Origin of the sequence: Flavobacterium branchiophilum NBRC 15030 = ATCC 35035 (genome assembly GCF_002217205.1) — a bacterium.
Taxonomy (GTDB): domain Bacteria; phylum Bacteroidota; class Bacteroidia; order Flavobacteriales; family Flavobacteriaceae; genus Flavobacterium; species Flavobacterium branchiophilum.
Genome location: NZ_MUGT01000059.1, coordinates 1 through 49,287 on the forward strand (window position 1 = coordinate 1; position 49,287 = coordinate 49,287).

Annotated in this window: 36 protein-coding genes, 2 tRNA genes and 1 pseudogene; 22 read left to right on the forward strand and 17 right to left on the reverse strand. The window is 33.6% G+C overall.

Annotation, left to right across the window (positions count from 1 at the left end; translation table 11 throughout):
* Nucleotides 1–188, forward strand: a pseudogene (locus B0A58_RS08245) (Rpn family recombination-promoting nuclease/putative transposase); the annotation flags it as partial.
* Between the two features lie 225 nt (nt 189–413).
* On the opposite strand, the gene B0A58_RS08250 reads toward B0A58_RS08245, so the two are convergent.
* The 4 genes from B0A58_RS08250 to B0A58_RS08265 all read right to left on the reverse strand — a co-directional run bounded on the left by B0A58_RS08250 (nt 414) and on the right by B0A58_RS08265 (nt 3,981).
* Nucleotides 414–1,448, reverse strand: a complete 1,035-nt coding sequence (locus B0A58_RS08250; protein WP_089080668.1) for a glycosyltransferase family 9 protein — start codon at nt 1,446–1,448, stop codon at nt 414–416.
* Between the two features lie 21 nt (nt 1,449–1,469).
* On the reverse strand, nt 1,470–1,823 hold the full coding sequence (locus B0A58_RS08255; RefSeq protein WP_089080669.1) for a hypothetical protein: 354 nt from the start codon (nt 1,821–1,823) through the stop codon (nt 1,470–1,472).
* Nucleotides 1,823–2,797, reverse strand: a complete 975-nt coding sequence (locus B0A58_RS08260) for a polyprenyl synthetase family protein (protein ID WP_089080670.1) — start codon at nt 2,795–2,797, stop codon at nt 1,823–1,825. Before B0A58_RS08260 ends, B0A58_RS08255 begins: the two co-directional genes overlap by 1 nt.
* A gap of 80 nt (nt 2,798–2,877) precedes the next feature.
* A complete protein-coding gene (locus tag B0A58_RS08265) occupies nt 2,878–3,981 on the reverse strand; it encodes an endonuclease/exonuclease/phosphatase family protein (RefSeq protein ID WP_089080671.1) in 1,104 nt (367 codons plus the stop codon).
* Between the two features lie 136 nt (nt 3,982–4,117).
* Here B0A58_RS08265 and B0A58_RS08270 point away from each other — a divergent pair, with 136 nt between their 5' ends.
* The 3 genes from B0A58_RS08270 (at nt 4,118) to B0A58_RS08280 (ending at nt 8,383) form a co-directional block, all read left to right on the forward strand.
* Nucleotides 4,118–5,752 carry a TonB-dependent receptor gene (locus B0A58_RS08270; RefSeq protein WP_089080672.1) on the forward strand — a complete coding sequence of 545 codons (1,635 nt, stop codon included), beginning with the start codon at nt 4,118–4,120 and terminating at the stop codon, nt 5,750–5,752.
* A gap of 170 nt (nt 5,753–5,922) precedes the next feature.
* Nucleotides 5,923–6,999: a TonB-dependent receptor gene (locus B0A58_RS08275; protein WP_185740242.1), complete on the forward strand. Its 1,077-nt coding sequence runs from the start codon at nt 5,923–5,925 to the stop codon at nt 6,997–6,999.
* 10 nt (nt 7,000–7,009) lie between these two features.
* Nucleotides 7,010–8,383, forward strand: coding sequence for a DUF5689 domain-containing protein (locus B0A58_RS08280; protein ID WP_089080673.1), 1,374 nt, complete (start codon nt 7,010–7,012; stop codon nt 8,381–8,383).
* Between the two features lie 346 nt (nt 8,384–8,729).
* On the opposite strand, the gene B0A58_RS08285 is transcribed toward B0A58_RS08280, so the two are convergent.
* From B0A58_RS08285 to B0A58_RS08300, 3 genes are all read right to left on the reverse strand, one after another.
* Complete coding sequence (locus tag B0A58_RS08285) at nt 8,730–9,389, reverse strand: hypothetical protein (protein ID WP_089080674.1); 660 nt, start codon at nt 9,387–9,389, stop codon at nt 8,730–8,732.
* A gap of 85 nt (nt 9,390–9,474) precedes the next feature.
* The gene (locus tag B0A58_RS08290) at nt 9,475–9,873 is read right to left on the reverse strand and encodes a hypothetical protein (RefSeq protein WP_014082937.1); all 399 of its coding nucleotides are present in this window, start codon (nt 9,871–9,873) and stop codon (nt 9,475–9,477) included.
* A gap of 385 nt (nt 9,874–10,258) precedes the next feature.
* Nucleotides 10,259–11,860 (reverse strand): fumarate hydratase, encoded by a 1,602-nt coding sequence (locus B0A58_RS08300; protein WP_089080676.1) that lies wholly within the window; start codon nt 11,858–11,860, stop codon nt 10,259–10,261.
* A 270-nt stretch (nt 11,861–12,130) separates the two neighbouring features.
* Here B0A58_RS08300 and mce point away from each other — a divergent pair, with 270 nt between their 5' ends.
* Together mce and B0A58_RS08310 are read left to right on the forward strand one after the other, a co-directional pair.
* Nucleotides 12,131–12,532, forward strand: coding sequence for a methylmalonyl-CoA epimerase (gene mce / locus B0A58_RS08305; RefSeq protein WP_014082939.1), 402 nt, complete (start codon nt 12,131–12,133; stop codon nt 12,530–12,532).
* 206 nt (nt 12,533–12,738) lie between these two features.
* Nucleotides 12,739–12,812: transfer RNA gene (locus B0A58_RS08310), tRNA-Ile, on the forward strand.
* A gap of 49 nt (nt 12,813–12,861) precedes the next feature.
* On the opposite strand, the gene B0A58_RS08315 is transcribed toward B0A58_RS08310, so the two are convergent.
* Nucleotides 12,862–13,686: a universal stress protein gene (locus B0A58_RS08315; RefSeq protein WP_089080677.1), complete on the reverse strand. Its 825-nt coding sequence runs from the start codon at nt 13,684–13,686 to the stop codon at nt 12,862–12,864.
* 249 nt (nt 13,687–13,935) lie between these two features.
* On the opposite strand from B0A58_RS08315, the gene rimP reads away from it, so the two are divergent.
* Genes rimP through infB form a run of 3 tightly spaced genes read left to right on the forward strand, consistent with a single transcriptional unit; the run spans nt 13,936 to nt 18,676 of the window.
* Complete coding sequence (rimP, locus tag B0A58_RS08320) at nt 13,936–14,403, forward strand: ribosome assembly cofactor RimP (RefSeq protein WP_014082941.1); 468 nt, start codon at nt 13,936–13,938, stop codon at nt 14,401–14,403.
* A 9-nt stretch (nt 14,404–14,412) separates the two neighbouring features.
* Complete coding sequence (nusA, locus tag B0A58_RS08325; protein WP_089080678.1) at nt 14,413–15,666, forward strand: transcription termination factor NusA; 1,254 nt, start codon at nt 14,413–14,415, stop codon at nt 15,664–15,666.
* A gap of 46 nt (nt 15,667–15,712) precedes the next feature.
* Nucleotides 15,713–18,676, forward strand: coding sequence for a translation initiation factor IF-2 (gene infB, locus B0A58_RS08330; RefSeq protein ID WP_089080679.1), 2,964 nt, complete (start codon nt 15,713–15,715; stop codon nt 18,674–18,676).
* A gap of 61 nt (nt 18,677–18,737) precedes the next feature.
* On the opposite strand, the gene B0A58_RS08335 is transcribed toward infB, so the two are convergent.
* Complete coding sequence (locus B0A58_RS08335) at nt 18,738–19,127, reverse strand: SPOR domain-containing protein (protein ID WP_089080680.1); 390 nt, start codon at nt 19,125–19,127, stop codon at nt 18,738–18,740.
* A 212-nt stretch (nt 19,128–19,339) separates the two neighbouring features.
* Between B0A58_RS08335 and B0A58_RS08340 the strand changes: the two genes are divergently transcribed.
* From B0A58_RS08340 to B0A58_RS08395, 12 genes are all read left to right on the forward strand, one after another.
* Nucleotides 19,340–20,668, forward strand: coding sequence for a c-type cytochrome (locus tag B0A58_RS08340; protein WP_089080681.1), 1,329 nt, complete (start codon nt 19,340–19,342; stop codon nt 20,666–20,668).
* Between the two features lie 73 nt (nt 20,669–20,741).
* Nucleotides 20,742–23,810, forward strand: a complete 3,069-nt coding sequence (locus B0A58_RS08345) for a TAT-variant-translocated molybdopterin oxidoreductase (RefSeq protein WP_089080682.1) — start codon at nt 20,742–20,744, stop codon at nt 23,808–23,810.
* Nucleotides 23,811–23,843: 33 nt separating this feature from the next.
* Nucleotides 23,844–25,247 (forward strand): NrfD/PsrC family molybdoenzyme membrane anchor subunit, encoded by a 1,404-nt coding sequence (gene nrfD, locus B0A58_RS08350; RefSeq protein ID WP_014082947.1) that lies wholly within the window; start codon nt 23,844–23,846, stop codon nt 25,245–25,247.
* Nucleotides 25,240–25,764, forward strand: a complete 525-nt coding sequence (locus tag B0A58_RS08355) for a DUF3341 domain-containing protein (protein ID WP_014082948.1) — start codon at nt 25,240–25,242, stop codon at nt 25,762–25,764. Before nrfD ends, B0A58_RS08355 begins: the two co-directional genes overlap by 8 nt.
* A gap of 7 nt (nt 25,765–25,771) precedes the next feature.
* Nucleotides 25,772–26,332 (forward strand): c-type cytochrome, encoded by a 561-nt coding sequence (locus B0A58_RS08360; RefSeq protein ID WP_014082949.1) that lies wholly within the window; start codon nt 25,772–25,774, stop codon nt 26,330–26,332.
* Nucleotides 26,333–26,358: 26 nt separating this feature from the next.
* A complete protein-coding gene (locus tag B0A58_RS08365; RefSeq protein ID WP_014082950.1) occupies nt 26,359–27,681 on the forward strand; it encodes a cation-translocating P-type ATPase in 1,323 nt (440 codons plus the stop codon).
* A gap of 19 nt (nt 27,682–27,700) precedes the next feature.
* Complete coding sequence (locus B0A58_RS08370; RefSeq protein ID WP_089080683.1) at nt 27,701–28,840, forward strand: cytochrome c oxidase subunit II; 1,140 nt, start codon at nt 27,701–27,703, stop codon at nt 28,838–28,840.
* A gap of 33 nt (nt 28,841–28,873) precedes the next feature.
* Nucleotides 28,874–30,670: a cytochrome c oxidase subunit I gene (locus tag B0A58_RS08375; protein ID WP_089080684.1), complete on the forward strand. Its 1,797-nt coding sequence runs from the start codon at nt 28,874–28,876 to the stop codon at nt 30,668–30,670.
* Between the two features lie 81 nt (nt 30,671–30,751).
* Complete coding sequence (gene ruvB, locus B0A58_RS08380; RefSeq protein WP_089080685.1) at nt 30,752–31,774, forward strand: Holliday junction branch migration DNA helicase RuvB; 1,023 nt, start codon at nt 30,752–30,754, stop codon at nt 31,772–31,774.
* Nucleotides 31,775–31,794: 20 nt separating this feature from the next.
* A complete protein-coding gene (gene queG / locus B0A58_RS08385) occupies nt 31,795–32,703 on the forward strand; it encodes a tRNA epoxyqueuosine(34) reductase QueG (RefSeq protein WP_089080686.1) in 909 nt (302 codons plus the stop codon).
* Nucleotides 32,704–32,916: 213 nt separating this feature from the next.
* Entirely contained in the window at nt 32,917–34,257 is a 1,341-nt protein-coding gene (locus B0A58_RS08390) for a hypothetical protein (RefSeq protein WP_089080687.1), read from the forward strand.
* Between the two features lie 138 nt (nt 34,258–34,395).
* Entirely contained in the window at nt 34,396–36,135 is a 1,740-nt protein-coding gene (locus B0A58_RS08395) for a hypothetical protein (RefSeq protein WP_133063098.1), read from the forward strand.
* A 214-nt stretch (nt 36,136–36,349) separates the two neighbouring features.
* On the opposite strand, the gene B0A58_RS08400 is transcribed toward B0A58_RS08395, so the two are convergent.
* A tRNA-Gln gene (locus B0A58_RS08400) sits at nt 36,350–36,420 on the reverse strand.
* A gap of 235 nt (nt 36,421–36,655) precedes the next feature.
* Here B0A58_RS08400 and B0A58_RS08405 point away from each other — a divergent pair.
* A complete protein-coding gene (locus tag B0A58_RS08405) occupies nt 36,656–39,943 on the forward strand; it encodes a glycosyltransferase family 117 protein (protein ID WP_089080689.1) in 3,288 nt (1,095 codons plus the stop codon).
* A gap of 693 nt (nt 39,944–40,636) precedes the next feature.
* Here the strand turns inward: B0A58_RS08405 and B0A58_RS08410 are convergent.
* From B0A58_RS08410 to B0A58_RS08440, 7 genes are all read right to left on the reverse strand, one after another.
* A complete protein-coding gene (locus B0A58_RS08410; RefSeq protein ID WP_014082958.1) occupies nt 40,637–41,788 on the reverse strand; it encodes a hypothetical protein in 1,152 nt (383 codons plus the stop codon).
* A 73-nt stretch (nt 41,789–41,861) separates the two neighbouring features.
* On the reverse strand, nt 41,862–42,722 hold the full coding sequence (locus B0A58_RS08415; protein ID WP_089080690.1) for a helix-turn-helix domain-containing protein: 861 nt from the start codon (nt 42,720–42,722) through the stop codon (nt 41,862–41,864).
* 331 nt (nt 42,723–43,053) lie between these two features.
* Nucleotides 43,054–43,299 (reverse strand): hexameric tyrosine-coordinated heme protein, encoded by a 246-nt coding sequence (locus B0A58_RS08420; protein WP_089080691.1) that lies wholly within the window; start codon nt 43,297–43,299, stop codon nt 43,054–43,056.
* A gap of 892 nt (nt 43,300–44,191) precedes the next feature.
* Nucleotides 44,192–44,959: a DUF3050 domain-containing protein gene (locus B0A58_RS08425; protein ID WP_089080692.1), complete on the reverse strand. Its 768-nt coding sequence runs from the start codon at nt 44,957–44,959 to the stop codon at nt 44,192–44,194.
* Nucleotides 44,960–45,040: 81 nt separating this feature from the next.
* On the reverse strand, nt 45,041–46,219 hold the full coding sequence (locus tag B0A58_RS08430; RefSeq protein ID WP_014082962.1) for an acyl-CoA dehydrogenase family protein: 1,179 nt from the start codon (nt 46,217–46,219) through the stop codon (nt 45,041–45,043).
* Nucleotides 46,220–46,439: 220 nt separating this feature from the next.
* A complete protein-coding gene (locus tag B0A58_RS08435) occupies nt 46,440–47,351 on the reverse strand; it encodes a hypothetical protein (RefSeq protein ID WP_089080693.1) in 912 nt (303 codons plus the stop codon).
* A gap of 237 nt (nt 47,352–47,588) precedes the next feature.
* On the reverse strand, nt 47,589–48,830 hold the full coding sequence (locus B0A58_RS08440; protein WP_089080694.1) for a metallophosphoesterase: 1,242 nt from the start codon (nt 48,828–48,830) through the stop codon (nt 47,589–47,591).
* Nucleotides 48,831–49,287 lie beyond the last annotated feature (457 nt).

The window sequence follows — 49,287 nt, forward strand, 5'->3', positions numbered from 1 at the left end:
TGGGGAAAGTAGAAGGAAAGATAGAAGGAAAGATAGAAGGGAAAGTAGAAGGGAAAATAGAAAGAGATATTGAAATCATCCTTAATGGTTACAACAATCGGTTTTCTATTACTCAATTGGCTCAATTAACCAATCTGTCTGAACAAGAGGTGCTTATGATTTTGAGAGATAACGGAATTGAGGTTTAAAAGCAATTTACCCCGTCAATATCCTATGCCATAGGTTTTTTGTTAAATCCTAGCTCATCGTAACACCTCCAAAAGTGGCAATCTAGCCCCGACTGGAGTGGAAATCCTTTTTGTTTTTTCGTTAAAAACAAAAAGATTGTAGCGAAAGGCGGGAACTGCCCCTGCGTGGAAATGCCAAAAGTGGCAGTTCCTCATCTTGAAATGTCTTTGGGGTTTAATTTGAATTTATCGTAATATTTGTTGTATTTTATTAATTATTTCATCGACTTTGATGGTTTGCATGACGTTTTCGTATCCTGCTACTTTTTTGTTTCCATAAATAGAGGTGGGCAAGAGTGGGTACTGATTTCTGTTGGGCACAAGGGCATAGTCTATGGGCTGGTTGAAGGGCAAAAAACCTGCATAAGGGTGGGTTGCTCCCCATAGGGTGAGTACTTTTTTGCCTAGCATGGCGGCTATATGGGCGTTGCCGCTATCCATAGAAAGCATGAGGTCTAACTGGCTGATTAAGGCCATTTCTGTTGCTAGGTCGAAGCATCCTGCCATGTTGTAAACATTTGGATGAGTTGCTGCGAGGGTTGTCAAGAGTTGTTTTTCTTTTTGTCCTCCGCCAAACAAAAATACTTCATAATCAGGATTTTTTGCTAGTTTTTGTATTAGTTTTTGCATCAAATCAAAGGGGTAAACTTTGGATTGATATTGTGCAAAAGGGGCAATTCCTAGGTGCTTTTTGTTGGGTTTTATCAGGTTTTGTATGGCTTTGTTGGGCTGAAAATTTGGAAATATTGGGCTGGCATTTTTGATTTGAAAGCCTAATTGTTCTAAAACTTCAATTTGTCTGTCGAAAACGGTTGTTAGCGGTTTGAAAATTTTGTTTTTGGTTCTGGTAAGGGCTTTTTTGTCATTTCGGGCTTTGTTGATTTGGGCGGTTTGAATGCCAGAAAAGGCCATCAATTGGCATACAATTTTTGATCGAAGGACGTTGTGCCAATCGGCAAAAGCATCGGGTTTTAACTTTTTTAGATCGATAAACAAACGGAGGTTTCCTATAAACCCTTTGTGCCTTTTTTTGTCGTCGAAAGCAAAGAATGTTAGGTTTGGAATGTCGTCGAAAAAGGGTTTGAAAAAGGGCCTTGAGACCATGGTTATTTTTAAATTGGGATACAAATGGGCAAGTTTTCTGATGTTTGGCACGGTCATAGCAACATCGCCCATGGCAGATAGCCTGAATATCATAAGGTGCTTTATGGGTTTGCTCATGTTTTTTTTTGGAATTTAATATTAATAATGGGCTTTGTACCATACTTTCATCCACTCTCGTTTGAGTATTAAAAAGCATACTTGATTGGCCAGGACAACTAAATCTGATCCGTCTAATGCTTTGATTTGATTTTCTGGAACGTCGATGATGTAGAGTAAATTGAGGTATGAGCCAAATTTGTGGGCTATGAGTTGGTATATTTTTTCGTGCAAAACTTGTTGTAAGTCTTCGGGGGCTATATCTGGTTTGCAATCTAATGCTTCGTTGGCCAAATTAAAATCTTTGGTAATTTGTACTACAAGTTTTGAATACAAGTTCTGATTTGTAGCTGTTTCCCATAAGGCTTTAGGGTGTTGTGGCGTTTCAAAAGTCATTATACGGTGCGTTTCATTAAATTTTGTCCAAATACATGTAGTATCTGTTTTTTTTCTGGCTCTATATCCAATGGATGTAATACATCAAAAGCTTTTTGAGTGTATAATGCTAAGGCCTTTTGAGTGTTTTCAGCGGCTTTTGTGTCTGTAAAAATTTGTTTTACAAGTGCAATTTTTTGGGTATTGTCCTCTAAATTTTGTTGGTATAAATCTAGCAGTTGCTGTTTTTGTGTTTGGTCGGCATTTTGGAGTGCCGTCAAATATAAATATGTTTTTTTGTTTTCAATAATATCGCCACCTACTTGTTTGCCAAAAGTTTTAGGATCGCCAAAAGCGTCTAAAAAATCGTCTTGAAGCTGAAATGCAATACCTAAATTTAGTCCAAAATCATAAATTAGTTGTGCATTTTCTAATGAAGTTTGAGCAATGATGGCACCCATTTTTAGGGCTGCGGCTACTAAAACGGCTGTTTTATATTCAATCATTTTGAGGTATTCGTTTATGGTAACACCAACTTTGGTTTCAAAATCTACGTCCCATTGTTGTCCTTCGCAAACTTCGAGTGCGGTTTTTGAAAATAATTTTGCCAAATCTCTAAAAACGGGTGGTTCGTATTGCTCAAAATATTGGTAAGCCAATATCAACATGGCATCGCCCGAGAGGATACCTGTGTTGATGTTCCATTTTTCATGTACGGTTTGATGCCCTCTTCTAAGTGGGGCATCGTCCATAATATCGTCGTGAATTAATGAAAAATTATGAAAAGTTTCTACTGCCATTGCAGCAGGAAGGGCTTGTTTGTAATTGGCATTAAAGATTTCTGCCGACATTAAGGTTAATACAGGTCGCATTCTTTTGCCACCAAGCGATAAGATATAGTCAATAGGGTTGTATAAATTTTGTGGTTCTTTGAGGTACGATTGTTTTTGTAAGTACGCTACAAATAGACTTTGATATTCTGAAATGGTGTGCATGTTTTGTTTTTTGGCAAATTTATAATTTTATTTAATGATTATTTTAAACAAATAACCAAAAATAACCTTTTTTTTAATCATTATTTGACTTCTTTTACTAAGTATATAAATGCAGGAAAATGATCGCTAAAACCTACTTCGTTCAAAGAGTGTCTTAATGGATAACCTTTGTAGGCACCCGTAGTTTGTACCATAAAGGATTTGTTGTATATGCCAGACTTCCAATACATAAAAGTCGAAAAATCCTTTTGTAATAAAGTTTCAGAAACCATGATTTGATCAAATATATCTCCAGCATCTCTATAAAATAGGGTGGCATTACCGTCTTTTGCCATTTGTTCAAAGGGGTTGTAAACACCAAATTTGGCAACATCATTTCGAGACAATTTGGCTCCAATTCCTTTCTTGACAGAGTTGTTGTAAGGGCCGTCATTTAAGTCACCCATTGAAATAATTTTGGCATTTGGATTTATTTTATAAATAGAGTCCATAATTTTTCGGTTCAATCGGCCCGCTTCTTCTCTAAAAGGGCTGCTCTTTTTTTCGCCACCCGACCTTGAAGGCCAGTGGTTTACTAATACATGTACCTCTTCGCCATCTAAAAAACCGGTAACCAACAAAATATCACGAGTATAAATCCTGTGATTATTCACATAATCGGTTTTGTCATTTTCCATTTTGTCTTCATCTGTTTCTTTTTCTTTGGAATCTTTAGCTTGATGTTTATAAATGAGCAAAGGAATATTTGAAGTACTAGTGGGTTGAAAATATTTTTTTTGATACAACAATGCCACATCAATGCCACGATGGTCTGGCGAATCAAAATGAACAATGCCATAATTGTATTTGGCTAATTGAGGTTCTTTTATCAAATCTTCTAGCACACCCCGATTTTCAATTTCAGATCCTCCAATAAGCGTAGGGGCATTTGGGTTATCAGGAGTGCCAATGCCTGAAAGTACACGGGACAAATTTTTTAGTTTTTGATGGTATTTTTCAGATGTCCAGTTTTGGACTCCATTTGGAAGCCATTCTTCGTCGTTGTTTGGATTGTTGATGGTGTCAAATAAATTTTCAAAATTATAAAAAGCAACGGTGTGTATGGCCACTTTTTTAGCTTGAGATTGTACCGCTGCAATTGAGAATAACACAAAAATGAAGGCAATAATTTTTCTAATTTTCATATTTAATAGCATTTTAATTAAAAAGTTTAACATAAACTTGGCAACAAAAGTAATTAATATTAATATAAAATGTACTTTTGCACTATTAAGAAATAATAATTCCTTGTTATAAGGATGATTTAATTAGATGTAATTTATGAAAAAACTTGTTATTAGTACTTTATTAGTTATGCAAGTATTTTGGGTGTTTGGACAAACTGCTTCCAAAATTACAGGAAGAGTTTTAGATTCCAAAACCAAAAATGCCATTCAAAACGTAGAAGTTAGTCTTCAAAACACCCATTTGACGGAACTAACAAACCCAAATGGTGAATTTGAACTTTCAAATGTAGCCTTTGGAATACAAATTATAAAAATTAGTAGCCAAGGTTATGTAGAACAACAAATTCAAATAACGGTTGAGAATGGCAAAACAACCTCTGTTGGCGACGTTTTTTTGAAAGAAGACGTAACAACTGAACAACAAAACAGTTTGATAACCATTACAGAAGGTGCTTTGAACGACGAAGTGAATGGATCCGAAAGTACGGCAAGTTTATTGCAATCTAGTAGAGATGCCTTTTTGCAAGTAGCCGCTTTTAATTTAGGTCAGGCCCGATTTAGTGTAAGAGGAATTGACAATGAATATTCTAGCGTAATGATTAACGGTATTTTGATGAATAAAATGGCCGATGGTCGCCCACAGTATGGTGATTGGGGAGGCTTAAATGATGTTACTAGAAATCAAGAGTTTACAAATGGTTCTGCTCCTTCTGATTATATTTTTGGAGGTATTGCTGGAACTCAAGAAATCAATACAAGAGCGTCGTTGTATAGAAAAGGTAGCCGTATTTCGTTTTTAAATACCAATACCAATTATAGTTTTAGAGCCATGGCTACTACTTCGTCTGGAATGCAAACAGATGGTTGGGCATATACGCTTTCGGCTGGAAGACGATGGGCTGAAAACGGCTATTTTGATGGTACTAATTACAGCGCCAATTCGCTTTTTGCCAGTGTCGAAAAGAGAATCAACAACAAACATAGCTTGAACTTTACCTCTATCCTTGCTCAAAACAAACGAGGTAAAAATTCGCCAAATACACAAGAAACTTTAGACTTGATGGGCGATAAATACAATTCATATTGGGGATTTCAAGAAGGAGAAAAAAGAAATTCTCGTTATAAAAAATCTGAAGAACCCATGGTAATGCTCACACATTATTGGACTGTGAATGACAAAACCAGAATCAACACCTCTCTAGCTTTTCAAACGGGTCAAATAGGCAATAGCCGATTGGATTATACCAAAGTAGATAATCCAGACCCTACTTATTATAGAAAACTACCAAGTTATTATACCAATTATTTTAATAACGATGTATTTGTGGGTAACACCCCATTTTATGTGAATGCGGCAGCAGTAACACGAGCTAATTTTTTAGCCAATCCGCAGTTAGATTGGAAAAATATCTACAAAATTAATCAAGAAAATTTAGCTAACGGCAGCAGAATTGTGCTTTATGAAGACCGTAATGACGAAAATATTGTAACTTTTAATACTAATTTAGCTTCGCAACTAACAGATCATATATTTGTAAATGCTGGTTTGAATTATCAAAATTCGATTACCAAAAATTTTAAGAAAATGGTCGATTTATTAGGAGGTAATTATTTTACAGATGTAGCTACTTTTGGGTTATATGGCGATCAAAACCAATCGGATTTGAACAATCCAAATAGAATTATTGGCAAAAATGACCAATACGGCTATAATTATGGTAACCTCTAAAAACTCAATATTTTGATTTTTTAAAAAACATAAAATATTGAATATAAACAAAATAAGGTTTTTAATTTTTCTGCAAATCGAGTTTTTAGAGGTGTCCTTATAATATTGAAGCTTCAAGATTTGACTTTTTTACTCAATTCAAATTTGTATTTAAAAAAATAGATTTTTATTTGGCACAATCTTTTTCCAAATCAGCTTACCAGCGAGAAGGTTTATACAAAAACGGTTATTATCCTGATAATTCCTTTGGCAAAAGCGAGACAATTGATTTTGAAAATTTTGGTTTCAAAGGTGGTTTTACTTATAAAATTTCGGGGAAACATTATGTTGATTTTAACGGTATTTATATGTCAAAAGCTCCAAATACTAAAGATGTTTTTGCCAATGCCCGTGTTAATAATTTTATTACAGAAAATATTGATAATGAAAAAATTAATGGAGGCGATTTGAGTTATATCATCAAAACACCAAAATTCAAATCCAGAATTTCGGCTTATTATATCGAAACTAAAAACAGTACCGACATCAATTTTTATTATGCAGACGGTGTCAGTGTAGGCACAAGCAGCGGTGCTTTTGTTTCGGAAATTGTTACTGGAATCAACAAACGCAACAAAGGACTCGAAGTGGGATTGGAATACCAACTTTCTGCAACGGTAAAGTTTACAGGAGTTGCGGCTTTGGGTAATTATACCATAACAAACAATCCAGACGTTAAATTGTCTAATGATTTGGCTGCCAATGTGGTGTCTTACGGAGCTGCCAATTTAGCGGGTTATAAATTATCTGGTTCGCCTCAACAGGCTTTCTCTTTTGGTGCAGAATACAGAGATCCCAAATTTTGGTGGATTGGTACTAATATCAATTATTTAGCAGAAAGTTATGTGGATGTTTCCACCATCAAAAGAACCAACAGCTACTTTACTTCGCCAGACAATGCTGGCATCACCATCGATCAAGCTAAAGCCGACAATTATTTAAAACAAGAAAAACTAAATCCATTTTATTTGCTCAATGTTGTAGGTGGAAAATCTTGGAGAATACAAGGCAAAACGTTTGGTTTATTTGCCAATATTAATAATCTTTTGAATGTGGCTTATAAAACGGGTGGTTTTGAACAATCCAGAAATGCAACTTACAAACAAGATGACCAAGACCATTATAGTGGCGGTAATTTAGTTTTTGGTCCAAAATACTTTAATGGTTACGGACGTACTTATATGATTAATATTTATTTGAATTTTTAAATATATACAAATGAAAAAATTTGCAATACTATCGACAAGTTTATTACTTACATTGCTTTCTAGTTGTGTAAACGATACTTTTGAAACTCCCACTCCCTCTTGTGTAAGCCCTAATTTGGCCAAAACTAAAGAAGTTTCTAATATTTATGCCATTGCTCCAAACCCTACGGGAACACCAGCCAATTCTCCTATTTATACCGCAGACGACATCATAGAAGGTTATGTGATTTCTAGCGATGAAGGCGGAAATTTTTATAAAAGCATGTATGTTCAGCCAACAGACGGCAGCAAAGGTTTTAATATTTCTATTGATGAAGGCAATGTTTATACAAAAGACATGCAACCAGGCAAAAAAATATTCGTAAAAATGAAAGGTCTTGCTTATGCAAATCCAACCAATTATGCTCGAGGCCTCATTATTGGTGCTCCGCCAACAGAGCAATATGCCGTGGACAGATTGTCTAGTTTAACATACAAAAACAATATTATCCCTTCTTGCGATATTATTAGCGAAGATGCTATAGTAAAGCACATTACACTAGCACAAGCCAAAGCGAATGACACCTATTTAAATACACTTGTAGAGTTTGACAACGTACAATTTGAATCGGAAAACATCACTTACGATCCCGTTCGTACAGACGATTTTGATTCGAGCATCAACATTACCGATGGTGCTACTACGCTAACCATTAGAACCAGCCGATATGCTAATTTTGCGGGTAATATTGTACCATCTGGAAGAGGAAAAATAAGAGGTGTACTAACCAAATACGGCACAGGGTCTAACCCATTTCAATTGGTATTAAGAACGGAACGAGATGTTAAATTAACTGGGCCAAGAGCCGATTTTTCGCCAGCATTGGTTGGTAACAACATCCAATATTTAGGAACTATTTCAGAAAATTTTGAAAGTTATCCTACTTCAACGGCAGGTTATAATTTTCCAAAATACATCAACGATGCTTTTGTAGGCAGTAGATATTGGGACGTAAAATCTTTTTCAAATAATAAATATATTCAAATGACTTCTTTTGGGGCAGGGCCAAATAAAGCCTATTTTATAGTGCCAGTAGATTTTACAGCCGCCAATAGTATTTCGTTTAAAACCAAAGATGGTTATAATGTAGGTGCCGTTTTGAAAGTGTATTATGCTACCAATTATACTCCAGGAGGCAATATTGCTCAAGCTACATTGACCGATATTACTAGTAATTTTACAATTGCCAGTGGCACAACTACAGGATATGCTGTAAACTTTACAAATAGTGGCACGTATGCTTTCCCAACTGCCTTAACAGGTAATGGTTTTGTAATGTTTGAATACAGTGGTACAACCAGTATTACAACCACCATGCAAATAGATGATATTTTAATTAATTAGTTGTATGACAAACAAAAAACAAAAGGCTGTCCCTTATCAGGGATAGCCTTTTTTTATGGTATTTGTTGATACATATAAGCAAAAACAATCAAGGTGCTTATTCTAAAAGTCAGCATAAAAAAATAGTATTGTCGTTATAATGAATCCAAATGCTGACTGTATTTGTACAAAAAAATTAATGTTGTTTCTACTACGGCCTCAATCAGTGCCTATGTCGGATTGCATGATGTGATTTTTCTCATCAAGTTTTTAATACCAAATATATTTTATATGTATATTTGGTATAAGTAGCACATTCTATAGTTTTATAACCTAAAGTAGTTGATTTTTTATAAAAAATTTTACATTACGGAATTTCTATGCTGGTATTTATATTCATACGATTTTCTAATGCTATGGTAACTGTTTTACCATTTGGGGTGTGCCAAGTTGCTTTTGTAACGATTCCATGTTTAATATGCTGTAAAACACCCATTTGTTCATAGCCATGCATACAACACATATCAAAACTTGGAATCAAATTTTCAGCGACTTTTTTTATACTAAAATCATAAGTATCAATGTGTTTCTTTTTCTTTAAAATCATCATTTTTACTTGTACAATGCTGTCTGTCTCTTCCTGTACTTGATAGGTAAATTCATGCTTTTTATCGTTTTTAAATCGTTTGTCTTCAAGATCCATTGTGTTGAGGTATTTGAAAAATAAACTCGTTGTTCCATTTGTTCCAATACTGTCTTTGATGTTAAAGGAATGAACTTTTTTGGTTTTATAATCAAATAATTTTCCTATCAATGAATAATCCATTCTATATATTCTAAAAAAATAGGTATCGTTGGCGGTATTTGAGTAGCTTACAAATTCCTGTTTTGCCTCTTTGTCAATAATTGCATATTTCAAAAAGGTGTCAAATTGGTATTTTTGTGCTTGTACATTAAATAATTGACAAAATAGTATAAATGTCAATACAAAAAATTTGTTGTTTCCTTGGGCTGTTTTGTTTTTCATAAACCTTATATTTTTATTGTTTTACAAAAATATAAAATGTATTGATATAAATTTATAAATAAATTTAAAAAATAATATTTTCTTTTTATTTATGACTTTCTTTCAAAAATGCAGCCAATTCATAAGACGGATGTGCAAATGTAGGTGCTTTTTCGGTGATGCTAACCGCTCTTTTTTTGTTTAGTTTATATACTACATCGGCATTTGTGGTAAACAATAAAGCTGACATAAACGGATTATTAATATACTGTAACAATACTACCTCCGCCTCGTCTATCGACACGATTTGTTGCACTTCATCTTGTTGGTATTTGTATTTCAATTCCAATTTTAAAACGCCATCAACAACTATTGGCCAAACATAAATATTCATCAAATCTGTATTGCCAATTCTTTTGGCAAGTGTAAGTTTTGCAAAAGTACCATCCTGTAAACTGGTTTTGACTTGTGCATAAAAACGATTGAAGGTTGCTTTAAATGGCATGGTAGGGTTGTTTTAAAAAGCCTCAAAGATATTAAAATAACTTTAAGGCTCTACTAAATTTAAGCAAATTTTAAAAACGGACATCAAATTTTTTCAGCTCAATTGTCCATCATCAATGGCTCAATTCTAAAAAATCAGCAACTATTAATTACTATATTTTGGGCGTTACCACAAGGTTCGAGCTATCCGTTTCAAACAACGTTCATTGAACTCCAAAAGAAATATCATATTGTGAAATAATCTTTTTTGATTATCACATTCAGAAACTATATTCGTGCAATACAACATCCCTTTTGGGTGCTGTGGGGCTTCTAAAGGATTTTCACTGCTATCCCTAACGCAAAATACGGTAAACAATAGAATGTATTTTTTTGTAAATATTATTTTATAAATTTTCAAAAAAATCATTCCCTTTATCATCGGTAATGATGAAGGCCGGGAAATCTTTAACCGTAATTTTGCGAACGGCTTCCATACCTAATTCATCAAAATCAACAATTTCTACATTCAAAATATTTTCTTGTGCCAAGATGGCTGCTGGCCCTCCAATAGAACCCAAATAGAATCCGCCGTACGTTTTGCAGGCGTTCATCACGTCTTTGGTGCGGTTTCCTTTGGCAAGCATTACCATACTACCGCCCGCTTTCTGGAATTCTTCAACATAAACATCCATTCGGCCTGCTGTCGTTGGTCCAAAACTTCCTGATGGCATTCCTTCTGGAGTTTTGGCTGGCCCTGCATAATAAATGGGGTGGTTTTTGAAATAGTCTGGCATTGGTTTGCCTGCATCCAAAAGTTCTTTGATTTTGGCATGGGCAATATCGCGTGCTACAATCAAAGTTCCGTTCAATTTCAAACGGGTTTTGATGGGGTATTTAGACAATTCCGCCAAGATAGAAGCCATCGGTTGGTTCAAATCAATTTCGACTGGTGCTTCCAAATGGGGTGCTACTTCGGGCAAAAATTGTTTTGGATTGGTTTCTAATTGTTCCAAAAACAGTCCGTCTTTAGTGATTTTCGCTTTGATGTTTCTATCCGCAGAGCACGAAACGCCCAAGCCCACAGGACAAGAGGCAGCGTGACGAGGCAAACGAATCACCCGCACATCGTGTGTGAAATATTTACCACCAAACTGTGCTCCAATTTGGCTTTCCTGACAAATCAGTTGCACTCTTTTTTCCCATTCTAAATCCCGAAATGCCTGTCCCGACATGTTTCCTGTTGTTGGTAAATGGTCAAAATAGCCTGCAGAAGCTTTTTTTACGGTAGCCAAATTAGCCTCGGCAGAAGTCCCACCAATGACCAAAGCCAAATGGTATGGCGGACAAGCAGAAGTTCCTAAGTCTTTGATTTTCTGACGAATGAAACTTTCGAGTGATTTTTCGTTTAACAAAGATTTGGTTTGTTGGTACAAATAAGTTTTGTTTGCCGAACCGCCTCCTTTGGCCAAAAACAAGAACTCATAAGAAGCCCCTTTTTTGGCATAAATATCAATTTGGGCTGGCAAATTAGAACCTGAATTTTTTTCTTCAAACATCGAAATCGGTACAATTTGAGAATAACGCAAATTGCGATTTTGGTAAGTATTGAAAATTCCTTTTGACAAAAATTCGGCATCATCGGCACCGGTATATACATTTTCGCCTTTTTTTGCCATTACAATTGCAGTTCCCGTATCTTGACAAGAAGGCAATTGACCTTCCACAGCAACAACGGCATTTTGCAACAAATTATAAGCCACAAAACGGTCATTATCCGTAGCTTCTGGGTCGTCTAAAATGTTTTTTAGCTTTTGCAAATGTGCTGTTCTCAACATAAACGAAACGTCGTTCATGGCTTCTTGGGCTAGCAATTCCAAGCCTTTTGGGTCAACGGTTAGTATTTCTCTCTCGCCTAGTTGTTCAACTTTTACAAAGTCAGCACTGATTTTTTTGTATTGGGTATCGTCTTTTTGAATTGGATACGGGGCTTGGTATATAAAGTCCATGGTATAATATATTTTTTTGAGCTGTAAAATTAATAAAAATTAGGTAAAAACCATGTTTTATGCTTTTTTTTATAACAAATTAACGAAAATTTTAGAATTAATGTTAAATTCTTTATGTTGGGGAAAATGGTTGCTCTTTTTTTTAAATTGTTTTTTTACATCGATTACGGCATTCAGAATTATATTATTTATAAAATAATCGGTATAAATGATGATTATTATGTTGTAAATCACGAAATTTGTTGCTTATAATTCATAAAAAATGTAAAAATGAGAAAAATAGAACATATTGGTATTGCTGTAAAAGATTTGGAAGCGTCAAATGAAATTTTCGCAAAATTATTTGGAGCTCCCGCCTACAAAGAAGAAACAGTGGAATCGGAAGGGGTAATGACGTCTTTTTTTAGTAATGGCCCTAATAAAATAGAGTTATTACAAGCTACAAACCCAGAAAGTCCAATTGCTAAATTCATTGAAAAAAAAGGGGAGGGGATTCATCATATTGCTTTTGATGTGGCTAATATTGAAGAAGAAATAGCCCGTTTACAATTGGAAGGATTTGTGGTTTTGAATCAAACGCCCAAAAAAGGTGCCGATAATAAAATGGTAGCTTTTTTACATCCTAAAAGTACAAATGGTGTATTGATTGAATTGTGTCAGGAAATAGTATAATAATTTGCAGACACATTATATATATTAAACTTTTTAGATTGGTAAACAGCAACACCTCAATGATATTTTACATCATGAGGTGTTTTTTTATTTTACTAAAATCTTCAATATCAGTGAATTAAATTTTTTTTGAACATTTTAATCAAAACATTTAAAAATTGTTTGCAAATAAACAATAAATGTATTAATATTGCACTCTCAAAAATGGTCCTATAGCTCATTCGGTTAGAGCAACTGACTCATAATCAGTAGGTGCTTGGTTCGATTCCAAGTGGGACCACTTTAAAATCGTAAATAACTTAATTTTAAGTGTTTACGATTTTTTTTTGTTATACTTTAAATGTTATTACAGGCAATGTAGCATGATTGACAATACTTTCGCTAATACTGCCATTAAAAAAATGCGAAATCCCTTTTTTACCATGTGTACTTAGTCCAATCAATTCGGCTTGAATTGCTTTTGAAAAATTAAAAACACCTTTTTCTACACTTATATCATTATAGATGTGGGTTTCGAAGTTTTTAATATCAAAATCGCTAACAAATTGTCGCAATAATTCCTCTGCAACTGCTGTAGTTTTGAATTGTGTGGGGGTGTTGATGTAAACCAAATGCAATTTGGCTTGGTTTTTTTCGGCAAATTGGATCACTTTATGAAAATTTGTTTTGATTTCTTTAGAAAAATCAGACGCAAAAACAAAATGATTGACTTCAAATACGGGCATCTCATTTTTAATAATTAGTACGGGAACATCTACATTTCTAACTACTTTCTCTGTATTAGAGCCAACTAATATTTCTTGAATTCCGTTACTTCCATGAGACCCCATAACAATCAAATCGATATTGTTTTTTTGAATTAATGTCAGGATGCTATCAAAAACCCTTTCTAATTTAATGATTTCGGATACTTCTATACCATCTAAAAAGTCAGCATCCATTTGTGCTTCTAATTTTTCGATGGCTTTGTTTTTAAAAAACATAATTTCAGGTATATTTTCACCTTTTTGAGCATTTTCACCAATTAAATGCGGTAATTCAATGCTGTGTAATAATATAATTTCGCCATTGTGTTTTTTTGCAATTTGAGCCGCAACTCGAAGTGCATGTTCTGAATGTTCAGAAAAATCTGTCGGTACAAGTATTCTTTTCATGGTAAAATAATTTAAGTGATTGATAGTCTGATTGATAACTCTGTGTTTTTTTTAGTGATAACATATAGCTTGTGCCATGTATATCCGTTTCATTGGTTCAGAATCATATTTTTTTTCGATATAAAATTAATAAAAATTAATAACATTTCAAAAGGTTTTTTGTCATTTAAAAAAAATAACTATATTTGCACCGTTATTTATTAAGAAATTAAATAATGAGGGGACGATTGTCCCCTCTTTTTATAAAGTATGACATTTAAAGAAAAGGTTTCAGCATTGCTCAACAATTGCTTGGATACACGACCAAGTTTGTTTTTAGTGGATTTAACAATAAGAGACGATTTTAAAATAATCGTTACCTTAGACGGCGATCATGGGGTAGTCCTTCAAGATTGTATAGATGTTAGTCGCGATATTGAGCAGCATTTGGACAGAGAAGAACAAGATTTTTCGTTAGAAGTAGCTTCGGCAGGAGTTTCATCTCCTTTAAAATTAATTCGTCAGTACAAGAAAAATATTGGACGAACCTTGCAAGTAAAACTTGCAAATGAAATTATTGAAGCAAAATTGATTCAAGCTAACGAAGATTTTATAACTTTGTCGTGGCAAACGAGAGAACCAAAGAAAATAGGAAAAGGAAAGGAAACTGTTGATAAGGTACAAGAAATAGCTTATACTGAAATCAAAGAAGCAGTTGTTACAATAACATTTAATTAAAAATTTGGCATGGAGAATATTGCATTAATCGAATCGTTTTCAGAGTTTAAAGATGATAAACTGATAGATCGTGTTACTTTAATGGCGATCTTGGAAGATGTATTTAGAAACGCATTAAAAAAGAAATTTGGATCGGATGATAATTTTGATATTATTATCAATCCAGATAAAGGCGATATGGAAATTTGGCAAAGAAGAGTTATTGTAGCCGATGACGATTTGGATTTGGACCATTTGGAAATAACCCTTACCGATGCCAGAAAAATTGAACCTGATTTTGAAATTGGCGAAGAGGTTTCAGAAGAAGTAAAACTTGTTGATTTAGGAAGACGTGCCATTTTAGCATTAAGACAAAATTTAATTTCTAAAATACACGAACACGATAGCACTAACTTATACAAACAATTTAAAGACCTGATTGGCGACGTATATACCGCAGAGGTACACCACGTGAGACCAAAAGTTGTTATTTTAGTAGATGATAGTGGCAATGAAATTGTTTTGCCAAAAGAAAAACAAATTCCATCGGATTTCTTTAGAAAAGGTGACAACGTTCGTGGTATTATTGAAAGCGTTGAATTGAAAGGCAATAAACCTCAAATTATTATGTCTAGAACTTCAGAGAAATTTTTAGAAAAATTATTTGAACAAGAAATACCTGAAGTAGCAGATGGTTTAATCATTGTGAAAAAAGTAGTTAGAATACCTGGCGAAAAAGCCAAAGTTGCTGTTGAAACTTACGACGATCGTATAGATCCTGTTGGGGCTTGCGTAGGAATGAAAGGCAGCAGAATCCACGGTATAGTTAGAGAATTGGGTAACGAAAATATTGACGTAATCAATTTTACAAACAATGCCCAACTGTTTATTACTAGAGCATTGAGCCCTGCAAAAGTATCGTCTATCAAAATAAACGAAGATACTAAACGAGCTGATGTATTCTTAAAATTAGAAGAAGTATCAAAAGCCATTGGTCGTGGCGGTCATAACATTAGACTAGCTGGATTGCTTACGGGTTATGAATTGGATGTTATCCGAGAAGGAGAAGTAGCTGGAACAGTTGCCGACGAAGACGATGTGGAATTGACAGAGTTTTCAGATGAAATTGACGCTTGGGTTATTGAAGAGTTTGCCAAAATTGGGTTGGATACAGCAAAAAGCATCTTGAGCCAAACAGTCGAAGACTTGGCAAGAAGAACAGATTTAGAAGAAGAAACAATAGAAGAAGTAATGCAAATATTAAAAGAAGAATTTGAAAATTAATATTTCTCTTTTATAAAATATAATAAATAAATTTTAAGGTTATAATATGTCTGAAGAAAAAGTGATTAGAATAAACAAAGTTTTAAGGGAGTTGAATATTTCCTTAGAAAGAGCTGTGGATTATCTAAAAGATAAAGGCATTGCTATTGAAGCAAACCCAAATACAAAAATTTCAGATGACGTATATAACGTCCTTTGCGGACAATTTGCGGGCGACAAAGGCAATAAACAGGCTTCTAAAGAAGTGAGTGAAGAAAAAAGAAAGGAAAAAGAAGCCTTGAAATTGGAAAGAGAACGAGAAATCGAACTCAAACGCAAACAAGAGGAAGAACGTCAAAGACTAGAAGTTATCAAAGCAAAAGCAGTGATGGCTGGCCCTGTTCAGGTAGGGAAAATTGACCTTAATCCAAAAAGCAACCAAGCAAAACCTGTAGAAAAACAAGAAGTGGAAGCCCCAAAAGTGGCTCCAATTGTTGAAAAACCTGCAGAAAAAGTGGTGGCCGAACCAGTAAAAGTGGCTGAGCCAACAAAAGTGGCTGAGCCAGTAAAAGAGGTTGTTATTGAAGTTTTGAAAACAGAGGTACCTAAAATTACCCCTCCAAAAGTAGTGGCCAAAAAAGTTGAAGTATTAAAGACAGATGCTCCAAAGCATATTGCCAATATCATTCAACCAAATAAGGCTATCAAACCCAACAATGCAGAGAAACCTAAAGAAACTAAAAAAGAACCTCCAGTGGTTGAAGTCCCAAAAGAGGAAACTTTTACTACGCAATATCAAAAATTATCTGGAGCTACTTTAACAGGTCAAACTATTGATTTGTCTCAATTCAATAAACCAAAAAAGAAAAGCGAGCCAAAAATTACGCCCAATAAACCAGGAACACCTAATGCAAATAATGCTAATGCTAATAAAAATAAGCGTAAGAGAATTGCACCAAAACCAGGTACTCCAAAACCAACAGGTACTACCAATACGGGTACTCCAGGGGCTAACAAAATTGTTCCAAATACTAATAATAGTAACAATAACAATAATAATAACCGTGGAAATAGACCAGGTTTTGTAAAAGGGAACAGACCTGCAATTGTTGCCAAAGTGGAGCCTACTGAAGAAGACGTTAAAAATCAAATTAGAGAAACTTTAGAAAAACTTCAAGGAAAAGGAAACAAATCTAAAGCCGCTAAATATAGAAGAGATAAAAGAGAAACGCACCGTCAAAAGTCTGATGACGAACAACGTGCACTAGACGAAGGCAGTAAAACCATCAAAGTAACCGAATTTGTTACTGTGGGCGAAGTAGCCATTATGATGGATGTGCCAATTACAAAGGTTATAGGTACTTGTATGTCGCTTGGTATTATGGTAACTCAAAACCAACGACTTGATGCTGAAACACTTACAATTGTTGCAGATGAGTTTGGATATGAAGTAGAATTCATTACTGTTGATATTGAAGAAGCCATTGAAGTAGTAGCCGATAAAGAAGAGGATTTAGAAACCAGAGCTCCGATTGTTACCGTAATGGGGCACGTAGATCATGGTAAAACCTCTTTGCTGGATTATATTCGTAAAGAAAATGTTATTGCAGGCGAGTCGGGAGGTATTACACAACATATTGGTGCTTATGGAGTTACGTTGGATAATGGTCAAAAAATCGCATTTTTAGATACACCTGGTCACGAAGCCTTTACGGCCATGCGTGCCCGTGGAGCTCAAGTAACCGATATTGCAATTATCGTAATTGCTGCAGACGACGACATCATGCCACAAACCAAGGAAGCAATCAGTCATGCCCAAGCAGCGGGTGTACCTATTATTTTTGCTATCAATAAAGTGGATAAACCAAATGCCAATCCTGAAAAAATTAAAGAAAGATTAGCTGGAATGAATTTACTAGTTGAAGACTGGGGAGGCAAAATTCAATCACATGATATTTCTGCAAAAGTAGGTACAGGCGTAAAAGAATTATTAGAAAAAGTTTTATTAGAAGCCGAAATTTTAGATTTAAAATCCAATCCAAATAAAGCCGCACAAGGCACTGTTGTCGAAGCCTTTTTGGATAAAGGTAAAGGGTATGTATCTACCATTTTAGTACAACACGGTACTTTGAAAATTGGCGATTATATGTTAGCGGGAAAACACCATGGAAAAATCAAAGCCATGCACGATGAAAGAGGTCATGTAGTCAAATTTGCAGGTCCATCTACTCCAGTATCTGTTTTAGGTTTGAATGGTGCAGCAACTGCTGGTGATAAATTTAATGTGTTTGAAGACGAAAAAGAAGCCAAACAAATTGCTTCAAAACGGGCTCAATTGATGCGTGAACAATCGGTTCGTACACAACGACACATTACTCTTGACGAAATTGGAAGACGAATTGCTTTAGGTCAGTTCAAAGAATTGAATATTATACTTAAAGGAGATGTTGATGGATCTGTTGAAGCATTATCAGATTCGTTTTCAAAATTATCTACTGACGAAATTCAAATCAACATCATTCACAAAGGTGTTGGTGCTATTACTGAAACGGATGTTATGTTGGCCTCTGCTTCCGATGCTATTATTATTGGATTTAATGTTAGACCTGCCGGAAATGCTCGTCAATTGGCTGATAAAGAAGAAATCGATATCCGAAATTATTCCATCATCTACGATGCAATCGACGATTTGAAAGATGCTATGGAAGGGATGTTATCTCCTGAAATAAAAGAAGAAATTACAGGTACTGCCGAAATCAGAGAGATATTCAAAATTTCAAAAGTAGGCTCTATTGCTGGATGTATGGTTATAGACGGAAAAATAGCTAGAAATTCTAAAATAAGAGTAATTAGAAATGGTGTAGTAGTATTTACAGGAGATTTATTGGCATTAAAACGTTTCAAAGACGATGTGAAAGAAGTATCAAAAGGATATGATTGTGGTATTCAAATTAAAAATTACAACGACATTGAAGAACGTGATTTGATAGAAGCTTACCACGAAGTATCTGTTAAAAAGAAATTAAAATAAAATCTAAATTCATTATAAAAAAAACGCCTTAACTTGAAAATTAAGGCGTTTTTTTTATGATTTATTTTTTAGGTTTAATCAAAAATGCAGCAGGATACTTTTTTTTGAGTATAACCAGATTCCTCTCTGCTTCTATTCTTGTTTTAAAATTACCAATCCAAACCTTATAATTAGGTGTGTCAAACACAATGGAAGAATCGTATTCTTTATTGTTTTTTTTAACAGTTGCTAATATTTGTTTGCTATTTTCGCTGTCGCCATTATAAATTTGAATCTTGTATTGACTGTCATCAAACGTTATAGTGTTCGTTTTTCGTCTTTCTTTCAGTAATTTTTCAAAATTTTGATCCTGAATAAGTGTTGTTTTTGATTCCTGAGCAGTTGATTTTGAATAAAATAAACCCAAAAAAAGGGCTAAAATAATGGATTTTTTTATGGTGTAAATGTTCATAAAGGATTGATTTTTATGCAAATATAACATATAAAATGCCTAATGAAAAGTTAAAGTTTATTTAGAATGACTATAAATTAAAAATATCCTTTGTTATTGCTTTTAGGAATAGTTCTTAAATTGTATTTTTGTGCAAGTTTTTAAAGAAACGCTAACGATTTCTTTATAAAACCTAATAAAACAATAATTTTTAGTCGATAATCATTAAAAATATGAAAAAGGTGGGTAACCCTAATTCGATTTCAAGGAATTTAATTTTAAGCTTAGCACTATTGCTAAACATTTCCTTAACGTCTTTTGCTCAGAATGCTGCTCCAGCCGCAGCTCCTGCTACAGAAGCCGCTGCACCCGCAGCTGCTGGTACTGGAGACGCTGCTAAGGGTAAAGAATTGTTTAATACTAATTGTGCCGCTTGCCACAAATTAGACAAAGACATGACTGGGCCAGCACTTAGAGGGATTTCTTCTAAGGTAAGTACAGATTGGTTGTACAAATGGATTCGCAACAGCTCTCAAATGATCAAATCAGGAGATGCAGAAGCAGTCCGAGTAAGCAAAGCATATAATGGAGCAGTAATGACTGCCTTTCCTCAACTTTCGGATGCCGATATAGACAATATTATTGCCTATACCAACGAACCAAAAGCTGAAGCTCCAGCTCCAACTCCAAATGGAGGAGGCGATGTAAAAAACGCTAATGCAGGAGGTGCATCAAACAACATTGTACTTGGGGCATTGGCCGTAGTGATGTGTATTTTGATTGTAATGTTGTTTATGGTAAACAATGTATTGTCCAAAATAGCAAAAGCAAACGGAATAGTTCCTGAACTAAAAGAAGCCAAATTACCAATTTGGAAAGCATTCGTTCAAAACCAATTTTTAGTACTAGTTTCAGCAATTATAATGCTATTATTAAGTGGTTATGTAGCCTATGGTTTCTTGATGCAAGTAGGGGTAGATCAGGATTATGAACCTATTCAACCTATTCATTATTCACACAGAATACATGCTGGAAGCAATAAAATAGATTGTAAATATTGCCACTCTTCGGCAAGGGTAAGTAAAAATGCAGGCATACCATCATTAAATGTTTGTATGAATTGCCATAAAAATATCAGTGAAGTATCTGATACTACAGCAACTGCCGAACATTCTAAAGCTTTTTACGACGGAGAAATCCAAAAATTATACAAAGCCGTAGGATGGGATGGTACTAAATATACTGGAAAAACAGAGCCAGTAAAATGGGTTCGTATTCATAACCTTCAAGATTTTGTTTATTTCAATCACTCACAACACGTTTCTGTGGCAGGGGTAGAATGTCAAACTTGTCATGGTCCAGTTCAAACGTATGAAGTAATGAAACAATTTGCTCCATTGACAATGGGCTGGTGTGTGGACTGTCATAGAAAGACAGATGTTAAAATGGAAGGCAATGCGTATTATACAAAAATACACGAAGAACTTTCTAAAAAATATGGTGTAGAAAAATTAACTGCTGCACAAATGGGTGGTTTAGAATGTGGAAAATGCCACTACTAAATGAATTGGCTACATTACTACCAAATTTTAAATAGATAATAGAAAAGAATAAACGAATTAATTATAAAAAAATATGTCATCAAACAAAAAATACTGGCAAAGTGTTGAAGAACTAAAAGAAAATAGTTCTATTGTTGAGACACTTAGAAATAACGAGTTTGTTGAAGAAATTCCAACCGATGAATTTTTAGGTGATAAAGAGTCTTTATCTTCTTCTTCAACTACAAGACGTGATTTCTTAAAGTATGTTGGATTTAGTACAGCCGCTGCAACTTTAGCTGCTTGCGAAGGTCCAGTACACAAGTCGATACCTTATGTTGTTCAACCAGAGCAAATCATTCCTGGCGTTGCAGATTATTATGCAACAACTGTTTTTGACGGTTTTGATTTTGCAAACCTTTTAGTGAAAACAAGAGAAGGCCGACCAATTAAAATTGAAAACAATACCATAGCAGGAGCTAAATTTGCTGCAAATGCAAGAGTTCATGCTTCTATATTATCCTTATATGATAGTATGAGATTGAAAAATCCTACTATTGCAGGAAAAAATGTTGCTTGGAATGAAGTAGATGCCAAAGTTAAAGCTAGTATCGCAGAAGCTAAAGCAAAAGGAAAACAAGTTGTGTTATTAACCAACACGCTTGCAAGTCCTTCAACAGAAAAATTAATTGCTGAGTTTATTAATGCCAATCCAAATGCTAAACACGTTGTTTACGATGCAGTGTCTGCTTCTGAAGCGTTAGACGCTTTCCAATTGGTATATGGTGAAAGAGCATTGGTAGATTATGATTTTTCTAAAGCTTCAGTAATTGTTTCTGTTGGTGCAGACATTTTAGGAGATTGGCAAGGGGGAAATTATGCTACTGGCTATGCTCAAGGAAGAGTTCCTAAAAATAAAATAATGTCTAAACACTTCCAGTTTGAAGCAAATATGTCATTATCTGGAGCAGCAGCTGATAAAAGAATTCCAATGTCTGCAGCAGTTCAAAAACAAGCTTTAGTACAGCTTTATAATGTTGTAACTGGTGCTTCAAACGCAGTAACATTAGACGAAAAAGTTAAAGCTGAAGTTAATAAAGCAGCCCAACAACTTAAAGCCGCTGGTTCAAAAGGAGTTTTGGTATCTGGTTTGCAAGATGTAAATGCTCAATTATTGGTAATAGCAATTAATAACGCATTAGCAAGCGAATCTTTTAATACAAACGGTACCAGACAAATAAGAAAAGGTGCCACAGTTCAAGTAAATCAACTGATTAACGACATGAAAGCTGGACTTGTGCATACGTTGATTATGAGTGGTGTAAATCCTGTTTATTCTTTACCAAATGCTAAAGATTTTGTGGAAGGACTTAAAAAAGTTTCCCTTTCAACAACCTTTACTCTCAAAGAAGACGAAACAGCATTAGTTTCTAATATTGCAGCAGCAGCTCCTCATTTTTTAGAAGCTTGGGGAGATGTAGCTATTACAAAAGGGTCTTATGCTTTAACGCAACCTACAATCAGACCTTTATTTAATACCAAACAATTTCAAGAATGCTTATTAGCGTGGAATAACAACCCAATGTCTTATTATGATTACTTGAAATCAGTATCTGCATCTTATATTGCTGGATCAACATGGAATCAAGTATTGCATGATGGTGTTTACGTTGGTGTTGCTTCTGGATCAAGTGCTGCTCCAGGATCATTTTCATATAGTCAAGCTGCTTCTATTTTATCACAATCAAAACCAAGTGCTGATTTTGAATTGAATTTATATACCAAAACGGGTATGGGCGATGGACAACATGCCAACAACCCTTGGTTACAAGAATTCCCTGATCCAATTACAAGAGTGTCTTGGGATAATTATGCTACTATTTCTCAAAAAGATGCTAAGGCATTAGGATTAGAAAATGAAATAGTTGCAAATGGTGGTTTAAATGGTAGTTATCTAAACCTTGAAGTAAATGGCGTAAAATTGGAAAATATTCCAGTTATTGTTCAGCCAGGCCAAGCAGAAAAAACTATTGGACTTGCTTTAGGATATGGAAAAAAAGCAGGATTAAAAGAAGAAATGCAAGTAGGATTGAATGCTTATACCTTGTATAAAAATTTGAATGCTACTCAAACAGCCAAAGCTACCAAAGCTGACGGAACACATGAGTTTGCTTGTGTTCAAGGTCAAAAAACTTTGATGGGTAGAGGCGATATTTTAAAAGAAACGACACTTACAATTTTCAATACAAAAGATGCTGAAGAATGGAATGAACCTGTGAAAGTTTCATTAGATCACAAAGAGGTAGATGCAAAAACTGTTGATTTGTGGGATTCATTTGACCGTTCAAAAGGACATCATTTTAATTTATCAATAGATTTGAACGCTTGTACAGGTTGTGGAGCTTGCGTAATAGCTTGTCATGCTGAAAACAATGTTCCTGTAGTTGGTAAATCTGAAGTAAGACGTTCACGTGATATGCATTGGTTGAGAATTGACAGGTATTATTCTTCAGAAGATACTTTTGCTCAAGATGATGAGAAAAAAGATGGCTTTGATGGCTTATTCGGGGATAAAGGTTCATTAGGAGGATTTGGCCAAATGGAACATGCTTCTGCCAATCCACAAGTGGCATTTCAACCAGTAATGTGTCAGCATTGTAACCACGCACCATGCGAAACGGTTTGTCCAGTTGCGGCAACTTCACATGGTCGTCAAGGACAAAATCAAATGGCATACAACAGATGTGTGGGTACTCGTTATTGTGCTAACAACTGTCCGTATAAAGTGAGAAGATTCAACTGGTTCTTGTACAGCAAAAACAGTGAATTTGACTACCACATGAATGATGATTTAGGGCGTATGGTTGTAAACCCAGACGTAAATGTTCGTTCAAGAGGGGTAATGGAAAAATGTTCAATGTGTATTCAAAAAACACAATTGACTATATTAACAGCTAAAAAAGAAGGCCGACCAGTTGCTGATGGAGAATTCCAAACAGCATGTTCAAGTGCTTGTCAAACAGGAGCTATGATTTTTGGAGACGTAAACGACAAAGAAAGTCATATCGCAAAATTAGCTGAAGACAAAAGAATGTACCATTTACTGGATCATATTGGCACAAAACCAAATGTGATTTATCAAGTAAAAGTCAGAAATACTTAGAATTATTATTAATTTAGAAATACTATAAAGGATATGTCGTCTCATTACGAAGCACCCATAAGAAAACCCTTAGTTATAGGTGATAAAAGCTATCATGATGTAACAATAGATGTAGCAGCACCTGTAGAAGGTAGAGCAAACAAACAATGGTGGACTGTATTTACAATTGCCTTAACAGCATTCCTTTGGGGATTAGGTTGCATTTTATATACAGTTTCAGAAGGAATTGGAACATGGGGATTAAATAAAACAGTTGGTTGGGCATGGGATATTACTAACTTCGTTTGGTGGGTTGGTATTGGTCATGCTGGAACTCTTATCTCGGCAGTATTGCTATTATTCCGTCAAAAATGGAGAATGGCAATCAACCGTTCAGCAGAAGCAATGACCATTTTTTCGGTTGTTCAAGCAGGTTTATTCCCAATTATACACATGGGTCGCCCTTGGTTAGGATATTGGGTATTGCCAATACCAAATCAGTTTGGTTCATTATGGGTTAATTTTAACTCTCCATTACTTTGGGACGTGTTTGCAATTTCTACTTATTTATCTGTTTCATTGGTTTTTTGGTGGACAGGTTTGTTACCAGATTTTGCCATGTTGAGAGACAGAGCTGTAACTCCTTTTAATAAAAAAGTATATGGTATATTGTCTTTTGGATGGAGTGGTAGAGCAAAAGATTGGCAAAGATTTGAAGAAGTTTCATTAGTTTTAGCGGGTTTAGCAACTCCATTGGTTTTATCAGTACATACAATTGTATCTATGGACTTTGCAACTTCTGTCATTCCAGGTTGGCACACCACGATTTTCCCTCCATATTTCGTTGCTGGAGCGGTATTTTCAGGATTTGCAATGGTAAATACGTTGCTTATTATTATGAGAAAAGTTTCTAATTTGGAAGCCTATATTACTTTACAGCATATCGAATTGATGAACATTGTAATCATGATTACGGGTTCTATTGTGGGAGTTGCTTATATCACGGAGTTGTTTATTGCTTGGTATTCTGGAGTGGAATATGAACAATATGCTTTCTTAAATAGAGCAACAGGACCTTATGCTTGGGCATATTGGGCTATGATGACTTGTAATGTGTTTTCGCCTCAATTTATGTGGTTTAAAAAATTAAGAACAAGTATCATGTTTTCGTTTGTAATTTCAATTGTAGTAAATATTGGAATGTGGTTTGAACGTTTTGTAATTATTGTAACGTCTTTGCACAGAGATTACTTGCCATCTTCTTGGACTATGTTTTCGCCAACATTTGTAGATATTGGTATATTTATCGGAACAATTGGATTCTTCTTTGTATTATTCCTTTTATATGCTCGTTCTTTCCCAGTGATAGCACAAGCAGAGGTAAAAACTATATTGAAGTCATCAGGAGAGTATTATAAAAAACGTAGAGAAGCAAATAAAGATTCACATCATGAGTAATAAAGTTATATATGCCATTTATAATGATGATGACATTTTAATGGATGCCGTAAAAAAAACACGTGCAGCACATCATCATATCGAAGAAGTTTTTTCACCATTTCCTGTACATGGTTTGGATAAAGCCATGGGATTAGCCCCCTCTAGAATAGCCATTTGTGCTTTTATATATGGGCTTATTGGAATGTCTTTTGGAACATTTATGATGGATTATATTATGATTCAAGATTGGCCACAAGATATTGGAGGAAAACCAAGTTTTAGTTATTTGGAAAACATGCCAGCATTTGTTCCAATTATGTTTGAAGAAACTGTATTTTTTGCAGCTCACTTAATGGTTATTACTTTTTATATGCGAAGTAAGTTATGGCCATTTAAAGAAGCAGAAAATCCTGATGTAAGAACCACAGATGACCACTTTTTAATGGAAGTGGCTGTAAATAATAACGAAGATGAACTAGCTTCTTTCCTGAAAACTACAGGTGCTATTGAAGTTACAATCATTGAAAAGCATTAATATAGATATGAAAAATATATATAAAATTGCCGCCATTTTGAGTTTATCAATAGGATTTACATCTTGTCATGATAAGTCAGAGCCAAACTACCAATACATGCCAAACATGTATGAATCTGTAGCTTATGAAACGTATTCTGAATCAGATGCCTTTAAATCTCAACGTGGTTTAGCTGGTAAAGAAGGTCAGTTACCTGCAATTGGAACTATTAAAAGAGGTTTTGTACCTTATGAATATCCCAATACAACTGCAGGATATGATGCTGCAAAATTAAATTTGAAGTCGCCTTTAGATTCTATTTCTGAAAAAGATATGGACAAAGCTAAAGAACTTTATGGAATTTATTGTGCCATTTGTCATGGGGAAGCTGGAGATGGTAAAGGCAAATTGGTTACTCAAGGTAAATTTTTGGGTGTACCAAGTTATAAAGACAGACCTATTACGGAAGGTAGTATATTTCACGTTGAAACTTATGGTTTGAATGCTATGGGTTCTCATGCTAACCAATTGAATACCAACGAAAGATGGTTAGTTGCAGCCTACGTATTAAAACTAAAAAATCAATAATTGTAAAACAACTTATCTAATTTGATATGTACACATTTTCTAGTAAATTAAAGACATTTTCACTTATCCTGATGGTAATCGGTATCTTAGGGATAGGTATAGGTTTTATTTCTGCACCAAAAGATATTCAAGAAGTTGAACATATTTTATCGGCAGAATCACACGGACATGAAGGTGCAACTGCACATGAAGTCAAAAAACATGATGCAAAAGCTGAAGCGGAACACAAAGAACATTTAGAGCACGTTTTGGGTCAATTGCAAAACAAACCTTGGGCTGCATTGTACGTAGCTTGTATCTTTTTCATGTTGCTATCCTTAGGTGTTTTAGCTTTTTATGCTATTCAACAAGTTGCTCAAGCAGGTTGGTCACCAGTTTTGTTTAGAGTAATGCAAGGTATTACAGCTTATTTGCCAGTAGCTTCTGTAATCTTTTTTATTATATTGTTGCTCTCTGGCTTGCATTTTAATCACTTATTTGCATGGTTGCATGAAGGTGTTACCGATCCTAAGAGTCATCATTTTGACAAAATTATTACAGGTAAATCTGGCTATTTAAACTTTCCTTTTTGGATTATTAGAGCAGCTATCTTTTTAATAGGATGGAATGTGTATAGACATTTTTCAAGAAAAAACTGTTTAGCTCAAGATGAGTCAAATGACAACTCTTTTTTCAAAAAGAATTTCAATATCTCAGCTATGTTTTTAGTATTTTTTATTGTTTCAGAATCCATTATGTCATGGGACTGGATCATGTCTATTGATCCACATTGGTCTAGTACATTGTTTGGTTGGTATGTTTTTGCTAGCTTTTTTGTTAGTGGAATTACAACTATATGTATGGTAACTTTAATTTTGAAAGCACAAGGATACCTAGAACATGTAAATACTAGCCACATTCACGATTTAGCAAAATTCATGTTTGGTATTAGCGTATTTTGGACATATTTATGGTTCTCTCAATTTATGTTGATATGGTATGCTGATATTCCTGAAGAAACTACCTATTTCTTTACCAGAATTCAGTATTATAATTTACCATTCTTTGGAGCTGTGGCTATGAATTTCTTATTTCCTGTTTTGATTTTGATTAATACTGATTTTAAACGAATTACTTGGGTTTTGGTTATGGCAGGTACAGTAATATTATTAGGTCATTATGTTGATTTTTTCAATATGATTATGCCAGGAACAGTAGGTACTCAATGGTTCATTGGAATACCTGAAATAAGTGCTATATTATTCTTCTTAGGTTTATTTATTTTTGTAGTTTTCAATGCTCTTTCAAAAGCACCGTTATTACCAAAAAGAAACCCATTTATTGAGGAAAGTAAACATTTTCATTATTAATACTTAAAAGAAAAATTAAATGACAAGTTTGTTGGTAATTATAGTTTTAGTTTTATTAGCTGTTGCTGTTTGGCAGTTAATTAAAATATTTGATCTCACTCAAGTAGGAGTTCATAATCAAAATACACAAATTGCAGATGATAATGACAATAATATTCAAGGTTATTTGATGTTTGGTTTTGTTGGTTTTATCTATGTATTTACGATTTATGCTTTAATTTCTTGGGGTAGTTTTATATTAGGAACTCCTGCTTCTGAACATGGAAGTATTGTAGATACTTTGATGAATACTTCTTGGACTTTGATTATGATAGTTCAAGTAATCACTCAAGCACTTTTACATTATTTTGCATTCAAATATAGAGGAAAAGAAGGACAAAAAGCGCTTTATTTTTCTGATAATAATAAATTAGAAGTTATTTGGAGTACTATTCCTGCTGTTGTATTAGCTGGTTTGATTATTTTTGGTTTATTTGCTTGGAATGATATCATGTTTGTTGATGAAAAAACAGATGATGTAATTGTAGTAGAAGTTTATGCTCAACAATTTAATTGGACTGCTCGATATTCAGGTAAAGACAATGTGTTAGGTAAATCAAACGTTAGATACATTAATGGAGTTAATACATTAGGTGTTGATATGTCTGATCCAAATGCTCAAGACGATATTGCTACTAAAGAATTGCATATTCCAAAAGGGAAGAAAGTTTTATTCAAATTCCGTTCACAAGATGTTTTGCATTCTGCTTATTTTCCACACTTTAGAGCTCAAATGAATTGTGTTCCTGGTATGGTTACTCAATTTGCTTTTACACCAATATATACTACTTCAGAGTATAGAGAATTTCCTTTCATTGTTGAAAAAATAGCAAAAATCAACAAAATAAGAGAAGAAAAATCAGCAGAATTGGTTGCAAATGGAGGAACTGCTTTAGATCCTTATACTTTTGATTATTTATTATTATGTAATAAAATTTGTGGTTCGTCTCATTATAACATGCAAATGAAAGTAATTGTCGATACACAAGAAGATTATAAAAAGTGGTTAAGTGAACAAGGTACGATTGCAAAAGCTATTGCAGATGAAAAATTAGCCAATCAACCAAAACCAGAAATTGTAGCTACAACTGCTGTTGCTGTTGATTCAACAAAAATGTAATATAATTCAATTTTAAATTTATAAATTTATAATATGTCAGCAAATAGTCACGATCTTGCACACGATCAAGAACACGAACACCACCATAAAGAAACATTTATTACCAAATATATCTTTAGTATTGATCATAAAATGATTGCTAAACAATATCTTTTAACAGGTATTGTGATGGGTATTTTGGGTGTTGGAATGTCTCTTTTGTTTAGAATGCAATTGGCTTGGCCAGAAGAATCTTTTAAAATATTCAGTATTTTTCTAGGAGAAAAATTTGCTCCAAACGGAGTAATGTCTAATGATACTTATTTGGCGTTAGTTACAATACATGGAACTATTATGGTTTTCTTTGTATTGACTGCTGGATTAAGCGGTACTTTTAGTAATCTTTTGATTCCGTTACAAATTGGAGCTCGTGATATGGCCTCTGGTTTTATGAACATGATTTCCTATTGGCTTTTCTTTTTGTCGAGTGTTATTATGGTAATTTCTCTTTTTGTAGAATCTGGCCCTGCAAATGCGGGTTGGACAATATATCCACCTTTAAGTGCTTTGCCACAAGCCATTTCTGGTTCTGGTATGGGTATGACACTTTGGTTAGTATCTATGGCTATATTTATTGCTTCTTCGTTAATGGGTTCTTTAAATTACATAGTTACTGTTATCAATTTGCGTACAAAAGGGATGAAGATGACAAGATTGCCATTGACTATTTGGGCCTTTTTTGTAACTGCTATCATTGGTGTAGTGTCATTTCCTGTATTGTTATCTGCCGCATTATTGTTGATATTTGATAGAAGTTTTGGTACTTCTTTCTTCTTATCGGATATATATATTGCTGGAGAAGTATTGCAATATCAAGGAGGTTCACCTGTGTTATTCGAGCATTTGTTTTGGTTTTTAGGTCATCCTGAGGTGTATATTGTTTTATTACCAGCTTTAGGTATCACTTCTGAGATTATTGCTACTAACTCTCGTAAACCTATATTTGGTTATAGAGCCATGATTACTTCTATTTTGGCTATTGCATTTTTATCTACCATAGTATGGGGACATCACATGTTTGTATCAGGTATGAACCCTTTTCTAGGTTCGGTATTTACCTTTACTACTTTATTAATTGCGATACCATCTGCAGTAAAAGCTTTCAATTATATTACAACACTTTGGAAAGGTAATTTACAAATGAATCCTGCTATGTTGTTTTCTATCGGTTTGGTTTCTACTTTTATTACTGGTGGTTTAACTGGAATTATTTTAGGGGATAGTACTTTAGATATCAATGTTCATGATACTTATTTTGTAGTAGCACATTTTCATTTGGTTATGGGTATTTCGGCACTTTATGGAATGTTTGCGGGTATTTACCATTGGTTTCCAAAAATGTTTGGTAGAATGTTAAATAAAAATTTAGGATATATTCACTTTTGGGTAACTGCAGTTTGTGCTTATGGAGTATTTTTTCCAATGCACTTTATAGGTATGGCAGGTCTTCCAAGACGTTATTATTCTAATACTGCATTTCCTTTATTTGATGAATTACAAGATGTAAACGTAATTATTACTGTTTTTGCTCTTGTTGGCGGTGCTTTTCAATTGGTATTTTTGTATAATTTTTTCTCTAGTATTTTCTATGGTAAAAAAGCAACTCAAAATCCTTGGAAATCCAATACTTTAGAATGGACAACTCCAGTAGAACATATACACGGCAACTGGCCAGGTGCTATTCCAGAGGTACACCGTTGGCCTTATGATTATAGCAAACCAGGACATGATGAAGATTTTGTTCCTCAAAATGTACCTATGAAAGATGGAGAAGTAGATTTACATCACTAATCTTTTTAGAATATCTTGGAACCTCTCAATTTTTTGAGAGGTTTTTTCATTTTTATCTATATCATTTTTTATCTTTGCTTCATGAATGAAAATTTAGACCCTACCAATCAACATTATAATAATGAGGAATTAGATCTTGAAAAAAAATTAAGACCTTTATCCTTTGACGATTTTGCTGGACAAGATCAAGTATTAGAAAACTTAAAAGTTTTTGTTGCAGCGGCCAATCAGCGTGGCGAAGCCCTCGATCATGCTTTATTTCATGGACCACCTGGGCTTGGCAAAACTACATTAGCCAATATTTTGGCAAATGAATTGGGTGTTGGTATCAAAATAACTTCTGGGCCTGTATTAGATAAACCTGGCGATTTAGCTGGACTTTTAACCAATTTGGATGAAAGAGACGTTTTATTTATCGACGAAATTCACCGTTTAAGTCCTGTTGTTGAAGAATATTTATATTCTGCAATGGAAGATTTTCGTATAGATATTATGATAGAATCAGGGCCAAATGCTCGCACGGTACAAATTAATTTGAATCCTTTTACACTTATTGGAGCTACGACCCGTTCAGGATTATTAACTGCTCCTATGAGGGCACGTTTTGGTATTCAAAGCAGGTTACAATATTATTCCACCGCTTTGCTCACAACTATAGTACAGCGTAGTGCTTCTATTTTGAAAATGCCTATTTCAATGGAAGCTGCCATTGAAATTGCGGGTCGTAGCAGAGGTACACCACGTATTGCCAATGCTTTGTTAAGACGTGTTCGTGATTTTGCTCAAATAAAAGGCAATGGAAAAATTGATATTGAAATTGCACAGTATGCATTAAGAGCTTTAAACGTTGATGCCCACGGTTTAGATGAAATGGACAATAAAATATTAAACACGATTATTGATAAATTTAAAGGTGGCCCAGTAGGATTATCAACATTGGCCACTGCAGTATCTGAAAGTAGTGAAACAATAGAAGAAGTGTATGAACCCTTTTTGATTCAAGAGGGTTTTATAATGAGGACTCCTAGAGGTCGAGAAGTTACTGAAAAAGCATATCAACATTTAGGAAAAATAAATGTAAATATTCAAACCGGTCTTTTTTAAATTTTTTTTTTGACCCATTTATGAAATCAACTTACACAGCATTTATAAAATCCGAAGCCTTAAAGCTCGGATTTTTTTCAGTAGGTATATCAAAAGCTGCATTTTTAGAAGAGGAAGCTCCACGATTAGAACTTTGGTTAGAAAAAAACCATCAAGGGCAAATGAGTTACATGGAACGTCATTTTGATAAACGATTGGATCCTACCATCCTTGTACCAGATGCCAAAAGTGTGATATCGCTTTTGTTTAATTATTATCCTTCTGAAAAGCAAATTGAAAATACCTATAAAATTTCTAAATATGCTTATGGTCAAGATTATCATGATGTAATTAGGGATAAATTAAAAATATTAATGCAAGCCATCCAAGACCAAATTGGACAAGTATCGGGTAGGGTTTTTGTGGATTCTGCCCCAGTTTTAGACAAAGCTTGGGCTAAAAAAAGCGGATTAGGTTGGATTGGGAAAAATAGTAATTTAATAACTAAAAAAGCGGGTTCTTTCTACTTTATAGCTGAAATTATTTTAGATTTAGAATTAGATTATGATACCATTACCACAGACCATTGTGGTACTTGCACTGCCTGTATTGATGCTTGTCCTACACAAGCCATAGTAGCGCCCTATCAAGTGGATGGTAGTAAATGTATTTCGTATTTTACTATTGAATTAAAAGAACAATTGCCTAATGAGCTCAAACAAACTTTTGATGATTGGGTATTTGGATGTGATGTTTGTCAAGATGTATGTCCTTGGAATCGGTTTTCTCAACCCCATCAAGAGCCTTTATTTTCAGCTAAAACAGAGATTATTAACAATACAAAAGCAGATTGGGAGTTTTTATCAGAAGAGAATTTTAACGAAATATTCAAAAAATCACCTATAAAACGTATTAATTATCATAAATTTTTTAATAATTTATTAAAATAATTGAAAATAAAATATTTTAACATATTTGTGATTTATTTTTTTAAGGTTTTATTTTTTATTTATTATCTTTGTACCAAATTAGCCATAACTATATCGCCGACAAAATACTACTTATTTAAGGTGAAGTACATAAAACATTTGTATTAATGGATAGGGTTTTATAATACTAAATTAGTTATACTTTTTTAATATAATAAATAAAAAATAATTTATATGAGAAAAATTCACTTTGTTTTACTGTTTTTAATAGCAGCAATTAAAATTCAAGCACAAGTAGGTGTTGGTACCGTTAATCCAACAGGTACATTTAATGTTGATGGAGCTAAGGACAACGCTACCACAGGTACACCAACAAATGATCAACAAGCCAATGATTTTATAGTTACATCTACAGGCTTAGTAGGTATTGGAAAATTGATTCCAAAGGCTATCCTTGACATTAATTCAACTAGTGGTCAGATTGTCAATACAAGATATTCAACAACTGCAAATGCGGGACCTGGTTTGATTTTAAGAAAATCTAATGCCGCAAATAATTTAGACAATGGTGCTTTGTTGAGTGGTGACTTAATTGGTAGAATTGCGTTTTTTGCTAATACGGGTTCAGGATATAGTACAATTGCTAATAGTGAAATGAGATCTGAACAAGTAGGTACTGCTTCTAGTACAAACGTAGGATCGAAAATTATTTTTGCAACGGCTACTCAAAATACAACATCATTAACAGACCGTATGGTAATTTTAGATAATGGGAAAGTGGGAATTGGAATTGTAAACCCGTTAAATATGCTTGTTGTAAGAGGTGTAAATGCACAGCCCTCTGCTCAAAACCTAGATCAAACCAATGCAACCTTTAGAGTGGATAGCAATACCAATCACGCATTGGATTTTGGTACATTAAATGATACACCTTATGGGGCTTATATTCAAAGTCAAAATAAAACAGGAGCAAATGGTTTGGCATTGTCTTTAAACCCTACAGGTGGTAAAGTCGGGATTGGGCTTGTTTCACCAAGTTATGATTTGGATGTCAATGGAACTGCAAGAATTGCTACTGTACCAACCATTGCTACTGCTACCAAAATGTTAGTAAAAGACCCATCTACTGGACAAATTTCAGAGCAAACTATTAGTGGCGGTACAACGCCATCTACAGTTGTGTATGTAAATGCGGCTACTCCAGCAACAGCAACCATATTTGATACTGCCAATCCAGCAGTAACTAATAACAACGCTTTTAAAAATTTAACTACTGCCATTTATGTTGGTACGGATGGAAGCCAATGGACAAGTGATGGCACTGTTTATTCTACCTATGCTCCCTCTTTTCAAGGGGCTAGCGATGAGTTTACTGCTACTGCAAGCCAAACGGTATTTACTCTTTCAGGATTGCCAAAAGGTAAAGTATGGTTTTTTAGAAACGGTTCTCGACTAACTAACAATTGTTATACCGTAGTAGGCTCGAAAGTTACTTATATTCCTGCAAATAATGGAGGTGCTTCGCTTGGTACAATTGTAGCCGGAGATATTATAACCATTGATTATGTAAAATAATTTTTCTTTTTTTAACAAACAGAGATAATTATTTAATTTACATATATGAAATCGCTATTAACTGCTAGTTTGTTGCAAACAAATAGTAATATAAAAGCGATAACCTATATGACCGATTAAAAAACAAATTTTACATATATGAAAAAAATATTTATAATACTGTGTGTTATGGGGTTTATTACCTCAAAGGCACAACAATTTGATGCCGTACACGTTTTTAACAAACAAGGTGTTTTTATCAAAAGCGATCCTGATGCTAATTTAGTAAATCGTCGTGGAGTGAAAGCTACAGGTTTGGTTGAAAACGAATCTGTTGACAGATGGGGTAATCTTTATACAGTGCCAGGTAATATTGGTTACCAAAATTATTGGACAACAAATCACTTGGTAACTTGGACGGCTCAAAATCAAAGTTTGGCTTTGGTTGCTTCGCCTGCAGATGTAAATGTTGTAATTGGAGCAAAAGCAGGCTATAGAATTATTGCAACGGGATCTGCAAATACAGGATCTGCAAATTTAATTATTGCAGGTACAGCTACTAGTCTAGGGACATTTAATGGTGGAGGAACGGTGGTTTTTGAAGCCAGTCAGAACGTTGGTGTCAATGGTTTTACAGGTATTACCGTGCAGTCGGGTGCCACTTTGCAATACGGTACAGATTGGACTAAAACATTTACTATTGGGCCAGGTCAATTGGTTGTTTTAAGCGGTGCTACATTAGAATTTAGAACTAAAAATACTACTCAAGCAGAGTTTATGGGGCCTGGTATGCGTATAAGTGGTACTCTTAATATGATTGGAAATGGTACTGCTACGGGCGGGATATACAAACCATATTCAGCTACTTGGGTTTTAAATGGCGGGGTAATGAATTTGGTCAATTGTTCTTTAGAGCTTTCTAATACCTTTGGGCTAGGTGCAAGTGATCCATTGGCGGGCTATTATTCTGGTACACTTAACATCAATAAAGATTCTGGCTTAATAATAAGTTCAAATGCTCTAACAGAAGGTATAGCAGTCAATGTGGCAGGTAATGGATCAGGAATCTCTGGAACGCCTCAGGTAGCAATATACGGTAAGGGAACTAGTTCTAGTGGGATTAATGGTGTAGTTACCCTAAAAGACGATACTGTGATAGCTTTTGAAAATACAGTGGCAAACCCCGTTTGTGCTAATATTACTGGGCCATACAAATTAACGTATGGTTGTCCTACATCTGGAACAAATAGTTTGGCTTGGTTAGCTGGTAATAGTACCCATACAGGTGTAATGGAAATTGCTTATGGAACCGCAAAAGTGTTAGCTTCAGAAGGGACGAGTGGTTCACAATATGTAAACTTAAAATCAGGAACTACCTTGTGGTATAATGTACTTAATGCAAGTGCTAAATCCTGGCGGGCAGAAGCCAATACGTCTATCATTCTTTCTAATTTTGAAGTAACCCTTAATAATCAAGAGTCGATTCCATTACAAGCCATTTTTTCTAGCAATGGCAAATTAACTTTAGCATCAGGAAGCGACTTAGAGTTGGCAGCCTCGCCACATACTTGTACGGGTAATTTAACTGTTAATAGTGGTGCCAAAACAGGGGCTGCTATTGCTTCGGTAGTATGGGCTGGGCCACTAATTATGTCTGGAGCTACAAGTGCATTAAATGTAAATAATGTTTCTAATGCTGCCTCAAAGTTGAAATGTACTACTTTTACAGCAGCTAGTGGTTTTACCGTTAATGTGCCTAACTTAACTGCGGGTACTTATGATATTTTAGAACGAACAAATACAGGTACCAATACCATCCCAACTGTAGGTACTAATGCAAGTGGCTTAACCGCAAGTTTTAGCTGGGTTGGTAACATCTTAAAAATGACTTTATCTTAAAGTATATAATAAAATAATTTACCCTAAAAAAGATTTGAAGTACTTTCAAGTCTTTTTTTTGTTTTATATGGTAATAAATGCCAATTTAGAAACTGGAAAAAATGAAATTCAGTTATAAAATAAAAAATAACCAATTGATTATATAATAAATTTTTGAAGTTTTTTATATAATAAAAAAGGTTTATCTAAATTTAGATAAACCTTTTAAAATAAGTTGGTCTACAAGGACTCGAACCTTGAAAGACTGCACCAAAAACAGTTGTGTTACCATTACACCATAGACCAGCTTTGATTTGTAATCGGGTGCAAATTTATAGCTTTTTTTGTTTTGTGCAAACTTTTTTTTGACTTTTTTTCAAAAAATTTTAGTTGTAACAATTTTTATTTTTTAAAGTCTTTATAATCAGTAACCAATTTTGAAATAACCATAAAAAAGCAATAGATTTTTGTAGTAAATGAACCGTCATTACATAAAAAATTGTTTCTTTGTAGCGTTATTTTAAATTCAATATAATTTTTCATGAACACCAAATCTTTTAACTTTAAAAAATGGAATACCATCACAGGGTGGTTTGCTTTTTTGATCGCATTGATTACTTATTCTTTAACGGTTGAACCCACAATGAGCTTTTGGGATTGTGGCGAATATATAGCAACAGCAGCAAAACTAGAAGTTGGCCATCCGCCTGGAGCACCCCTTTTTCAAATGATTGGTGCCTTTTTTGCCATGTTTGCTATCGATAAGGAACACATTGCCTTAATGGTCAATATGATGTCTGTTTTTTCAAGTGCTTTTACAATTTTGTTTCTTTTTTGGTCATTAACCCTCCTTTTGGAAAAAATGATAACGCCGTTCAAAACGTTCGATAAAGATGTTCAAATTGCCGTTTTAGCAAGTGCTTTTGTTGGGGCTTTAGCGTTTACTTTTACAGATAGTTTTTGGTACAATGCCGTCGAAGCTGAAGTGTATGCCATGGCTTCTTTATTTATAGCTATATTATTTTGGCTTGGACTTCGATGGGAAAAAGACATGCACACCTCTCGAGGCAACAAATGGCTGCTCGTGATCAGTTTGATGGTTGGTTTGTCTTTTGGAGTTCATTTTATGGCTTTATTAACCATTCCTAGCATTGGATTGTTGTATTATTTTAAAAATTATCAAAAAATAACGCCAAAAAACTTTATCATTGCTAATGTTGTGGTAGTAGCAGTATTGTTATTTATTTTCAAATTATTGTTGCCTTTAACCATGTCGTTGTTTGCCAAAACTGAGGTTTTTATGGTAAATCAAATTGGGTTGCCTTTCAATTCGGGTACCATTTTCTTATCGATATTGATTATTGCGGGTTTTTATTACGGACTTCAATATACCAAAAACAAAGGTTATGTACAATGGAATACGTTATTGTTGTCTGTGTTATTTATTTTGATTGGTTTTTCTACTTGGTTGATGTTGCCTATCCGGGCCAATGCCAATACTGTAATAAACGAGAACAAACCATCTGATGCTGCCGAAGTTTTGGCTTATTATAACCGTGAGCAATATGGCGACAACCCTTTATTTTACGGGCCTCAATTTACAGATATGTTTGCTGGATTGGATGAAGAAACGCCTTATTTAGACGAAAAACCCAATTATGAACGCGATTATCAAACTGGAAAATATGTGATTGTAAACAATTATATCAAGTCTAAACAAAATTCTAGTAACACTCAAAAAACCATTTTACCAAGGATGTGGAGTACAGAAAATGCTGAAAATTATATGGCATATACAGGCCCTTTGGAATTTAAATTGGATCCTAATTATGATTATTCGTCAGATTTGCCTCAATATGGCATAGACCCAGAAAAATTATCAGAAGAAGAGTTGTCTGCAGCCGTTGCACAAATGCAATCAGAAGTAGTAAAATCCATTTCACAATTTAAGCAAGCTTATGCAGCCCATCAAATTGATAATGAAGATTACATCAAATTCCTTCGCAATTATAAAGATTATTTGATCATTGAAAAACCAACTGCCGCAGCCAATTTTGGATTCATGTTCGATTTTCAGTTTGGTTATATGTATGCTCGTTATTTCTTGTGGAATTTTGTTGGCCGACAAAATGATATTCAAGGAAAAGGAGATGTTTTGGACGGAAATTGGTTGAGCGGTATCAATTTTTTTGATGAAGCACGACTTGGATCGCAATCCGATTTACCAGACGATGTTGTAAAAAACAAAGGACGTAATACCTATTATTTCTTGCCATTTATTTTAGGACTTATTGGTGTTTTTTATCATGCCAAAAAAGACTTAAAAAGCTTTTATGTCATTCTAACACTATTTTTGTTTACAGGAATCGCCTTAAAAATATATTTGAACGAACGCCCATTTGAGCCTCGAGAAAGGGATTATGCACTCGTAGGCTCGTTTTATGTATTTGCCATTTGGATAGGAGTGGGCCTATTTGCCATAATAGAATATGTTCAAAAATGGATGGCTCCAAAAGTAGCAGTTCCCGTAGTAACTGTTGTATGTTTGCTTGCTGCTCCTGTATTGATGGCAACTCAAAATTGGGACGATCATGACCGTTCTAACAAATATACTGCTACAGCCATGGCAAAAGCCTATTTGGATTCGTGCGAAAAAAATGCTATTTTGTTTACTATTGGCGACAACGACACCTTTCCGCTGTGGTATGCACAAGAAATTGAAAATTATAGGACAGATGTTAAAATTGTTAATACCAGCCTCTTTATGACGGATTGGTATATAGACCAAATGAAAATGAAAGCCTATAACTCCGAACCACTCAAAATTTCGTTCAAACACCACCAATATGTTGGTGATAAACTCGATTTTGTAATTTTCAAAAAAACAACAGAGGAGCGTTTGGATATTAAAAAGTTTTTAGAATTTATTGCTTTTGACGATCCACGAACTATGGTAGCATTGGGTAATGGACAGAAATATCATTTTTACCCAACAGATAAAATAAGAATTCCTGTGGACAAAAATACCATTATCAAAAACAATGTAGTACATAAAAAATACCACGATTCTATTGTGCCATTTATAGATATTGATTTGAAAGACAATGGTTTGTATAAAAACAGATTGATGATGCTAGACATTATTGCCAACAACAATTGGGAACGTCCAATATATTTTAGTGGTGGTAGTTTTGGCGACGATGATTATTTGTGGATGAAAGAGTATTTGCAATTGGACGGCATGGTTTACAAGTTGGTTCCTGTAAAAAACAAATTAGACAAAGAATCAGGTGTAATGGAAATGGGGCAAATAGATGCTCATAAAATGTATGACATTGTCATGAAATGGGATTGGGGCAACTCTGGTAGCACAACAATATATCATGATCCAGAAACCCGCCGCAATAGCATTACTTACAGAACCAATTTGTCCAGATTGATGGATCAACTCATTGTAGAAGGACAGCACCAAAAGGCCAAAAACATCATCGATTTGGCACTTAAACAAATGCCAGTTGATTATTTTGACTATTATGTAGCTTTGGAACCTTTTGCTAGGGGATATTATCAAATTGGAGCTCAAACAGAAGCTCGCAAACTTTTAGATCAATTGATTCATAAATATGTCCAAAATCTTAAATATTATGGCAATTTGACACCAAGAGAACAAAATTTTATCCAATTAGAAATTATTACTAATATTGAAAGATACAGAAGCATGGTTCAAGTTAGCAAAGAAGCCAATGACTTGACGTATTACAACAAAGCCAAAGCTACTTTTAATAGCATCAACAAACATTTTGAAAGATTTGGACGAGATAATGAATAGGTTATAATCTAATATAAAAAAAGCACTTCTTAAAAAGGAGTGCTTTTTTTTTTACTTATAATCCTATTAAAATATTTATAACCAATAACGACGATTTTGCCCTAATGCAATTAATTGGCATTACATGGGTTAGGTTTTTACCAAACACTTATAATACCAAATATACATATAAAACAGTCCAATCTATTGCTTCTTTTTTGCTAAAATTATTGAACATTTTTTCTAAAAAATAACTACGCATCTTTGGACTATTTTATAAATATATTTGGGATAACAAACAAACTAATCTAAAATATTTTTTTGCAATAAAGAGTCTGAAATAATTGTTCCGAATCTAACAATAGAGCTGTTTTTTCTCATTTTTTTTAATAAAATCAACTGCGTATTTTTATTTGACCATTTTATAATAACGGAAATTGTTATTGCATTTATTTGTAATTGTTCGGATCGAGTATGAGCTGTTTTGTAAATATATTAGGATATATCACAAAGTTAATTAAAGAAATTATTAAAGAAATTTTGTTATTGATAAATGTCTAAGTAGATAATATTAATATAAAAATAAAAAACTATTTCAATTTTATTTCCTTTCGGATTTAAAATCAAAATAGTTTTCCTAATCAAAATCAAAATATAAACAACAAATAATAACACCTTTTAATTTAAATATTGAGCTTTTTAAATGCTAAAGTATTAAGATTTTACTAAAAATGTTTGTTCGGTCGTTTTACTAATCGTTTTACTTATTTTGTTATAAAGTTCCACTTTGATAGTATGAGTTACACCATCAACACTAGTTCTGTTCATGCCTTCAAATACTATTGGATTCCAGCTTTCTATATAATAGGGCGTTTGATCAATTGTTAATCTAATGCCATAAGTATTACCAAGTTTGGCTAATGTTGGGCTAGGAACTACATAATCCAATAAAATTTTACTGTATTCGCTACTTCCGGTGTAAGTTCTGATAGGTCTTGAGGAATAAATTTCGTCTGTTGTTAAGGTATTTCCAGCATTAACACCAACTATAGTATTGCCCATTACCATATATTTGCCACTTATCATGGCTTCAGGGTTTTTGTATCCTTCATGATATGATCTTGATAAAAAGGCAATTATGGTATGTTCACCATCAGGCAAATTTAAAGCATAAGTATAGGGATTTCCTGCTGCAATATAAGGACTTCCATCAATAATTAAATGAACATGTTGCCCCATTGGCGAAAAAGCCAACCCGGCTGTGGTTTGATCTGGTGTTGCTATTCCAAATGTATAATTAGATACACCAAAATTAAATACGCCTGCTGTAAGAGTAAACCATGATAAAGTAGGAGTTCCCATAGGAATATAAGAACCCGTTCTAACTGCAAAACTATAATTGTCCATTGGCAAAAGCGTTGTAGGAGCTGCGTTTTTTGTAAAACTTCCAGTAAGTCTATCTACAACTGCTGCATTAACATCCAAGCTACTTGGCTCTACTAATACATTTGAAAATGTAACCACATCATTTGTTTTACTAAAGTCTAAATTAACTTTTGTAACATTTTGATTAGACCATAAGTGGGCTAAATTTGTTTTCTCTATCAAAACAGTCAATTTTTGATCTGTTCGGCTAATTTTACCTACCAATGCGTAATTATTTGCAAAAGTGTTTGAGGCAGCAATCCACCGTTGAGCTGTAAAAGTACCATTTGCGGCAATTGTCAATCTAACAAAACCTGCTTTGTCCCAAGTACCAACAAATTCTGAAATATCCTGATTGACAACCATGGGGGTATTGTCTTTTGAACATGAACCTAGTACCATGCTAATAAATAGCAGAAATGTTTTAAAATAATTTTTCATAATTTTTTTATTTTTTAATATTTACGGCAAAGGAACATCATATTAAATTTTACTCCTATGGACATAAGTATTACTATATGGATAATGTTTCTAAAAATGTGCCTTTTATATTTTTTCTAAATTCTAATGGCGATACCGTAGTATTGTTTTTGAAGAATCTACTGAAATACAAAGGATCCTCAAAACCCATTTCAAGGCTAATTTTTTTAATGGAATCGTTACTTAAATACAATTTTTTTTTTGATTCTATTATAATTTTATCTATCAATATTTTTTGAAACGATCTTCCAAAAATTTGATTACATTTTCTGTTTAATGTCGATTTTGAGATATTTAAAACAGAAGCATAAAAATTTAAATCATGATGCAGTAAATAGTTTTGACTGATAACTATTTCAATATCATTTGCAATTGCTGGTTTATTTATTTGCTCGATTGTTTGTGATTTAAGTTTTAATCGTACGGCTTGTATCAAAATTATTTTCAACAAACTTGATACCATCTCTATACTTGCAACGTTGGGTTGTTCCATTTCTTGAAGCATTTGAGCAATAATTCCTTTTATTTGTATAAAATCAACACTTTCTAATGTACAAATGGTGTTATAATACGGATTATTAAATAATAATCCTTGACAACCAATCTCTTTGGCATGTATATCGATACAGAAAAAATCGGGATGAAATTGAATTATGATGCCTTTGATAATTTGATCTGTTTCTAAATCCCAAGTAACTTTTTGATATGGATATAAAAAAACAGCTGTTTTATGATGGATACGCCTTTTTTGGCTATCAATACTTAAATAGCCAATGCCGCTTTCGGTAAATATAATACTATAAAAATTACTTTTTTTGATGTTTTTCCAAAAGGAAATATCTTCAAAATGAAATATAGAAAAAATAGGTAATTTTTTTGAATTATATAAATACATTTTTTATCTATTTATGGTACATGTAATTTTTTATATAAATAATAAATAGCTACTTATATTTATATTTATAAATATCAAAAGGTATTTTATTGATATAAAGTAATACTATCGATTAATATTTATGGTACTATTTTTTTTAAAAATAACTATTGTTGTGCGTTGAAACACTACAAACTTTTAGAATGTAGTATCCCAACACAAACCCAATAACTTTAACATACATTTTCTAAATTGTATTTGGGGTATCAATTTTGAATAGTATATAAATAATAAAGTTACCGAAAAACAACAACTAATATTTTAAGTTTCTTTTTTAAATATAATTTTTGATTTAATCCTTTTTCCAATAATTATTTGCAGCTGCAATGGTTGCAAATTCTGTAGCTACAATTTGACTAATCATGATTAACATGGTGGCATCTGTTGCATATATTTCTCTAAGATTCATTCTGATTTCATTATCTGGTTGCAAAGTTTTTATGACTAATCTAGACATCAACATAGCTAAAGATCTACCTTCTTCAGGAGTATTAGTTATCAAAGTGCCGTTGGGTATTAAGGTAATGGTATTTGGCATATTTTTTAAATATTTTTAATAAATTAATAATTTTTAAAACATTGTTAGGTTTCTATTTTTATTGACTAGTTGTAATACATAATTTGTTAATGCAAAGTCTTTTTTATCGTATCCTAAAAAATGGAATCTTTTTCCAATTGCCTAATCATGTTTTTAATCATTACAAAAATAAAAATATAAACAAATTGCAATAAAATTATACCTACATGAAAGATACACATTCATTAAAATATAATTTTATTTTGTGTAGTAGCTTGTTTTTCAATACAATAAAATTGCAATAATCATATCAATGGAACGATATAAATCAAAATACAAAAAATGAAGTGTATGTTTTAAGTATGAGAATTCACAACTTAATTGCTTTATTTTCAGATTTTTGCTTTGAAAAAATGAAATCACAACAAAAAGTGACTCCATATACATTTCAAAATAGTTCAATCAATTAGCTCTCTTTTACTAAAAAGAGCCCAAAAAAATGGTTACCTGGCACAGCTTTACTATTTTTTTTTTAATTTTTTCCAAAAAAAGTACCTAGAGTTTTCGTTATCACTCGATTGCCTCTTTGAACTATTGTATAAATTTAAGTGTTTTTTTTTAATGCTTCCAATCTTTTGAAGCAGTAATTAGTCAAGCAAAATGATTATTTTGATTTTAGGATTAGAATAATTTATATTAAAAAAAGGCCTGTCTAAACAGGCAAAAACAATTTGAGTTTTCGATTTAGAATTTTTGTATTTTAAAATTTGGAATTGTACAATGCTGGAGCCATACATAGTACAAAATACGTATGCTAATTGGCAATGTACAATAATGCGTTAATTTTGTATCACTAAAAGATACGGTTTGTTTTTTGTATAGCTATATATAATTTAATTTTTAAAAATTAATATTATTTAGTAAGCATTTCCTCTATGGCATCCCAAAGACCTATTCGTTTAATCAAGGCCTCTTTTGAAATAATAGCCACTTCTTCCCATTTTTGAGTATCTTGACCACACAAAGCCGCAACCATTTCCATGGCCATAGGGCTGTGTTCATCGGCATCAAGTGCTATATGTCTTTCAAAATAATATATAAATTTAGACAAGTCCGATTCAGGAAAATTTTGTTGAATGTTTTTTAAAATCGCTGTAAACATGGTTGGTATTAAATCCTCACGACCAAATGTAAATGCTGCTGCAATTTCATGGGCTTTACCACTTGCAATGGTTGAAAATGTGAAATTCAAAAAATCTTTCACCTTATGATGGATGGGATTTTCTTGAATAATTTGAAAAATAGCATTGCTGTGTTTAACACGATCTACAAATTTCATTATAGTTTGCGTGTTGGCACCGCAAGCTTCCATGGCTTCTATATACATCTCAAAATGGCTCAATCGTCTGCCATCTATGGTCAAATCGGATTCTTCGGCTACAACAATTTCGTTAATCAAATACCGGGTCGTAGGATTTTCAGAGGCATACCAAGGGATGCTTGTACAGGTCAATTGATTTTGTAAAGATTTTAGTAACGACATAAAATCCCATACCGCATACACATGATTTTCTTGGAAGCAATGTAAATCAGATATAGTTGTAATTTTTTGATACAAAGTATGTTGCAATAACTGTGCTTTGTATGGTGCAATGGCTTGATTAATAGTAGTTATAGACATTATTTTATTTTTTAACAAAATTAAAAAAAGCTTCTCAATATGAAGAAGCTTTTATAATTTATTTTTGGTATCGAATAAAAATTATTTAAAGGCAGGAATACCTGTAATGTCCATACCTGTTATTAATAAATGAATGTCGTGTGTGCCTTCATAAGTAATTACTGATTCTAAGTTCATGCTGTGTCTCATGATAGAATATTCGCCAGTAATTCCCATGCCACCAAGTATTTGTCTGGCTTCACGGGCAATGTGTATTGCCATGGCCACATTATTTCGTTTGGCCATAGATATTTGGGCTGTTGTTGCTTTGCCTTCGTTTCTCAAAACACCCAATCGCCATGTCAATAATTGTGCTTTTGTAATTTCAGTTATCATTTCAGCTAATTTTTTTTGCTGTAATTGTGTACCTGCAATGGGTTTGCCAAATTGGATGCGTTCTTTGGCATATCGCAAAGCTGTATCATAACAGTCCATTGCGGCTCCAATAGCTCCCCAAGCAATACCGTATCGGGCAGAATCCAAACACCCTAACGGGGCTCCTAATCCTGATTTGTTAGGCAACAAATTTTCTTTTGGTACTTTAACATTATCAAATATCAACTCTCCTGTAGATGACGCCCTCAACGACCATTTGTTGTGTGTTTCTGGAGTCGAAAATCCTTCCATTCCTCTTTCTACAATCAATCCATGAATGCGTCCTTCCTCGTTTTTGGCCCATACTACTGCAATATCTGCAAATGGAGCATTGGAAATCCACATTTTGGCACCGTTTAGTAAATAATGGTCGCCCATGTCTTTAAAATTGGTTATCATGCTTCCTGGATCAGAACCATAGTTTGGCTCAGTTAATCCAAAACACCCCATCATGTCGCCGGTAGCTAATTGGGGTAAATATTTCATCCGTTGGGCTTCATTACCATATTTCCAAATCGGATACATAACCAATGATGATTGTACAGACGAAGTAGAGCGTACACCCGAATCGCCCCTTTCTATTTCTTGCATGATCAAACCATAAGATATTTGATCGAGCCCTGCACCTCCATATTCTACTGGAATATAAGGCCCAAAACCTCCAATTTCGCCCAATCCTTTGATGATTTCTGTTGGAAAAGCAGCCTTTTGTGCATAATCTTCTATGATAGGCGATACAGCTTTTTTTACCCAAGCTCGGGCTGCCTCTCGAACAAGTTTGTGTTCGTCTGTCAATAAATCGTCTAATTGATAATAATCAGGGGCTTGAAATAAGTCTGGTTTCATAAATTATGTTCTTTTAAAATAGTATTTGGCATACTAAATAGGGGTTTATTAAAGTTCTTTTTTTGGTATTTGAAACAAAATTAATAAAGAAATTTAACAAAACAACCATAATTTGTTATAATTTTAAAATATTTTTATTTGGCTTGCTTTCTTCAATAAAAGGCCTTGATATTTTTATCTATTACCAAATAGTCATCTTGCGTTTGGATGTGTATAAAAATTAATTTTTTTTCAATAAAAGTTGTATTTTTTTAGACCATTTCAAAGCTCCTTTTTCATTAAGGTGGTCGGCATCATAAAAATCAGTTGCTATAAAACTACTATCTTTCAAAAAATTGTAATAGCAAACATGTCGGTTTAGTTTTACAAATTTTTGAATTTGGGTTTCTATTTGCTCTAATTGCTCTATATGAAGTTGATCTGTATAGGTTTTGTAAGCTGGTGATGTAACTAATATTAGTTTACAGTGTTTTTTTCTTGCATATTCAATAATGTCATTCACAATTTTTACATTGTTTTTAAAATGTTTCTTAGATTTTGAACCATGCCTTTTGGCAGCGGTTTTACCGGTAGCCACCAGGTTTTTTTTGTACTTGGATTGGTATTCATTTCCCCATCCTAATTTTTCGGTAGTAATAGCACTTTTATTTTTAAAGTAAAAGGACCAAATACGTTTTATATTATCTTTAAACTTAACATTTAAAATTTCAAAATGTTTGCTAACTTCATTTTGAGGTTCAAATCCATAATAGATTACATAATTCTTTATTCGCCAATCAGAGGCACCTCCGTTCAATGTAAAATAGAGCGAAAAATAATCTATGGGTACAATAATCGTTTGAAGTTGCTCGAAACGGGTGTCGTATTTTTCTAATATTTCTAAATCATAATTCAAAGGCTGCGAAATATAAGAAGCATTATAACAATTTGAAGCTATATACCGTGGATCGAGCCCATAAAATGTATGCGAACTACCCAAAATTAATGTTTTTATTTGACCCGCATGCAAATCCAAATACGATTTTTTTACTTGATAATCATTAGGAATATTTCTAATTAATATTTCGATGGTAACAAATGCAATTATAATTGGAAGAATAAAAAAAAAAGTTTTTTTAATAAATATTTTCATACCATTTAGTCATTATTTTTTTTCAAAAAAAACAAAAAAATTCTTTAAATTGGGGCAATTATACGAGCAAAAAAGGACCACTAAGTTATGCTCGCCAATAGTCATGATGCAACATCAAGTCAAACAAAATAGTTCCTAGCAATCCATTGGGTATCTGTTGTCAAATCAAACACTTTCTATCAAAAAAACATTTTCTTGATGCCAAAAAACAAGTGCAAAATTACTAATTTGTTTCAATTAAGCCCTACTTTGACGCTTTTTTAATTCAATTACCGTAATTTCGGGCATAATTCCAACCCTTCCAGGATAGGCATGAAAACCAAACCCTCTATTTACATACAAATGCCTTCCTTTATGTTCATACAATCCTGCCCACTGCTCATATTGGTATTGTACAGGGCTCCATTTAAAAAAGCCTGGAATTTCAATACCAAATTGCATACCATGCGTGTGGCCAGATAGTGTTAAATGAAAATGGAGGTCGTTGTGTTGCACTATTTTGTTCCAATGACTAGGGTCGTGGCTCATCAATATTTTAAAATCAGTGGCTTTCAAATGTTTTGATGCCAAATCCAAATCGCCCGCTTTCTTAAAATTATGACCCCAGTTTTCTACACCCACCAATGCAATTTGGTCTTGGCCTTTTGAAATGTATCGGTGCTCGTTTAGCATTAATTGAAACCCAATATCGCCATACAATTTTTTAATACTTTCAAAATTTTCTTCCTTTTCTTTAGCAGATTTCCAAGTTACATATTCGCCATAATCATGATTGCCCAAAACTGCAAATTTGCCATATTTGTGTTGCTTGATGTCATTAAAAACCTCAATCCATGGGTGCATTTCTTTAGCATGTGTGTTTACTATATCGCCCGTAAAAAGCATCAAATCAGCCTCTTGCTCATTAATCAAATCAATGGCATATTTAATTTTTTCTGGATTATCAAAACTCCCACTATGTACATCCGAAATTTGTAAAATCCTAAATCCGTCAAATGCTTCGGGCAAATCGTCATACAAAACTTGTTGTTTAATTACCTTATAGTTGTATTTGCCATATTTGATGCCATACAACAAAGACAAAAATGGAATAGATGCCAAACCAATGCCAATTTGACTTACAAATTGACGTCGGGCTATCAAAAAATCACTATTTGAATTTGGTTGTGCAAAATGTTTAAAAACACCAAATAAAAATCTAAAAAAATCTTCGCCAAAAAGAATTATAGAAACCACCATTTTTGGAATATAAACCACCAACAACAAACCAAGTGTAAACATAGTTTGAGGGGTTTGTCCAACAGATCTGTCAAATTTTGTAAACGAATACACAATAAATCCCAAAATAAACGCATTGACTACGATATAAAAAATAAGTAACCACCTGTTTTTTATCAACGTTTTAAAAGCTTGGTAAGCATAAAACTCCATCAAAAAAATAAAACCAAACAAAAGTGCCAATCGAATTATAAATTTCATATCGAAAATTGTTATTTTTATAAATATAGGACGCTGTGCAAAAAGTATAGTTGCATAAGGCCACAAAATCTTGCAAAGAAACAAATTTCAATTAAAACATTTTCAATTATGTTCCCTTTTTTAACATCCCTTTAACCCACAGGCATTTTTTTTATAAGAAGCAGCTACTTCAGGCATTTTCACGCAGGGGCAGTTCCCGCCTTTCGTTACAATCTTTTTGTTTTTAAAGAAAAAACAAAAAGGATTTCCACTGCAGTCGGGGCTATTTTGCAGCTACATGTTGTGTTTCCGATAGGCTTTTCAAAATGAAATATCAGTTAAATAGACCCTATAATTATACCTATATCAGGCCTAAAAATCGTCATCAACCGACCCAATGGACCTGTTTTCTTTTATCTAAAAAAAGCAAACCTAATACCAAACTCTTATATAAAAAAGTCGAGTTATTTACATAAAA

Coding starts and splice junctions, on each gene's coding strand:
- B0A58_RS08250 (WP_089080668.1), bottom strand. CDS start 1,448: ATGAGCAAACCCATAAAGCACCTTATGATATTCAGGCTATCTGCCATG.
- B0A58_RS08255 (WP_089080669.1), bottom strand. CDS start 1,823: ATGACTTTTGAAACGCCACAACACCCTAAAGCCTTATGGGAAACAGCT.
- B0A58_RS08260 (WP_089080670.1), bottom strand. CDS start 2,797: ATGCACACCATTTCAGAATATCAAAGTCTATTTGTAGCGTACTTACAA.
- B0A58_RS08265 (WP_089080671.1), bottom strand. CDS start 3,981: ATGAAAATTAGAAAAATTATTGCCTTCATTTTTGTGTTATTCTCAATT.
- B0A58_RS08270 (WP_089080672.1), top strand. CDS start 4,118: ATGAAAAAACTTGTTATTAGTACTTTATTAGTTATGCAAGTATTTTGG.
- B0A58_RS08280 (WP_089080673.1), top strand. CDS start 7,010: ATGAAAAAATTTGCAATACTATCGACAAGTTTATTACTTACATTGCTT.
- B0A58_RS08285 (WP_089080674.1), bottom strand. CDS start 9,389: ATGAAAAACAAAACAGCCCAAGGAAACAACAAATTTTTTGTATTGACA.
- B0A58_RS08290 (WP_014082937.1), bottom strand. CDS start 9,873: ATGCCATTTAAAGCAACCTTCAATCGTTTTTATGCACAAGTCAAAACC.
- B0A58_RS08300 (WP_089080676.1), bottom strand. CDS start 11,860: ATGGACTTTATATACCAAGCCCCGTATCCAATTCAAAAAGACGATACC.
- mce (WP_014082939.1), top strand. CDS start 12,131: ATGAGAAAAATAGAACATATTGGTATTGCTGTAAAAGATTTGGAAGCG.
- B0A58_RS08315 (WP_089080677.1), bottom strand. CDS start 13,686: ATGAAAAGAATACTTGTACCGACAGATTTTTCTGAACATTCAGAACAT.
- rimP (WP_014082941.1), top strand. CDS start 13,936: ATGACATTTAAAGAAAAGGTTTCAGCATTGCTCAACAATTGCTTGGAT.
- nusA (WP_089080678.1), top strand. CDS start 14,413: ATGGAGAATATTGCATTAATCGAATCGTTTTCAGAGTTTAAAGATGAT.
- infB (WP_089080679.1), top strand. CDS start 15,713: ATGTCTGAAGAAAAAGTGATTAGAATAAACAAAGTTTTAAGGGAGTTG.
- B0A58_RS08335 (WP_089080680.1), bottom strand. CDS start 19,127: ATGAACATTTACACCATAAAAAAATCCATTATTTTAGCCCTTTTTTTG.
- B0A58_RS08340 (WP_089080681.1), top strand. CDS start 19,340: ATGAAAAAGGTGGGTAACCCTAATTCGATTTCAAGGAATTTAATTTTA.
- B0A58_RS08345 (WP_089080682.1), top strand. CDS start 20,742: ATGTCATCAAACAAAAAATACTGGCAAAGTGTTGAAGAACTAAAAGAA.
- nrfD (WP_014082947.1), top strand. CDS start 23,844: ATGTCGTCTCATTACGAAGCACCCATAAGAAAACCCTTAGTTATAGGT.
- B0A58_RS08355 (WP_014082948.1), top strand. CDS start 25,240: ATGAGTAATAAAGTTATATATGCCATTTATAATGATGATGACATTTTA.
- B0A58_RS08360 (WP_014082949.1), top strand. CDS start 25,772: ATGAAAAATATATATAAAATTGCCGCCATTTTGAGTTTATCAATAGGA.
- B0A58_RS08365 (WP_014082950.1), top strand. CDS start 26,359: ATGTACACATTTTCTAGTAAATTAAAGACATTTTCACTTATCCTGATG.
- B0A58_RS08370 (WP_089080683.1), top strand. CDS start 27,701: ATGACAAGTTTGTTGGTAATTATAGTTTTAGTTTTATTAGCTGTTGCT.
- B0A58_RS08375 (WP_089080684.1), top strand. CDS start 28,874: ATGTCAGCAAATAGTCACGATCTTGCACACGATCAAGAACACGAACAC.
- ruvB (WP_089080685.1), top strand. CDS start 30,752: ATGAATGAAAATTTAGACCCTACCAATCAACATTATAATAATGAGGAA.
- queG (WP_089080686.1), top strand. CDS start 31,795: ATGAAATCAACTTACACAGCATTTATAAAATCCGAAGCCTTAAAGCTC.
- B0A58_RS08390 (WP_089080687.1), top strand. CDS start 32,917: ATGAGAAAAATTCACTTTGTTTTACTGTTTTTAATAGCAGCAATTAAA.
- B0A58_RS08395 (WP_133063098.1), top strand. CDS start 34,396: ATGAAAAAAATATTTATAATACTGTGTGTTATGGGGTTTATTACCTCA.
- B0A58_RS08405 (WP_089080689.1), top strand. CDS start 36,656: ATGAACACCAAATCTTTTAACTTTAAAAAATGGAATACCATCACAGGG.
- B0A58_RS08410 (WP_014082958.1), bottom strand. CDS start 41,788: ATGAAAAATTATTTTAAAACATTTCTGCTATTTATTAGCATGGTACTA.
- B0A58_RS08415 (WP_089080690.1), bottom strand. CDS start 42,722: ATGTATTTATATAATTCAAAAAAATTACCTATTTTTTCTATATTTCAT.
- B0A58_RS08420 (WP_089080691.1), bottom strand. CDS start 43,299: ATGCCAAATACCATTACCTTAATACCCAACGGCACTTTGATAACTAAT.
- B0A58_RS08425 (WP_089080692.1), bottom strand. CDS start 44,959: ATGTCTATAACTACTATTAATCAAGCCATTGCACCATACAAAGCACAG.
- B0A58_RS08430 (WP_014082962.1), bottom strand. CDS start 46,219: ATGAAACCAGACTTATTTCAAGCCCCTGATTATTATCAATTAGACGAT.
- B0A58_RS08435 (WP_089080693.1), bottom strand. CDS start 47,351: ATGAAAATATTTATTAAAAAAACTTTTTTTTTTATTCTTCCAATTATA.
- B0A58_RS08440 (WP_089080694.1), bottom strand. CDS start 48,830: ATGAAATTTATAATTCGATTGGCACTTTTGTTTGGTTTTATTTTTTTG.